The sequence below is a fragment of the Segatella maculosa DSM 19339 = JCM 15638 genome (assembly GCF_000382385.1).
In the GTDB taxonomy this organism is placed as follows: Bacteria; Bacteroidota; Bacteroidia; order Bacteroidales; family Bacteroidaceae; genus Prevotella; species Prevotella maculosa.
The window spans coordinates 115,344-173,014 of record NZ_KB908320.1; the positions used below are offsets into that span (position 1 = coordinate 115,344).

At 46.8% G+C, this 57,671-nt stretch carries 41 protein-coding genes and 2 tRNA genes (1 of these 43 only partly in view); 19 read left to right on the plus strand and 24 right to left on the minus strand.

The window, feature by feature from the left end:
• The first annotated feature begins 351 nt into the window (after positions 1-351).
• The 3 genes from serS (at position 352) to H164_RS0102580 (ending at position 5,770) form a co-directional block, all read left to right on the plus strand.
• Positions 352-1,644, plus strand: coding sequence for a serine--tRNA ligase (gene serS / locus H164_RS0102570; protein WP_019967168.1), 1,293 nt, complete (start codon positions 352-354; stop codon positions 1,642-1,644).
• An 88-nt stretch (positions 1,645-1,732) separates the two neighbouring features.
• The gene (locus H164_RS0102575; protein WP_019967169.1) at positions 1,733-4,024 is read left to right on the plus strand and encodes a bifunctional dihydroorotate dehydrogenase B NAD binding subunit/NADPH-dependent glutamate synthase; all 2,292 of its coding nucleotides are present in this window, start codon (positions 1,733-1,735) and stop codon (positions 4,022-4,024) included.
• Between the two features lie 276 nt (positions 4,025-4,300).
• Positions 4,301-5,770, plus strand: a complete 1,470-nt coding sequence (locus H164_RS0102580) for an SLC13 family permease (protein WP_008563969.1) — start codon at positions 4,301-4,303, stop codon at positions 5,768-5,770.
• Between the two features lie 133 nt (positions 5,771-5,903).
• Here the strand turns inward: H164_RS0102580 and H164_RS0102585 are convergent, their stop codons facing one another.
• From H164_RS0102585 to H164_RS0102630, 9 genes are all read right to left on the minus strand, one after another.
• Entirely contained in the window at positions 5,904-6,200 is a 297-nt protein-coding gene (locus tag H164_RS0102585) for a hypothetical protein (RefSeq protein ID WP_019967171.1), read from the minus strand.
• Positions 6,201-6,412: 212 nt separating this feature from the next.
• Positions 6,413-8,554 (minus strand): peptidylprolyl isomerase, encoded by a 2,142-nt coding sequence (locus H164_RS0102590; protein ID WP_025829710.1) that lies wholly within the window; start codon positions 8,552-8,554, stop codon positions 6,413-6,415.
• A gap of 996 nt (positions 8,555-9,550) precedes the next feature.
• Positions 9,551-9,979 (minus strand): BT0820 family HAD-type phosphatase, encoded by a 429-nt coding sequence (locus H164_RS0102600; protein ID WP_008563963.1) that lies wholly within the window; start codon positions 9,977-9,979, stop codon positions 9,551-9,553.
• A gap of 2 nt (positions 9,980-9,981) precedes the next feature.
• Positions 9,982-12,525 carry a GumC family protein gene (locus tag H164_RS0102605; RefSeq protein WP_019967174.1) on the minus strand — a complete coding sequence of 848 codons (2,544 nt, stop codon included), beginning with the start codon at positions 12,523-12,525 and terminating at the stop codon, positions 9,982-9,984.
• Positions 12,526-12,561: 36 nt separating this feature from the next.
• The gene (gene rfbA, locus H164_RS0102610) at positions 12,562-13,446 is read right to left on the minus strand and encodes a glucose-1-phosphate thymidylyltransferase RfbA (RefSeq protein WP_019967175.1); all 885 of its coding nucleotides are present in this window, start codon (positions 13,444-13,446) and stop codon (positions 12,562-12,564) included.
• 42 nt (positions 13,447-13,488) lie between these two features.
• The gene (locus H164_RS0102615; RefSeq protein WP_025829709.1) at positions 13,489-14,895 is read right to left on the minus strand and encodes an undecaprenyl-phosphate glucose phosphotransferase; all 1,407 of its coding nucleotides are present in this window, start codon (positions 14,893-14,895) and stop codon (positions 13,489-13,491) included.
• Positions 14,896-15,121: 226 nt separating this feature from the next.
• Positions 15,122-15,565, minus strand: coding sequence for a DUF4293 domain-containing protein (locus tag H164_RS0102620; RefSeq protein ID WP_025829708.1), 444 nt, complete (start codon positions 15,563-15,565; stop codon positions 15,122-15,124).
• Complete coding sequence (locus tag H164_RS0102625) at positions 15,565-15,903, minus strand: DNA-directed RNA polymerase subunit omega (RefSeq protein ID WP_019967178.1); 339 nt, start codon at positions 15,901-15,903, stop codon at positions 15,565-15,567. Before H164_RS0102625 ends, H164_RS0102620 begins: the two co-directional genes overlap by 1 nt.
• Positions 15,904-15,910: 7 nt before the next feature.
• Positions 15,911-16,771, minus strand: coding sequence for an outer membrane protein assembly factor BamD (locus H164_RS0102630; protein ID WP_019967179.1), 861 nt, complete (start codon positions 16,769-16,771; stop codon positions 15,911-15,913).
• 140 nt (positions 16,772-16,911) lie between these two features.
• On the opposite strand from H164_RS0102630, the gene uvrB reads away from it, so the two are divergent.
• The 7 genes from uvrB (at position 16,912) to H164_RS0102670 (ending at position 23,893) form a co-directional block, all read left to right on the plus strand.
• A complete protein-coding gene (uvrB, locus tag H164_RS0102635) occupies positions 16,912-18,981 on the plus strand; it encodes an excinuclease ABC subunit UvrB (RefSeq protein ID WP_019967180.1) in 2,070 nt (689 codons plus the stop codon).
• A gap of 580 nt (positions 18,982-19,561) precedes the next feature.
• Positions 19,562-19,819 carry a hypothetical protein gene (locus tag H164_RS0102645; RefSeq protein ID WP_019967182.1) on the plus strand — a complete coding sequence of 86 codons (258 nt, stop codon included), beginning with the start codon at positions 19,562-19,564 and terminating at the stop codon, positions 19,817-19,819.
• The gene (locus H164_RS0102650; RefSeq protein WP_019967183.1) at positions 19,816-22,122 is read left to right on the plus strand and encodes a putative porin; all 2,307 of its coding nucleotides are present in this window, start codon (positions 19,816-19,818) and stop codon (positions 22,120-22,122) included. Before H164_RS0102645 ends, H164_RS0102650 begins: the two co-directional genes overlap by 4 nt.
• 2 nt (positions 22,123-22,124) lie before the next feature.
• A complete protein-coding gene (gene menA / locus H164_RS0102655) occupies positions 22,125-23,039 on the plus strand; it encodes a 1,4-dihydroxy-2-naphthoate octaprenyltransferase (protein ID WP_019967184.1) in 915 nt (304 codons plus the stop codon).
• A 3-nt stretch (positions 23,040-23,042) separates the two neighbouring features.
• On the plus strand, positions 23,043-23,675 hold the full coding sequence (locus H164_RS0102660; protein WP_019967185.1) for an HD domain-containing protein: 633 nt from the start codon (positions 23,043-23,045) through the stop codon (positions 23,673-23,675).
• A 69-nt stretch (positions 23,676-23,744) separates the two neighbouring features.
• Positions 23,745-23,820, plus strand: a tRNA-Thr gene (locus tag H164_RS0102665).
• Positions 23,821-23,822: 2 nt separating this feature from the next.
• A tRNA-Gly gene (locus tag H164_RS0102670) sits at positions 23,823-23,893 on the plus strand.
• A gap of 797 nt (positions 23,894-24,690) precedes the next feature.
• Here H164_RS0102670 and H164_RS0102680 read toward each other — a convergent pair.
• The 3 genes from H164_RS0102680 to radA all read right to left on the minus strand — a co-directional run bounded on the left by H164_RS0102680 (position 24,691) and on the right by radA (position 28,264).
• Positions 24,691-25,941, minus strand: coding sequence for a phosphoglycerate kinase (locus tag H164_RS0102680; protein ID WP_008563949.1), 1,251 nt, complete (start codon positions 25,939-25,941; stop codon positions 24,691-24,693).
• Positions 25,942-26,223: 282 nt separating this feature from the next.
• Positions 26,224-26,877 (minus strand): 7-cyano-7-deazaguanine synthase QueC, encoded by a 654-nt coding sequence (gene queC, locus H164_RS0102685; RefSeq protein ID WP_019967188.1) that lies wholly within the window; start codon positions 26,875-26,877, stop codon positions 26,224-26,226.
• A gap of 4 nt (positions 26,878-26,881) precedes the next feature.
• Positions 26,882-28,264: a DNA repair protein RadA gene (gene radA / locus H164_RS0102690; RefSeq protein ID WP_019967189.1), complete on the minus strand. Its 1,383-nt coding sequence runs from the start codon at positions 28,262-28,264 to the stop codon at positions 26,882-26,884.
• Positions 28,265-28,378: 114 nt separating this feature from the next.
• On the opposite strand from radA, the gene H164_RS0102695 reads away from it, so the two are divergent.
• The 3 genes from H164_RS0102695 to H164_RS0102705 all read left to right on the plus strand — a co-directional run bounded on the left by H164_RS0102695 (position 28,379) and on the right by H164_RS0102705 (position 33,515).
• Positions 28,379-29,293: an ABC transporter substrate-binding protein gene (locus tag H164_RS0102695; protein ID WP_025829705.1), complete on the plus strand. Its 915-nt coding sequence runs from the start codon at positions 28,379-28,381 to the stop codon at positions 29,291-29,293.
• 75 nt (positions 29,294-29,368) lie between these two features.
• On the plus strand, positions 29,369-31,621 hold the full coding sequence (locus H164_RS0102700; protein ID WP_248616176.1) for a tetratricopeptide repeat protein: 2,253 nt from the start codon (positions 29,369-29,371) through the stop codon (positions 31,619-31,621).
• 397 nt (positions 31,622-32,018) lie between these two features.
• A complete protein-coding gene (locus tag H164_RS0102705) occupies positions 32,019-33,515 on the plus strand; it encodes a xylulokinase (RefSeq protein ID WP_019967192.1) in 1,497 nt (498 codons plus the stop codon).
• Between the two features lie 164 nt (positions 33,516-33,679).
• Here H164_RS0102705 and uvrA read toward each other — a convergent pair whose 3' ends face one another.
• Entirely contained in the window at positions 33,680-36,514 is a 2,835-nt protein-coding gene (gene uvrA / locus H164_RS0102710) for an excinuclease ABC subunit UvrA (RefSeq protein WP_025829704.1), read from the minus strand.
• Between the two features lie 153 nt (positions 36,515-36,667).
• Positions 36,668-37,495 (minus strand): gliding motility-associated C-terminal domain-containing protein, encoded by an 828-nt coding sequence (locus tag H164_RS0102715; RefSeq protein ID WP_019967194.1) that lies wholly within the window; start codon positions 37,493-37,495, stop codon positions 36,668-36,670.
• Between the two features lie 112 nt (positions 37,496-37,607).
• On the opposite strand from H164_RS0102715, the gene H164_RS0102720 reads away from it, so the two are divergent.
• Genes H164_RS0102720 through H164_RS0102730 form a run of 3 tightly spaced genes read left to right on the plus strand, consistent with a single transcriptional unit; the run spans position 37,608 to position 41,077 of the window.
• The gene (locus H164_RS0102720; RefSeq protein ID WP_025829703.1) at positions 37,608-38,738 is read left to right on the plus strand and encodes an ABC transporter substrate-binding protein; all 1,131 of its coding nucleotides are present in this window, start codon (positions 37,608-37,610) and stop codon (positions 38,736-38,738) included.
• A gap of 9 nt (positions 38,739-38,747) precedes the next feature.
• Positions 38,748-39,515 carry a porin family protein gene (locus tag H164_RS0102725; protein WP_019967196.1) on the plus strand — a complete coding sequence of 256 codons (768 nt, stop codon included), beginning with the start codon at positions 38,748-38,750 and terminating at the stop codon, positions 39,513-39,515.
• Positions 39,516-39,526: 11 nt separating this feature from the next.
• Positions 39,527-41,077: a peptide MFS transporter gene (locus tag H164_RS0102730; protein WP_019967197.1), complete on the plus strand. Its 1,551-nt coding sequence runs from the start codon at positions 39,527-39,529 to the stop codon at positions 41,075-41,077.
• 594 nt (positions 41,078-41,671) lie between these two features.
• Here the strand turns inward: H164_RS0102730 and H164_RS15660 are convergent.
• The 10 genes from H164_RS15660 to ftsY form a co-directional block, all read right to left on the minus strand.
• The gene (locus H164_RS15660; RefSeq protein ID WP_019967198.1) at positions 41,672-41,830 is read right to left on the minus strand and encodes a PG1828 family lipoprotein; all 159 of its coding nucleotides are present in this window, start codon (positions 41,828-41,830) and stop codon (positions 41,672-41,674) included.
• Positions 41,831-42,103: 273 nt separating this feature from the next.
• Positions 42,104-45,328 carry a carbamoyl-phosphate synthase (glutamine-hydrolyzing) large subunit gene (gene carB, locus H164_RS0102740; protein WP_019967199.1) on the minus strand — a complete coding sequence of 1,075 codons (3,225 nt, stop codon included), beginning with the start codon at positions 45,326-45,328 and terminating at the stop codon, positions 42,104-42,106.
• Between the two features lie 7 nt (positions 45,329-45,335).
• Positions 45,336-46,412, minus strand: a complete 1,077-nt coding sequence (gene carA, locus H164_RS0102745; protein ID WP_025829702.1) for a glutamine-hydrolyzing carbamoyl-phosphate synthase small subunit — start codon at positions 46,410-46,412, stop codon at positions 45,336-45,338.
• Between the two features lie 305 nt (positions 46,413-46,717).
• Complete coding sequence (locus H164_RS0102750; RefSeq protein WP_019967201.1) at positions 46,718-48,619, minus strand: amidophosphoribosyltransferase; 1,902 nt, start codon at positions 48,617-48,619, stop codon at positions 46,718-46,720.
• Positions 48,620-48,631: 12 nt separating this feature from the next.
• Positions 48,632-50,476, minus strand: coding sequence for a glutamine--fructose-6-phosphate transaminase (isomerizing) (gene glmS / locus H164_RS0102755; protein WP_019967202.1), 1,845 nt, complete (start codon positions 50,474-50,476; stop codon positions 48,632-48,634).
• 83 nt (positions 50,477-50,559) lie between these two features.
• Positions 50,560-51,357, minus strand: a complete 798-nt coding sequence (locus H164_RS0102760; protein ID WP_008563928.1) for a polysaccharide biosynthesis/export family protein — start codon at positions 51,355-51,357, stop codon at positions 50,560-50,562.
• Between the two features lie 146 nt (positions 51,358-51,503).
• Positions 51,504-52,553: an HU family DNA-binding protein gene (locus tag H164_RS0102765; RefSeq protein WP_019967203.1), complete on the minus strand. Its 1,050-nt coding sequence runs from the start codon at positions 52,551-52,553 to the stop codon at positions 51,504-51,506.
• The gene (locus tag H164_RS0102770) at positions 52,546-52,839 is read right to left on the minus strand and encodes an HU family DNA-binding protein (protein WP_019967204.1); all 294 of its coding nucleotides are present in this window, start codon (positions 52,837-52,839) and stop codon (positions 52,546-52,548) included. The genes H164_RS0102765 and H164_RS0102770 overlap by 8 nt, the downstream gene beginning before the upstream one ends.
• Before the next feature lie 11 nt (positions 52,840-52,850).
• Entirely contained in the window at positions 52,851-54,152 is a 1,302-nt protein-coding gene (gene rimO / locus H164_RS0102775; RefSeq protein ID WP_019967205.1) for a 30S ribosomal protein S12 methylthiotransferase RimO, read from the minus strand.
• Between the two features lie 7 nt (positions 54,153-54,159).
• Positions 54,160-55,110, minus strand: coding sequence for a signal recognition particle-docking protein FtsY (ftsY, locus tag H164_RS0102780; RefSeq protein ID WP_008563924.1), 951 nt, complete (start codon positions 55,108-55,110; stop codon positions 54,160-54,162).
• 509 nt (positions 55,111-55,619) lie between these two features.
• Between ftsY and H164_RS0102790 the strand changes: the two genes are divergently transcribed.
• The 3 genes from H164_RS0102790 to rplU all read left to right on the plus strand — a co-directional run.
• Entirely contained in the window at positions 55,620-56,375 is a 756-nt protein-coding gene (locus tag H164_RS0102790; RefSeq protein ID WP_019967207.1) for an RNA methyltransferase, read from the plus strand.
• A 38-nt stretch (positions 56,376-56,413) separates the two neighbouring features.
• On the plus strand, positions 56,414-57,490 hold the full coding sequence (hisB, locus tag H164_RS0102795) for a bifunctional histidinol-phosphatase/imidazoleglycerol-phosphate dehydratase HisB (protein ID WP_019967208.1): 1,077 nt from the start codon (positions 56,414-56,416) through the stop codon (positions 57,488-57,490).
• Between the two features lie 166 nt (positions 57,491-57,656).
• Positions 57,657-57,671, plus strand: the 5' portion of a protein-coding gene (rplU, locus tag H164_RS0102800; protein WP_008563921.1) for a 50S ribosomal protein L21. The gene runs 303 nt beyond the window's last position; only the first 15 of its 318 coding nucleotides appear in the window; the start codon lies at positions 57,657-57,659; its stop codon lies off the right edge, out of view.

Here is a 57,671-nt window from a genome sequence, read left to right on the forward strand (position 1 = left end):
TTCTCTTATAAGGGAATTTTGACGCTCATAGAACACTGATTATCAATAAGTTACAAAGGCGATTTTTTCGCTGTTTTTTTAGTTCTCACAGGAATAATACAATTTAAAAATAGTTTACAAAAATAGTTCTCTCTATTCCGTTCTGAAGCGCTGTCGGCCACTTACGACCACAATCTCAGAAGTATTGTCCATCAGTATCAAGCCGCCCAAAACGTAGTCTACGGCAGACGTATCAGAACGTTTTGGACAATATTCTCGCCCGAAACATAAGGAAAAAGTGTCATTTGTCCTTGATTGTAAGAATTAAATCGTAACTTTGTGCACATAAAATGAACAGAAAACAAAAAAGCTATGCTTACACTTAAACTCATCAGTGAAGAAACAGAACGCGTTATCAAAGGTCTGGAGAAGAAACATTTCGATGGTGCTCGCGAGGCCGTTGAGAAAGTTTTAGAATACGACAGAATCCGTCGAGAATCTCAGCAGAAGCTCGATTCCAATAAGCAGCAGCAAAATCAGCTGGCAAGGCAAATCGGCAGTTTGATGAAGGAAGGTAAAAAAGACGAGGCCGAGAATATCAAACGAGAAGTCGCCGAATTGAAGGCCACCGACAAGGCTTTGCAAGAAATCATGGACAAGGCGCAGGAAGACATGAGACACGTACTTCTGGACATACCGAACATACCCCATGAAGATGTTCCCGAAGGCAAAGACGCAAGTAGCAACGTTGTCCTGAAAGAAGATATCAGCAACATGCCAGAACTTGGCGAGGGAGCACTCTGCCATTGGGATTTATTGAAGAAATACAATCTTGCAGACTTTGACCTCGGAGTGAAGATCACGGGGGCCGGTTTCCCGGTGTATATAGGCAAGATGGCACGGTTTCAGCGGGCATTGGAAGCTTTCTTCCTTGATGAAGCACGCAAGTCGGGTTACGTAGAGATACAACCTCCCTACGTCGTCAATGAGGCTTCCGGCTTGGGCACTGGTCAGCTACCCGACAAAGAGGGGCAGATGTATCATGCCAACCTCGATAATCTTTTCTTAATTCCAACGGCGGAGGTCCCCGTGACTAACATTTTTCGCGATGAAATACTCGACGAGAAAGACCTTCCCATCAAACGTTGTGCCTATTCGGCATGCTTTCGTCGCGAGGCCGGAAGCTATGGCAAAGATGTCCGTGGCTTGAACCGTCTTCATCAATTTGACAAAGTCGAGATTGTTCGTATTGATAAGCCCGAGCATTCGTATGCGTCGTGGCACGAAATGCTCGACCATGTGGAGGGGCTGCTTAAGAAACTTGAATTGCCTTATCACTTGCTTTTGCTTTGTGGCGGCGACATGAGCTTTACGTCGAGCATCTGTGTCGATTTTGAAACTTATTCTGCGGCGCAACACCGTTGGCTTGAAGTCTCTTCGGTCTCCAACTTTGAGAGCTATCAGGCTAACCGGTTGCATTGCCGATACCGCCATGCCGACGGCAAGAAGATTGAACTTTGTCACACCCTGAACGGTTCGGCCTTGGCTTTGCCGCGCATTGTAGCCACTATTCTTGAGAACAATCAGACGCCACAAGGTATCCGGGTGCCGAAAGTGCTCGTCCCCTACTGTGGCTTCGAGTATCTTGACGACAAGAACGATTGAGAACGTTAATTCCGATATTGGCCGATGGTAACCGCCTGCCAATATCGGAATCACTCCTGAATAAGAAACAAAACATTATCTAATACGTATGAACAAGATTATTTCGAAGAAACAATTTTCCGAAAGAGTGTTTTGCTTTGACATCGAAGCTCCCCTAATAGCTCAAAGCAGAAAGGCCGGAAACTTTGTCATCGTTCGCGTTGACAAGAATGGCGAACGAATGCCGCTGACCATTGCAGATGCAGACATAGAGAAAGGCACAATCAAACTCGTTGTTCAGCAAGTGGGGCTGTCGTCTACCAAACTGTGCAACCTCAATGTGGGCGACGAAGTGGCCGATATCGTAGGCCCTTTGGGAAATCCCACGCACATTGAGAACTACGGTACTGTGATCTGTGCCGGAGGTGGTGTAGGAGTTGCTCCGATGCTTCCCATCATACGTGCTTTGAAACGTGCGGGCAATCGTGTCCTTTCGGTCTTGGCCGGCCGAAACAAGGACTTGATCATCATGGAAGATGAAGTCAGAGCATCAAGTGACGAAACCATCATTATGACCGATGACGGTAGTTATGGAGAGAAAGGAGTTGTGACCGTCGGAATAGAGAAGTTTATCCGGCAGGAACATATCGACAAGGCTTTCGCCATCGGTCCTCCGATTATGATGAAGTTCTGTTGTCTGCTCACACAGCAATACGGGATTCCCACCGACGTCTCTCTGAACACAATTATGGTAGACGGCACAGGCATGTGTGGTGCATGTCGATTGACGATTGGCGGGAAAACAAAGTTCGTTTGCATAGATGGTCCCGAGTTCGATGGCTCATTGGTCGATTGGGACGAGATGTTCAAGCGCATGAGAACTTTTAAGGCTGTGGAGGTAGAAGAGATGGACCGCTATCAAGAACACCTTATTATATCGGAACACACAGAAGCAAAAACTTCAAAACTTCCCGGAGCCTGCTCCCCCACTCCGCCCGAAGTGCCACTCAAGACAAAAGAGCGCGTGAAGATTCCCCGTGTAAAAATGCCGGAACTTGACCCCGTTTACCGTGCTACGACACGATTAGAGGAAGTCAATCAGGGGCTGACTGTGGAAATGGCCATGCGCGAAGCACAACGATGCCTTGATTGCAAGCATCCTTCATGCGTTGAAGGTTGTCCCGTGAACATTAATATTCCGGGCTTCATCAAACAGATTGAGAAAGGAAAATTCATCGAAGCAGCACGTATTTTGAAGCACACCTCTGCCCTACCGGCTGTCTGTGGCCGTGTCTGTCCGCAAGAAAAACAATGCGAAAGTCGCTGTATTCATCATAAAATGAATAGCGAACCGGTGGCTATTGGCTATCTGGAACGTTTCGCAGCTGATTATGAACGCGAGAGCGGGCAAACTGTTTTGCCTGAAATATCGGCATCAAATGGTATTAAGGTGGCCGTCGTAGGCTCGGGACCATCGGGCTTGAGCTTTGCCGGCGACATGGTTAAAAAGGGATTTGATGTTTATGTGTTCGAAGCACTGCATGAAATCGGGGGCGTATTGAAATATGGTATCCCCGAATTCCGGTTGCCCAATCATATCGTAGACGTGGAAATAGACAACTTACGCAAGCTGGGTGTTCACTTTCAGACGGACGTTATCATAGGAAAAACCATCAGCGTTAAGGAGCTAAAGCAAAGAGGTTTTAAAGGGATCTTCATTGGCTCGGGAGCGGGACTGCCCAACTTCATGGGAATTCCCGGAGAGAACGCACTGAACATCATGTCGAGTAACGAGTATCTGACACGGGTAAACCTCATGGATGCAGCAAATCCACATACAGACACACCCATCAACTTGGGCAAGAAGGTGATTGTCGTAGGCGGAGGCAACACGGCGATGGACTCTTGCCGTACGGCGAAACGCTTGGGAGCCGAAGTCGTGCTGGTCTATCGGCGTAGTGAGGCCGAAATGCCTGCACGAATAGAAGAAGTTAAGCATGCCAAAGAAGAAGGTATCACATTTATGACGCTTCATAATCCAAGAGAGTTCCTTGCAGATGAGCAAGGTGCCGTGAAAGCCGCAGTGCTTGATGTGATGCAATTGGGAGAACCTGACCAGAGCGGACGTAGAAGTCCGGAGCCCACAGGGCAAACCATCACCATTGAATGCGACCAAGTAATCGTAGCCGTAGGCGTTTCTCCGAATCCTTTGGTCCCAATGAGCATTGAAGGATTGGTGCTGGGACGCAAGAATACGATTGCGGTCAATGAGCAAATGCAATCCAGTCTTCCCGGAATTTATGCCGGCGGGGATATCGTACGGGGCGGTGCGACGGTTATTTTGGCTATGGGCGACGGTCGTCGCGCAGCCGCAAGCATGTCGGAACAGTTGATTGGATAGGCTGGAAAGACATGTGGAGGACGGCAATGTGCTTTCTGTCAGGAAAGTATCTCAGCCATTTTGACTCGCAATCTCAGCCATTTCGTCGCCTGATATGGCTGAGATTACGCAGCAAAATGGCTGAAATTATGTCGCAATATGGCTGAGATTGTAAAGCCTTTTTGTGATATGACGAAAAAAACGAGTGGTCGGCTTGCTAATATTACAATTTAATTGTAAATTTGCTCTTCGAATTTTTATCATTCATTTAAGTACGACCATAAAAGACATTCATTTATGCAAGACCCAATTAAATCAGTTTTATCGGGAGATTTCAGCAAAAGGAAATTCCTGATGTTCGTGATTACAGCTCTTCTGACTGTAATCGTTTGGAACCTTCCAAGTAGTTTCTTCGGCATTGACGGCCTGACCGTCGTGCAGCAGCGTGTCATCGCAATCTTCGTCATGGCCGTGTTGCTGTGGATAACAGAGGCCATACCGGCTTGGGCCACCTCAATCACCATCATCTTCGTGCTGCTCTTCTGCGTCAGCGACTCCTCGTTCAAGTATTTCCAAGGAACAGAAGATCAGTATGGAAAGATGCTCGACCACGTGGGCGTCATGGCCTGTTTCGCCGACCCGACTATTATCTTGTTCTTGGGCGGCTTCGTCTTGGCCATTGCTGCAACTAAGAGCGGGCTCGACGTGCTCATGGCACGCACGATGATCAAACCTTTCGGCCAAAAGAGCGAGAACGTGCTGTTAGGTTTCTTGCTGATAACCGGTGTTTTCTCGATGTTCATTTCCAATACGGCCACGGCTGCCATGATGCTCACCTTCTTGACACCGGTATTCAAGGCCTTACCGGCAAGTGGAAAAGGAAGAATAGCCCTGACGATGGCCATTCCCGTGGGTGCAAACCTCGGTGGCATGGGCACGCCCATTGGTACGCCGCCCAACGTCTTTGCCCTGAAATATCTCAACGACCCTGCCGGCCTCGATCTTGGCATCACTTTCTCTCAATGGATGATGATTATGGTGCCGCTTGTCATCGTGTTGCTTATCATCGCATGGCGAATGATTCTCCATTTCTTCCCTTTCACCAAGAAGACCATACACCTTGAAATCAACGGCGAGCTGTCGCATAACTGGCGCACGGCCGTTGTGGCTGTGACTTTTCTTCTGACCATCTTCTTGTGGGTTGCCGGTAAAGACCTTTTCGGCATCAATGCCAACACTGTGGCCATGCTGCCGATTGCCGTGTTCGCATTCACCGGGGTCATCAACGCCAAGGATTTGCAAGAGATAGACTGGTCGGTGATTTGGATGGTGGCCGGAGGCTTTGCCTTGGGTAATGCGATGAATGGAACAGGACTTGCTGAGAATGCCATCAAGAGTATTCCTTTCGGCGCATGGAACCCATTTGTCATTCTGATCATTGCCTGCCTCATCTGCTATGCGCTGAGTAACTTCATCTCCAACACAGCCACAGCCGCTTTGCTCGTGCCGATTCTTGCCGTCGTTTGCAAAGGCATGGGTGGAACATTGGATATGATTGGTGGGACAATCACTGTTTTGGTGGGCATCGCCGTGGCTGCAAGTGGCGCCATGTGTCTCCCCATCAGTACGCCACCGAATGCTATTGCCTTCTCTACCGGGCTCGTCAAGCAGAACGATATGCTGAAAGTGGGCTTGTCCGTGGGTATCGTCACCTTGATTTTAGGTATCAGCATACTCATCGTGTTTGGTAGATTAGGTGTGTTCTGACAGGGAAGCCAGGCTCTTCTCTGAAAACCAGCCTCGGTTTCTCAAAAGGAGAGCCTACACACTCCAGACTCTCGTAATTGGCAAAATCGACAAAGAAAGTCAGAAATTCGCAAATTCTTAACAGAGAGAACTCTCAGCACCCTTTGCCGTCGAGACGGCAACTCGGTGCCTTTTCGTCGCGTGACTGCAATCCCACCTCTTCGGGCGAAAGCGTCACGCGACCATCTTCCAACACGAAGCATGGAATGCCTGCATAGCCGTGCCGTTTGGCATCGTCAAATACGGGACTGTTGTCTCTCAATTTTAAAAAAGCTTTCAAATTGCGCACGTGCTCACCAATATCAATAACTTCAAACCGGCTGTCATTCACTACCTGTTCGTCTACGAAAGTGCAGTCCGGACAAGTCTTCATTCCATAAATCTTAATCATAATCTTACAAGTTTAATTAAAAAATCCACTGCAAACTTACTAAAAACCCCCGAAATTCGTGCATGAAAGAAGCAGTTTTTACGTCAGTCCTGATAGAATATTCAGACTGGGCTTGCTACCTATCAAATGTCCAATACCCCAGATTTATTTGATGCCAAAGAGGGGCAGCCTGCATTCAGACTGCCCCTCTCTGATTGAACAAAGTTTTCTTTTTAGAAGAAAAGATATCTGTTGTCAACGACATCAGCCTTAATATAAAGTTCGTTCATAAAGTTGCCTGCATATTGCATAGACTTTTGACGGAGCTTCTGCTCCATGGCTCTCGCATCAAACTTTCCGGGACGCATGGTCTTGTTTTCGATCCTGAAAACATAAACGCCTGCATTTCCTTTAACCGGTTTCGATGAGAATTTTCCTTTGGCTGTGGCATAGACGGCACCACTCAAAGCCGGCTCGCTGGCCCCCGTTGTGGTGACAAAGACCGGAGCAGCAAACGTTATCTGGCTGACGTTGGAAACCTTTCCACCTTTGGTCTTTGCGGCATTAAGGTTGTTGACGCCTTCGAGTTTAGCCATCAACATTTCTGCTTTCTTGTCTTTCAAGACTTCAGCCTTGATGATTTCTTTCACTTGTGGGTCATCCAATGAACGATAACCAGCATGATTGATTTTTGTCAAGATTGCAACGAGAAGGTGGTCGTTGTCGCCGCATGGATACATCTGCGACACTTCGCCTTCTTTTGCCTCAAACAACCATTTCAACGCATCACGAGTGCCATGGATATTGGCAAGATAGTGTTGGGAAGTTGTCACATCCTTAGCCTCTTGCACCTTATATCCGTTCTTTGACGCATTCTTGAAGATGTCATCTGCCGTCTGATTGGCACTCACGAACGAAGAGAATTTGTTATAAGCCATGCGGTAAGTGTCGTTAGAGAAGACGATACTCTTTTTAATCACGGCTGCAACATATTTTTCAATCAGTCCTTTGCGGTCTAGAACTTGTACAATGATATTTCCTTGCGGCAAGACAATGTTCTTAGTCTCATTGACCGACATCGTGTTAAGGCTGTTTATATAGTTCTTCGTATCATTATCCATAGAAGGTGCCCCCTGATATTGCTGTGTGGTCATCCATGTTTTCTGTCCTGTCTGACCGTATTTCTTTGCAATAGCTTCGAAGTCAGCACCGGCATTCAATGCAGCATAGATGGAATCGGCAGACTTGTGGGCTGCGGCAGCCGTTGCTCCTCCGACTTGTATCTGACGATATTGAACCGAATCGGGCAACTGCTGCTTGCTGATCAGACGAATAACGTTCAATGTATTGTCCATTCTGCTATTTATTACGCCTGTGGTCTGGCCGACAGACATTGAATCCAGCTTTGCTGCAATATCAGAAGGGAACGCGGATTTGGCCACCGGAACGCCGGTATAATTTACAAGTGAAGAACTCTTGCGAACGATATTTGCCGGATCATCAGCTGCAGAAAGTTCCTTGGCATAGCCGGCAAATTCTTTTTGGAGAGCAACCTTGTCGGCCTGAGATGGCGTAACCTGCACATCGACATATTTGATGTCGCGGCTCTCGACATATTGCTGAAAGCGCGGTTTCAACTCATCATATTTTGATTTGAGGTCGGATTCGGTTACCTGCACCTTGTCATCTTGAATGGAACTATAAGGGAAAGCCGCAAGTTCAACTTGATTTTCCTGGTTCTCTTCGTTGAAAGCCATCTTTGCTTCCACGGGATTTGACAGAATGCAATGCGCAAGCAAACTCTGATATTTCTGTGCAAGAAGTTGCTGACGAAGTGTTTTTTCGATAAATGTCCAGTATTTGTATATAGATTCATACTGCCGAGCCATCTGCGGGTTCGCCGATTTTTGCGTATTATATTCGGCAAGGAACTTCTGCAAGGCACTTGCATCAAAGCGTCCGGTCTGTTGATTAACGAAAGGAGTCTGCAACAACATGGGATTGGTTCCGTCTTTCAAGACATTCTGCATCTCCGTGTCGGTTACGCGAAGTCCCAGCTTCTCGGCTTCATTTTCCACAATCTTCGTTTGGACAAAAGTATTCCATACCATGTCTTTCACTTGATTCAATTGCTCGTCGTTCAGGGCTTCGGCACCTTGTTGCATCTTTATTACTTCGCTGTATTCGTCGACCAGCTTTTGAAAATCATTTACATCGATTTTCTCACCCAAAACCTCGCCTACCTGCTGACGCGCATTATTACGAGTCGACTCGCAAGAACGGACGGCCTCTTCGGCAATAAATGCAAAAATACCTAATCCGATGATTCCCATCAGAAGGGCACCCCTGCTTCTAATTTTTCCTAATACTGCCATTTCTTTAATTTGTTTTTATTTTTATTGTTTTCTTTGTTTCAGTTCAATTAAATTGTCCACAAAAGTACGAATAAAAAAATAAATATTACAATTTTTCATGTGAAAAAATCAATATGGTAGACTTATAAAGAGTCAATAAAGCCTCCCCCATCACGTACAATATCACGAATAATATTTGTAAAACTCCTGCTTCGGTGTTGCGAAGTTTAATTTTTTCCTTAGTCTCCTGTTGATTTTAGCCTGAAGCTATCCAGTGCAACCTGCGTACAATCGCCCGGCAAATCCGCTGCCGTTGTCTTGCGATGCTCTCGCATGCAGGGCATGAGCAGCCTCCACGCGGTCTTGCCCGGCGGCATGACTTGCACTTTTCATGATAAGGACATTCGTGCTGCGCTCTACCCTATGTGAGTTCGATATGAGCCCCATGGAGGAAAAACAGGAAAAACTGTGTCTCTGAAGCATCGGATTAATGGAAAACAAAAAAGGAACACTCGTCCGACGGCTCGGAAGATAGTAAAACAAAAAAAGAACGCTCGTCGCCCGCGGGCGAAGATAGTAAAATGTAAAAAGAATGTTCTTCGCCCGCGGGCGAAGCTAAAAAATGTAAAAAGAACGTTCGTCGCCCGTAGGCGATGATAAAAAATGTAAAAGAAATGCTCGTCGCCCACGGGCGAAGATAAAAAACGTGAAAGAAACGTTCGTCGCCCGTGGGCGATGATAAAAAATATAAAAAGGAACTGTCGTCCGACGCCGTAGAACCATCGGACGGGTACTTTTACCCCGAGCCGCGCTCTACCATCGTGAGGGTGGCATGGCCGTCTTTTGTCTTACTTGTAATAAAAGCTCTTTTGAAGACATACCATCGTGAGGACTTGATTGCCGCCCTTGTCGACTATCAAATGCTATCTATCGAAACCGACCGACAACGTTTCGTCTTGTAAAACATGTCGGTCGGTTTCTGTTAGGAGGTAAAAAGATAAGATTATTGAGAGCTTTCTAAATCTGCCACCAATGCTTCTTTTTATGATTGCTGTGTGGCAAGCCTTGATTGTAACGTTCTCTTATAAGTTGGTTAAGTGTGATTCTCTCATTGACAATCCTATATATCTGCCCCCAGTCGGGCAGCCCTCCGACATTTCGGTCATCAATGAACATATCTACTTTCAGCTTTCTGGAATAATGATTGTTGTTTTCAATCTTTTCTTCCGGGTAGTCTCTGTTTACAGCCCAGAACTCCACACCATGCTGTCTACACCATTCTACGGCTTCGTCGAGGGCTCCTTCTTCCCTGACGCTCCAGAGAATAAGCTGATGACCGTCTGCAATCAGTCGCCGAAGCGTCTCTGTTGCGAACGGAATCTCTTCGCCGATAGCTGGATATTCATGGGTAACTATCGTACCATCAAAATCGACTGCGATTTTCATTGTTATTGTTTGATTGAACTGTCGTTTTTATCTCTATAAGAATTATTATTTCTGTCATAGCCTCCATAGGTGTTATATGAATTGTATGAGTTGGCTATATATGAATTATTATTATAGCGACCATAGCCGTATTTCGCATACTTTCCATACTTTGCATATCGTCCATAGCCATAATAATAACCATATTTTTTCTTGGTCATATCCAGACCATTGATAACGATGGACATGTTTGGCAACTTCTTCTCCATAGCCAGACTATTAATAAGCACGAAGCTGTCTTTTGTCGTATAGTCTGCGCGACAGAGATATACCGTGGCATCAATGATACGTGCAAGCTGTAAAGTATCTGTTACCAAGCCTACTGGAGCCGTATCGATGATGATATAATCATACATCTCTCTAAGTTTATTTACAATACCGTCAAGACTTTCACGCGCCAACAATTCCGCTGGGTTTGGTGGAGTTGGTCCGGCCATCAATAAGTCTAACCGTTTGTTGACTCCCGAGGGTAAAATCTGGGCCTGAATATCCTCTATTGTCGAGTTTCTATGTACCAACAGATTTGTAATACCATGGTGATGATCGTTGATTTCAAACAATTCAGCCAAACGAGGTTTACGGATATCAAGACCTAAAAGAATTACTTTCTTACCTAAAAGTGCAAAACTGACGGCTAAGTTGGCAGCAGTAAACGTCTTACCTTCACCTGAAGTGGAAGATGTGAATGCAATAACCTTTTCGTTTTCACGGAGCATGAACTGCAAATTGGTACGCATACCACGGAAGATTTCTTCCATTAGGTTGTTCTTATTCTCATGAACCACGACATCGGCCTTGGATTTTGCTTGATCACTTGCAATCGGGACATCACCCAATATTGGAAGTTTTGTAAGACGTATGACATCGTTACGGCCTTCAATCTTGTAGTGAAAGAACTCTCCGATAATGATAATGATCGTCGGAATTGAAAGACCGATGATGAGGGCTATCAAGTAGAACATCGAATTATTCGGACTGACTTTTCCTTGGAATTCAGGCTCATCTATCAATCTTCCCTTATCTGCCGTTGCTGCCAATGAAATTGAATTCTCTTCCCTTTTCTGTAACAACATTAAATAAAGTCCGGATTTCACCTCCTGCTGCCTTCCTATTTGGGTCAAGATACGTTCTTGTTCAGGTGTAGCAACAACCTTTCCGCTGTATTGCTTGAACTGGCTGATAAGCGCATTACGTTGGATTTCTAAACCTTTGCGAGCCTGCGCCATCGCCTTACGTATGCTGCTACTAAGATCATCAAGCTGTGATGTCAATGGTGTAACTATCGGGCTTGATTCACTTGCACTACGCAAAAGGCGTTTTCTTTCCAAAGCAATATTGTTATACTTATCTATTAAAGATGTTGTACTTTGATCCGACAATCCTACGTTTGACGGCATTGGCTCATACCGATTGGAAGGGTTGTTCTGGTAGGATGTAAGCTCTGCCAAGAGAACTAATTGAGTGTTAGCTTGGGTCAGACGCTGACTGAACTCGTCTTGATTATCGAATGCTTGACTTGCATTCAGTTTCAGCTCTACCATATTATTCCTTCTCTTGAAGTTTTCTAACTTATCTTCTGTTAGTCCTAATTCAGAGTTTATCTTTTCCAAACGCGAGTTGATGAACTTCTCTGTCCTGATAGCAATTTGATTTTTATCGTCATTAGCTTGTCGATTATAACATATTGAAAGCTGTTTCAGATAGTCTATCGCTCTCTGACGATCTACATCTACCAATGTCAGTTGTGCAATAGTCGTTGACTTGGAAGTTTGGCTGACAGACAAGGCACCTTGATATTGGTAAGCTGCATTATTAGGAGAATTGAGAATAATATGCACCTTGTCGTCTGAAGTCATCTTCATGGCATAAGGTGATAGGTTCTCTGACACCGTGAGCACACCGGCCCGTGTATAGATCGTAATAGGAAACCTGGAGAAAGTCTTGTCAAAGGAGTATGGGCCGGTTGCATAAGTATCATCAATTGGAACAAAGTAATTACCCACCAGCCGATATTTACCATTTTCATAAGTAAGTATCATGCTAATCGGACGGTTCAACTTCTCCAAATTCACGGGGTCAAGATCCACTATAAGAGGTTCTGTCTTATAAAGGAGACGGTCTTTTACCTTTCCTTTATTATAATAGCTCACATAGAGTTTCAAATCTCGCACGGCACTTTGTGCCAACGTATGAGAGGAAAGTATCTCCATCTCATTGTCAATTCCAGAAGAATAGGATATCAATCCAAGATTATTCGTATTCTGGATACTGTTATTCCCGCCTCTACGTGAACTTTGTTCTTCTTTGATTAAGAGCTTGGCATAAGCCTGATAGACCGGCGTCGTATATCGAAGATAGACATAAGCAACAGCGACACAGCCCAAAACCGAAAAGATGAACCATGACCAATTCAGTACAAGAGAAGTATAGATAGCCCTAAAGTTAAAGAGACTCTTTGTCTCTAATTGCAACATATCTTCACTTGCTTTTTCCTTATTTTCATCCATATTTAATATAATGTAATTAAAATATTTGTCTTATTTTTAGTTTCTCACTTCCTCTATCAATGACATGAGGTATTTTCCATAGTCGGTCTTCTGCATGGGTATGGCATCTTCAAAGAGTTGTTCCTTAGTAATCCAACCTTGTTGATAGGCTATCTCTTCAAGACAGGCAATTTTAAGCCCTTGACGTTTTTCTATCACCTCAATAAAGTTACTTGCTTCAGAAAGACTGTCGTGCGTTCCTGTATCCAACCATGCAAAACCTCTCTGGAGAGGTCTTACTTTTAGGTGCTTCAGATCTAAATAAACCTTATTTACAGAGGTTATTTCCAATTCTCCACGTTCACTTGGCTTGAGTTGCCTTGCTATTTCAACCACACTATTGGGATAGAAATACAAACCAACGACAGCATAATTACTCTTCGGGACTACCGGCTTCTCTTCTATACTCAAGCAATTTCCATCTTTATCGAACTCTGCCACTCCGTAACGTTCAGGGTCATTGACATAATAACCAAAGACAGTGGCTTGTTGTTTTTTTTCAGCAGCAGTCACACTTTCTTTCAAAAGTTGTGTCAGTCCGGCTCCATGAAAAATATTATCACCGAGGACCAAACACACTGCATCATCGTCAATGAAGTTCTCTCCAATAATAAAGGCTTGTGCCAATCCATCTGGACTGGGTTGTTCTGCATACTCAAAGTGTACTCCTAACTCATGTCCATCACCCAACAAACGTTGAAAGCCGGGTAAATCAAACGGTGTTGAGATGATAAGAATATCTTTGATTCCGGCAAGCATCAACACTGATACGGGATAATAAATCATCGGTTTGTCGAAGATTGGAATCAGTTGCTTACTTATACCTTTCGTTATTGGGTAGAGACGAGTGCCAGAGCCTCCTGCTAAAACAATACCTTTCATATCCGTCTATTTTGATTTTTGATTTCAATTTCTTACATTTAATTAATAAGCATGCTTATCAGGCACGATAATGCTGTAGGCTGTCTTAAGAATAATCCTCAAATCAAGCATGAAACTCCAGTGTTCGATATACCAAATATCGAGTTCCACACGCTTCTGCATCTGCCAGAGTTCTTTGGTTTCTCCACGATAACCGGTTACTTGAGCCAAGCCTGTGATGCCTGGTTTACAAAAGTGACGCACCATATATTTGTCTATCAAGCCGCTATACACCTCGGTATGGTGCAGCATATGAGGCCGTGGTCCGACAATACTCATGTCACCTTTGAGTACATTCCAGAATTGAGGTAGTTCATCAATATTTGTTCTTCGCATCAAATTCCCAAAAGGAAACTTGCGAGGATCGTCTTTTGTGGCTTGTTCTGTATCAGCATTTGCATTGGTGTACATGCTGCGGAACTTGTAACATTTGAACGGATGCCCCTCAAAACCTGTTCGTTCTTGTATGAAAAAGACCGATCCCGGGCTTTGCATTTTGATGATAAGAGCTATTATAGGAATAAAAGGTAGAAGGCAAAGACATGCAAACGCAGATACGACAAGGTCGAAAGTACGTTTGATTAATCGGTTCCCCATAAAAGAAAGGGGCTCGGTATGATTTGTATATAATAATGTATCGCCCATGTATTCTGGCTTCAGACGAAGACGATAAGTACCAAACATACGTGGAAGATAGAAGAAACGGATGACATTTGCATCACAGTATCTCATGATTTGCGCAATGAAATCATTATAATCATGGCTGAGACAACAGAATATTTCTTCAGCAATCAGCACGTCAGGAGTTTGCATCTCCTTGTCAAAATCATCAAGACTTCCTAAGTAAGCCAATGTATGTGGACAATTTTTCATCTCTCTATTGGCATAATATCCTCGCACTTGATACCCCATAGTAGGGTCTAATGTCATAGCCTTATAAAGTTCGATGAGTGCCTGATCATGCCCTACAAGCACCACTTGCCGTGAGTTGTGTCCAGCTTGCCTCAAATAGTTTAGCAGACTACGTTCAACAAATCGGCTAATGATAATGACGGCAAAACTTGTCACGGCATAAAGAAAGGAAATATGAAAGAAGTTCTCCTTGGGATTCAAGAAGCTTAGCAGTATATAGGTAATAATGACATGGGTTGTCACCAATTGAAACACTCTAAGAAAGATTTTATCAAAATCAATCCTACGATAGTGCACAATTGTCTGAAAGAAATATTGTGCAATGCCCATGGCAGCATTGACCACGAATAGTGTAATCTTTGTTTCGTTATGGAAATAAAGAGGTATATCATTGGGTAGTAGTTCGATTAAACAGACAAAAATGACATTGATAATCACAAAGTCACTTATTGTAACCAGCTGGCGTACAAAGTCGTTCCTACTAAGATTTTGTTTCATTGCACACTTTTTAATTCAGCTTTTGTGTCAGATTACCAACTACTGATATATTATAATTGTGCAAAGTTAGTAAAAAAATGGCAAATCTGAAACTTTAATGCTACTTTTATGTAAGTTATAAGTATTCTTTAATGACTTTTATTTTATATCTGCAAATATCAACCCATAAAAAACGCCCCGTTCTAGTCAGTATTTGAACGGAGCTTATGACGGTATAAATATTGCTTCATCGAACTCTGTCAGCCGCCCGAACCAACTTCTCGTCTGCAAGAATTGCATGTCGCGCCACAAAATAAAGAATAGCAGCGACAATGGGCAGAATGGAGGAGAAATGAGGTTTCACCACTGCCGTCGATGTGAAGCAAAGAAAGGCATAATAGGCATACCACACAACTATCAATACCATGTTTATCACGCAAAGACGAGCTTGGAACAGCCGATGATGATACTTAAAAATGGCCCATAGCGTGAGCGGACATGTCAGCAATAAAATCACGAACAACGGACTTAATGTGAAAGACACGCCGCTTTTGCTGCGAATCCAAAGATTGGTCACCTGACTATCTATGTCCATGCTTTGAGTCACCAGCGTCGCTACGGGCAGGCAAAGGCATACGATGATCAACACCAATGCCGCTAGCATGAACAATGTTTGCTTACGCTGTATCATTATGCTTCTCCGTTAGCACCATCCTTCGACGGGTCGCGCCAGTAGACGTTGCCATTGATAAGTTCTTCCGTCGCAAGCAGTGTAGGCTTTGGGAGCTTCTCATAATAGCGTGAGATTTCTATCTGTTCACGATTTTCAAAGACTTCTTCAAGCGAATCGTTGTAAGAAGCAAATTCGGAAAGCTTCTTGTTCAGGTCCTGCTTGATTTCAACGGAAATCTGATTGGCGCGTTTTGAGATGATTGCCACACTTTCATAAATGTTACCGGTTTCCTTGCACAAATCCATAATGTTGCGGGTAACAGTGTCTACCGGTGCTTTTGATTTCTTGTAATCCATTAGTTTATTATTTATTGTCGTTATTATTCGAGGAATCTTCCCCCGTAAACTTTTTGCACTTGGCAATATATTTTTCGGCCGTACTCTTGTCTTTCGAATCGGGGAACTGGTTGATAAAGCCATAGCATTCGTCTTCTGCATCCTGATAGCGTTCCAAACGCTTTGCCTCCACGCTTTGCTCGGCAAGTTCGAACTTACTCTTCATCAGCAGGACGGAAAAATCTTCACGCAAGGAAGTATAGGGATAGTCTTTCAATGCGTTTTGACAAGTGACGATACATGCTTCGTAATTGTTACCGCCGTCAGAACAGTTACCGAAATAAGGCCCGAGGTTATAATAGAGGCGTGCTGAATAAAGCTCCTTCAAAACCAGTTTATCCTGTAGTTCGAACAATCGCTTTTGGGCTTCAGGCTTCAACTTCGAATCGGGGAAAAGGTCAAGGAATGTTTGAAAGGCACTGATAGAGGAAACAGTCGTCGATTGGTCAAGACGCGGTTCAGGCGTACTCTTATACAGACTCAGGCCTTCATAATAATGCGCCATTTCAACCAAATATCCCTTCGGATAAGACTGGTAGTAACGCTTGAATGCTTGAGCCGCCCCTTCATAATCTAAACTGTTATATTCTGCCATTGCCAACATATAAAGGCTTTCCTGCGCATTGTCTGTTCCTTTTTCAATGTTGATCAAATCCGTCAGCAAAGTAATGGCCTGCGCATATCTCCCGTCGGCGTAGCACTCTTTTGCGAATTCGTATTTGTACCGATAATCATCTGTCTTATACACCTTATTGAATTCGGGTGCACAGCCTATGAGAAGCAATGTCGTGCATATGGGGATTAATATCTTTTTCTTCATATCGAACATTTTGAGTTGCAAAGTTACTTACTTTTATAGGATTTACAAAGTAAATAACACACTTTTTCGCAATTAATTAGCCTTTATAACGTATAATCGCAGAGAATTTAGTAAATTTGCAGCTTTCAGAATAACAGCAATCATAAAGCATGGATTTCAAACTTACCTCGAAATATAATCCCACGGGAGACCAGCCCGAGGCCATCAAACAACTTACCGCCGGCATTCAGGATGAAATTCCAGCACAAGTCTTATTGGGTGTGACTGGATCGGGAAAGACATTCACTGTGGCTAACGTGATTGCCAACGTGAACAAACCGACATTGATTCTGAGCCATAATAAGACGCTGGCGGCCCAGCTTTATGAGGAGATGAAAGGCTTCTTCCCCGACAATGCCGTGGAATATTATGTATCATACTACGACTATTATCAGCCCGAGGCCTACCTGCCCACTTCCGACACCTATATAGAGAAAGACCTTGCTATCAATGACGAGATAGACAAGCTCCGACTTTCCTCCGTGTCGGCATTGCTATCGGGCAGGAAAGATGTCATTGTGGTTTCGTCCGTTTCCTGCATCTATGGCATGGGGGCCCCAATGGCCATGCAGGGAAATATCATCAAAATCAAACGGGGACAAGTTATCGACCGCAACGAGTTCCTCAGGAAACTGGTCGATGCGCTTTATGTCAGGAACGATATCGATTTGCAGTCTGGCACTTTTCGCGTGAAAGGTGACACGGTAGATATTTCTATGCCTTACAGTGACAACGTGTTGCGCGTCACTTGGTGGGACGATGAAATCGACGGTATAGAAGAAGTTGACAGCACGTCGTTCCACACGCTGACGAACTTCGAGGCCTACGAAATCTATCCGGCAAACCTCTTCGTCACGTCGAAAGAGCAAAGCGAACAGGCTATCCGTATGATTCAGGACGATTTAGTGGAACGCGTAGCCTATTTCAACTCCATCGGCGATACAATCAAGGCACAACGTATCAAGGAGCGGGTGGAATACGACATGGAGATGATCAAGGAACTAGGCCATTGCAGCGGCATAGAGAATTATTCGCGCTATTTCGACGGTCGGCAAGCGGGTGACCGGCCTTACTGCCTGCTTGATTTCTTCCCGAAGGACTTTCTCACCATCATCGACGAAAGCCATGTGAGCGTGCCACAAATTGGTGCCATGTACGGCGGCGACCGGGCAAGGAAGCAGAACCTCGTAGAATACGGCTTCCGTCTGCCGGCAGCATTCGACAACAGACCTTTGCGCTTCGAAGAGTTCCACGAGCTCGTTCATCAGGTTATCTATGTCAGTGCAACGCCTGCCGACTTCGAAATCGGAGAGGCCGAGGGCGTCGTTGTCGAGCAGATTATCCGTCCCACAGGCCTGCTCGACCCGGAAATCGATGTCAGACCGTCGGAAAATCAAATCGACGACCTCATGGACGAAATCCTCACGCGTATCCACCGCCATGAACGCGTGCTCGTAACGACGCTTACCAAGCGAATGGCCGAAGAACTGACGGAATATCTCCTCAACCACGACATCAAAGCCAACTATATCCACAGCGACGTGACCACCTTGGATCGCGTGAAAATCATGAACGACTTGCGGGCAGGCATCTATGACGTGCTCGTAGGCGTAAACCTGCTTCGCGAGGGGCTCGACCTGCCCGAAGTGTCTTTGGTGGCCATTCTGGATGCCGACAAAGAGGGCTTCCTACGCAGCCACCGTAGCCTCACGCAGACGGCCGGGCGGGCGGCACGAAACGTTAACGGCAAAGTGATTATGTATGCAGACATCATCACTGAAAGCATGCAGCGAACGATTGACGAGACGGCACGCAGGCGCAGTATACAGCTCAAATACAATGAGGAGCATCACATCACGCCGAAGCAAATTGAGAAGGGCATCGCTTCGTCACTGGCCGAGACGTCGCGCGAGAATGCCGGAAGTCCGTCCGTATCCGGCAACAAATATAAAAGTGTATACTTGGAGCCCGAAAGCGGAGCCTTCGCTGCAGATCCGATAATCAAGCACATGTCGAAAGCCGAATTGGAAAGGAGCATCGCCAACACGACCGCGTTGATGAAGCAGGCCGCGAAAGACCTCGATTTCATACAGGCAGCCCAATACCGCGACGAAATCATACGTCTGCAGGAGTTGCTGAAAACGAAATCCGACTCGGCCATGCAGGAAAACGGGAAATAAAACGAATCAAAAATTTTGCACCTACAAGAGATTTATCTCATTCCTTGCGGAGAAAAAATATTTTCATACGGTTGAAACTCAAGTTTCATGCGGTTAAAACTCAAGTTTCATACGGTTGAAACTCAAGTTTCATACGGTTGAAACTCAAGTTCCATACGGTTGAAACTCAAGTTCCATACGGTTGAAACTCAAGTTCCATACGGTTGAAACTCAAGTTTCATATGGTTGAAAATAAATTTTCTTGCGGAAGGAGATAAATTTTCTTGCGGGAGGAAATAAATTTCTTTGCGGGAGAAAATAAATTTCTTTGCGGGAAGAAATAAATTTCTTTGCGGGATGGTCATCAATAAGTTGCAAAGTCGAGAAATTCGAATTTCATTGCGTTTCGAGGGGGAATCGCATACTGTGGGAAATCTTTACTTTTCCTTTGTCGCCTGAATAAGCTTGAAAGTCGCCGGGAAACGCTCAGTCGCAAAAAGGCATTCTATTAATTATCGTTAAGTTTAGCGTGTCAGTCCTGCCATTTTACCGACTCTCTCGCCCTTTTTTATTATTTTTGTCCCATTATAAACAGATAGCTATGAATTTGGAAGAGAAGAAAGAAGAGGAAAAAGCACAGTATGCCGTAAGGCCGCATCATAGGCAGAAGAGATTGACCGACGGCAAGGACGACACGCTGAAATACCGCAACATATTGAACAGTGTGTTCATGCTGCTTGCCATAGGCGGCGTCATCATGTACACGCAGACGGAACATCGGCTCATCGCCACGGTCGTTCTGATTGTTGCCGTGATACTGAAGTTCGTCGAAGTCTCATTACGAATGTTCCGCAAATGAGGAAAATCATAGTCCTTTTGATGTTCGTGCCCATCTGCGGACATGTCCACGCGCAATTCGACGACACTTACAACCAAATGGACGCTACGGGCAATATCAGCCGGCGCGGAGACAAAAACATGAAGGACTCTTTGGGAACGCACAAGGAGATACCTAAGGGCATCAAGGTGTGGACCGTAGACACGCGCTTCGGCGACAGACGTCTGGCCGTTCCTGACACGGTGCCACATATGTTCATGAATTCCATCTTCACGACGGGCATGCGCGGCGAATACAATACGACGGGAAACCTTGGTGCGCCGCGCATTAACCGCATTGTTATCGACCGGGCAGAGACCGGGCAGTTCATCTTTACGCAGCCCTATGACTTTGTCGTCACGCCCGTCGACCAATTCCATTTCACGAATACGCTGTCGCCATTCACCAATATTGCATTCAATACGGCTGGTAACCGGACGAACGGCGAAGACCATCTGACGGCGAAATTCGGTGTGAACGCAGGGAAGAAGCTCGGTGTGGGGTTCAAGTTCGACTACCTTTATGGGCGAGGATATTATCAGAACCAGAGTGCCTCGCATTTCAATTACACGACATACGGCTCGTATCTGGGTGACCAATATCAAGCACATCTGCTCTTGTCGACCAATCATCAAAAAGTTGCCGAGAACGGTGGCATCAGCGACGACAACTATATTGTTCACCCAGAAAGCTACAGCGACAATTACGAGACGTCTGAAATTCCTACGGCATTGTCACAACATTGGAACAGAAATGACAATCAGCACGTGTTTTTCACGCATCGGTATAATATAGGCTTCAACAGGAAGGTTCCAATGAATGAAGACGAAATCAAGGCGAGAAAGTTCGCCTTGGCATCAAAAAAAGAGAACGAGGCCCAAAAGAAAAAAGAACTGACCGGGAAAGAAGGTCAGAAGCCCGAAGAAGACAAACCGGTGGCACAAGGGCGCCCTGACGATGCAAAAATCATGGGAGCAGAGCCGATAGCACAACAAAAAGACAGCAACCGGACCTCGCTGGATAAAGCAACGGCTGACAGTTTGCTTGCAGTCGAACAAAAAACAAAGGCCGACACGGCATGGTTGAAGAATGAATTCGTTCCTGTGACGAGTTTCATTCACACTATGCAGTTCGACAATTATCGCCGCATCTATCAGGCATACAAGACGCCGACCAATTTTTATGCGAACACTTATACTATAGATGAGCCCTTAACCGGTGACTCCATCTATGATAAAACCCGATACTATAGTCTCAAGAACACTTTCGCTATCTCTTTATTGGAGGGGTTCAATAAATGGGCCAAATCAGGATTAAAAGCCTTTATTGCTTCGGAGCTGCGCCATTTCACACTACCGAACACCACAGGCAGTACTTCATATAATGAGCACAATCTGAGTATTGGTGCACAACTCAGCAAAGCCCAAGGAAAAACATTCCACTACAATGCAACGGCTGAAACTTGGCTGACGGGCGAAGATGCCGGACAATTGAAGCTCGATGCTTCTGCCGATTTGAATTTCAAGCTCTTTGGCGACACACTGTCTCTAACGGCGAACGGTTTCTTCCATCGCCTGAATCCCACCTTTTATTATCGCCATTATCACAGCAGGCATGCGTGGTGGGACAATAATAGCATGAGTAAGATGCTGCATACACGGCTTCAAGGTATCTTACATTATCAAAAGACACGGACGACGCTTCGTATCGGCATTGATGAAATCAACAACTACGCGTATTTCGCCTCTTCCTACACCGTCAACAATGGCAATCGGGTCAATCATGCAATAACGGTCAATCAATATGGTAGGGCTGTCAATCTCATTACGGTTGCATTGTCGCAGGACTTCACGCTCGGACCATTGAATTGGGAAAGTGTCATTACGTACCAGAAGTCAAACAACAAGACCGTAGTTCCCGTTCCCGATTTCAATATCTATAGCAACCTATACATCAAATTCAAGATTGCCCGTGTGTTGAGTTGCGATTTCGGTGCTGACGTGAGGTATTTTACGAAATATTTTGCTCCGGATTATAATCCTGGCCTCGGTCAATATACCGTACAGACAAATACCGCTACCGACGGAACAGATAGCAGAATAGAAATAGGTAATTATCCCGTTGCTAATGTCTATGCCAACTTTCATCTGAAGCACACGCGCTTTTTCATTATGATGAGCCACGTGAATGCCGGAACCGGCAAGAAGAATTATTTCTTTACCCCGCATTATCCGCTTAATCAACGTATCCTAAGGTTTGGATTAAGTTGGAACTTCTTTAACTAAGTATGAAAGAAACAAACATCAAAACCAACGGTTTCAGGGCATGGCTGCTGGCTTCCCGACCAAAGACTCTGATCGGAGCAGCCGTTCCGGTGATGTTAGGAATGGCTTTGGCGTTTAATCATGGGACGGGTCCATTTGATTTTATGCCGGCAATACTATGCCTGCTGTTTGCTTTTGTCATGCAGATAGATGCCAACTTCGTTAACGACTACTTCGATTGTATCAAAGGCAATGACGCTTCCGAGATAAGATTAGGTCCCAAACGGGCCTGTGCGGAAGGATGGGTCACATTGCCCGCAATGAAGAAAGCCATCATCTTCACAACCGCAGTTGCAGCTTTTGTCGGACTGCCGTTGATATTCTATGGAGGCTATGAAATGATTCCTGTCGGCCTGCTTTGTATCGTGTTCTGCTTCCTTTATACAACAAAGCTATCCTACTTGGGCTTTGGAGACGTTTTGGTGCTCGTATTCTTTGGTTTAGTGCCGGTTTGTCTAACCTACTATGTTGTCATGCCTCAGACTAGCAAAAACATACCCTTGGATGTGTTTCTGACCTCCTTGGCTTGTGGTTTCGTCATCGATAGCCTGCTTATCGTCAACAACTACCGTGATAGAGATAATGACCGACGTGCCAGTAAGCTCACCCTCATCGTCAGGATCGGGGAGCGATGGGGAGCCCGATTTTATTTATTCAGTGGTTTGATTGGTGAAATCCTCATGCTGTTTGTAAGCCTGAACAACGCAGTGCACACTTGGGCACCCGCTGTTTTGTTGGGCTATCTCCCGGTCCATTACCAGTCTTACATAAAAATGAGAAAGATTCGTCAAGGCAAAGCACTCAATAAGGTTCTGGGCCAGACTGCCCGTAATATTTTGATATTCGGTATTGTTTCTATGCTTGCTATCCTATTATAAAAGATGCAACAGGTATCATTAGACATCATGGAATTTATCGAGCACCACATTCTTCCTCGATACACAGCGTTCGGCAAGAGTCACGGGTTACAGCATGTCAACCGTGTGATAAAGAACTCGATAATGCTGGCCGGATATACGGGGGCCGACGTCAACATGGCCTACGTCATCGCAGCCTATCATGACTTAGGTATGTCAGGTCCGCGTGCCATTCATCATATCACCGGCGGAAAAATCCTTATCAATGACGCCCGGCTCAAACGATGGTTCAGCAACGACCAACTCCGAATCATGAAAGAAGCCGTGGAAGACCATCGTGCAAGCTCAAGCCGTGCACCTCGCAGCATCTACGGGAAAATAATTGCTGAGGCCGACCGTGACCTCGAACCGGACGTCGTGTTCAGTCGAGCCATTCAATACGGGCTTGAAAACAATCCTGAACTAAATAAAGCACAACAATGGGAGAGATTTGTGAGTCACATGAATGAAAAATATTCGCGAAACGGTTACATACATTTGTGGATACCGGGTAGCCCCAATGCAAGAAAACTCAAGACTATACAAGACATTATCGAAAACAAAGAACGGCTCCGCATGAAATTCAATAGCTTATATGAAAAAGAAAATAATGAATAAATTTGGCCCTTAGAAAAAAAAAATATACCTTTGCACCGCGAGACACCAAAAACCCACTTATGTTTCAATGCCGATATGGCTCAGTTGGTAGAGCAACGCATTCGTAATGCGTAGGTCCCGGGTTCGAGTCCCGGTATCGGCTCCATTGCGGAATTAGCACATCGGTAGTGCGCGAGCTTCCCAAGCTTGAAAGGCGGGTTCGACTCCCGTATTCCGCTCTACAAGATAAAGCTCCTTCAAAAGAGGAGGCTGGACTTAGAAAGGATTAATTAGAACAAACCTTGTGAATGAAAGCGTTCGCAAGGTTTGTTTTTTTTCGGCGTAATGGATATTGGTTGGCCGGAACCTCTCGAAAGGCTTTTTTATTTACAACCTTTTCAGCATTTGAAAACCTATAAATTAAAAAACGGTATCTTCTGCAATAGCTCAAATGTTAAAGAGAATGGGCTTCAATGTAATGTCAAATGTATCTTTGCAAGGATTATGGCATATCATTTCAAGGTGGTGTACGTATAAATAATATTTCTCTACAGAAGCTATCCCCTCCCAGTTTTGCCAACCCTGCCCCTCGGTCTGTACGCAGCATTTCGTTTTTCCGTTTTTTTGTTTCCGCCACAGCGGAAAAGGCTATCTGTTAATTTATCTTTCTTTCTCCATGGCGGAAGAACGTTTTCTTAAGCCTTATTAACTTCCGCCGTAGCGGAAAAGACTATCTGTTAATTTATCCTTCTTCCGCCGTGGCGGAAGAATGTTTTCTTAAGTTTTATTAACTTCCGCTGTGGCGGAAGAACATTTTTTCTCTGTTTAACCCCTTTCCGCCGTGGTGGAAGCCCTGCGCCCCTTTGATTTCCTTGTTTCGGGGGCGCAGTTGGCGTTTTATGCCTTCGTCATTTCATCTATATCCCACATGTTTATCACTTCTAATGTATTTGTTGTATCCCGTATTACACCGAAAAAGTAGACTTTCAAAAAATGAAAGCCCACTTTGATGTTTTCTTGCTTTATGCTTGTGAATTTATTCGCCCTTGATGGCTGCAACGCCCGGGAGAACTTTGCCTTCAATGGCTTCGAGCAGGGCGCCACCGCCCGTGGAGATGTAAGAAACTTGATCGGCCAAGCCGAACTTGTTGACACAAGCAACGGAATCGCCGCCACCGATGAGCGAGAATGCGCCCTCTTTGGTTGCTTCTGCAACGGCTTCTGCGATTGCTTTCGAACCGCCTGTGAAATTATCGAACTCGAATACGCCCGCCGGACCGTTCCACAAGATGGTCTTAGAACCCTTGATGGCTTCGGCAAACGCCTTACGGGTCTCAGGACCGGCGTCCATACCCTCCCAACCGTCGGGAATATTATTGGAAGCACAAACCTTCTGGTTGGCATCGTTCTTGAAGTCGTCGGCAATGATGGAATCGGTACCGAGTACCAATTTTACGTTGTTCTCTTTTGCTTTCTTAATGACGTCCAAAGCAACGTCGAGCTTGTCGTTCTCGCAAATGCTGTTGCCGATTTTACCGCCTTGTGCCTTGGCAAAGGTGTAAGTCATGCCACCACAAAGAATCAAGTTGTCTACCTTACCAAGGAGATTTTCGATGATACCGATTTTGGTTGAGACTTTGGAGCCACCCATGATAGCAGTGAACGGGCGTTTGATGTTGTTCAGAACGGCGTCGACAGCCTTTACTTCTTTCTCCATCAAGTAGCCCAACATCTTGTTATCTGCATTGAAGTAATCTGCAATAACGGCTGTTGATGCATGTCTGCGATGCGCCGTACCGAAAGCGTCCATTACATAGCAATCTGCGTAAGAAGCCAGTTTCTTGGCAAAGTCTTTCTGACGACTCTTCATCTCTTTCTTGGCTTGATCATACTCCGGAGTGCCTTTCTCTACACCGACCGGCTTTCCTTCTTCTTCGGGATAGAACCGCAGGTTCTCCAACAACAGCGCCTCGCCCGGTTTTAAAGCAGCAACTTCTGCGTCTGCATGGCCACAGTCTTTGGCGAATTTCACCTCTACGCCTAATGCTTTTGAAACGTTTTTAACGATTTGAGCGAGCGAGAGCTCTGGCTTCACTTTGCCTTTGGGCTTTCCCATGTGGCTCATCATGATGAGTGCACCACCGTCGGCCAATACTTTTTTCAGCGTGGGAAGTGCGCCACGGATACGGGTGTCGTCTGTTACATTACCTTTTTCATCCAAGGGGACATTGAAGTCTACACGAACGATTGCCTTTTTGCCGGCAAAGTTGAATTGATCGATTGTCATTTTATCTTTATGTTTTAAGTTAATATTGTTTTTCTGTTTACACGACAAAGGTACATTTTTTTATGCACAACGGGAAATCATTCTCTAAGAATTAAGAGTTTTTCGTACACGACAGCCTTCTTATGCTATATGTAGTTGACAAAAGACCGTCATGTTCTGTTCCTGTGCTTTGATTGTTTAATCAAAATCGGCATAGGCCTTGTGCCGCATGTGCAAACATCAAACCGAAAGGAATGTTAACTGCGCCCTAGGGCGGAGACTTCCTGATGAACCGATTGAGAGTTATTCTTCATATTCGGTGGTATCATCAATGCCCGCTTCCGTGAGTGCTTCCTTGCGTTCAATGCAGGTGCCGCATCTTCCGCAATGCTTGTCAGCACCCTTATAACAGCTCCACGTTTCGGCGTATTTGAGACCGAGTTGCTTGCCAATGCGTGCAATGTCGCCCTTTGTGATATGGGTATAAGGTGCTTCAACATGAGCATTAACAAAGGTGCCGGCATAGGCGGCAGCATCTATGGCCTTGATGAATTCGGGGCGACAGTCGGGATAAATGGTGTGGTCTCCGCCGTGATTGGCTATTAACACTTTCTTGAGGTTGTTGCTCTCTGCGATGCCGATGGCAATAGATAGCATGATGCCGTTACGGAAAGGCACCACGGTTGATTTCATGTTCTCGTCGGCATAATTCCCCTCGGGAATGGCTTCGCCGCCTTCGAGCAAAGAACTTTTAAAGTATTGGCCCATGAAATCAAGATTGATGGTGATGTGCTTGATGCCCAATCGCCTGCAGTGCATCTCGGCAAGGGGTATCTCTTTGGCGTTGTGGTTGCTTCCGTAGTTGAAACTGATACCGAGCGCTATCTCGTTTTTCTTGTCATAAAGCAGCGTAATACTATCCATTCCGCCACTGACGATGATTACCGAATCTTTCATATATTTATCCGAACAACGTTCTTAGTGCCTCTTCCACCTTCTTTACGGGGTGGAGCGCTATCTTATATTTACGTTTATCAAAGCCTTTCAGGTTATGTGCAGGTATGATCATGTGGGCGAAACCTAATTTCTCGGCTTCAGCAATGCGTTGATCAATGCGATTGACAGGGCGCACCTCACCACTCAGTCCGACTTCTCCGGCCATGCACCAACCGGCTTCTATCGCCGTATCGACATTGCTTGACAGAACAGCCGCTATCACACTAAGGTCCATAGCAAGGTCGGTCACGCGCAGTCCGCCGGCAATATTGATGAAAACATCCTTTTGCATGAGTTTGAAGCCAACGCGCTTTTCAAGCACGGCAAGCAGCATGTTGAGGCGTCGTTGGTCGAAACCCGTAGCAGAACGTTGCGGAGTTCCATACGCTGCCGACGACACCAAAGCTTGCGTTTCCACCAAGAATGGTCTTACACCCTCGATTGCCGAAGAGATAGCTATGCCCGAAAGTCCTTCGTAGTCTTGTGTCAATAAGAGTTCGGAAGGATTAGATACTTGCCTAAGTCCGTTTTGTTGCATTTCATAAATTCCAAGTTCCGATGTGCTCCCAAAACGGTTCTTGATAGAACGGAGAATCCGGTACATATAATGCTGGTCGCCTTCAAACTGAATGACCGTATCCACAATGTGCTCCAATATCTTTGGACCTGCCAATGTGCCTTCCTTGTTGATGTGCCCAATGAGAATTACAGGAATAGCGCTTGTTTTAGCAAAACGAAGCAAGGCTGCTGCACATTCGCGCACCTGAGTGATGCTTCCGGGGGAGCTTTCAACGTCCGAAGTGGAAATAGTCTGTATAGAATCAATAATCACAAGCTCGGGCTTCACCTCTTTTATATGGTCAAAGATATTTTCGAGTGAAGTCTCGCAAAGAACCATCACTTCACTGTTGCCCCCAATACGCTCGGCCCTCATCTTAATCTGCTGGGCACTTTCTTCCCCGCTCACATATAGAATACGGTGTTCGGTCATGTGAAGAATAGTCTGAAGCGTCAGTGTACTCTTGCCAATTCCCGGTTCACCACCAAGCAACACAATGCTTCCTGGAACCAAACCGCCACCCAGAACTCGATTTAATTCATCATCGTGCATGTCTATTCGCGGTTCATCTTTTGCAGAAATTTCACGAAGGTATAGAGGTTTGTTCTTGTTTGACAGACTGTTCCTGACGGCATGTGCAGCCGTTTTTGCAGCCATTGAACCCGTGTCATTGGCAATACGTATTTCCTTAAACGTGTTCCATTGGCCGCAACTGGGACATTTCCCAATCCATTTTGCCGATTCTTGTCCGCAGTTGCTGCACACGTATGCAATCTTATCCTTGGCCATTTCTATGTCTGCTTCTTGTTATATTTCCCACAAAAGTAACAATAAATTCTATAGTTCCAAAATTATTTGTTACTTTTGCATGGTTTAGAAACGGATATAAAACGTGTTTGAATGATGAAATTTCTAAGTCATAAAATATCCCTTTTTGCTTTGGTCTTACTCGTCTCTGCCTGTGGACAATCCTACGATGAGCAAAGAAGACTGTCACGTGCCGAGCGTCAACGGCTCTTTCGAGAAGACTCATTGGCCCTGAAAATAGCCGTTATGCCTACGCTTGATTGTCTTCCCTTGTATCTGATGAAAGACCACCAGCTTTATGATACGGCACGATTGGATTTGCGTCTGAAGTTCTTTACAGCCCAAATGGACTGTGATTCAGCTCTGTTAAATAAACGCGTAGAGGGTTCTATCAGTGACCTTGTACGCACGGAGCGAATGAAGAAGCGTGGCCTACAACTTGATTATCTCACCGCTACCAATGCCTATTGGCAACTATATTCCAATCGTAAATCACGCCTGAAACGACTCAATCAATTAGGGGATAAAATGATTGCCATGACTCGTTTCTCGGCAACCGACTATCTGACCGACCGCACGCTTGACACGGTCAAAACGCAGGCCCGCGTATATCGGGTACAATTCAATAATGTGTTCATTCGCTTAAACATGCTACTTAACAATGAGATTGATGCCCTTTGGCTTACGGAACCACAGGCAACTAAAGCCCGCATACTTGAAAATCCTATGCTACGTGACAGTCGTGATTTTAAAATATCGCTTGGGGTATTAGCCTTACGTCATGCTGGAGTGAGTGACAATCGGCGCAAGTTGCAACTTCGAGAGTTTGTAAAAGCATATAATAAGGCATGCGATTCTATTAATGAAAACGGGACAGTACACTATGCCGATTTACTTCGGAAGTATTGCAAGGCAGATGAAAGAACGATTTCTGCATTGCCAAAACTGAAGTTTCATCATGTAGCTAAACCGAGAGCGAAGGACATTCAAATCGCTTCTAACTTTCAATAACTTGTACTCATGCCTTCATCTCAAATTGAACTACAAGCTGTATTATCATTGATTCTTGAACAAAAGAATCTACCTTTGGCGTTAAAAAACATTCAATTGTTCATCAAACAAGTAGGACTCTCGCAGTTCGATACGCGCATCGAAGAGATAGCGTCGGGCTATCAACTCATGAAAGATTACATGTTGCGGGGCTATCAAGACGATATGCGCCCGCAACTTTATCATTCTATGCTAAGGCAACTCTACAGCATCGCGTTCGACGTAAGGGTCAAGCAGACCGTAATCAGCGGTGGTTATCATGGATTGGCAGAGCTGAGTGCACGTCACATCAATCTGTCTGACGGCGATATGCAACAAAAGCTGGAGGCCTACGTGCAGGACTTGGCCATGTTGTTGCTGGAGCCTGATACCGTCCGGAGCGAGAAAGAACGCACTTTGCGCAGGCAGCATCAGCACTACGTAGCTTCAGTCTTTGATGCCATCGTGGTTTCGTTCTATTGGAACGAAGCCGTCCATAGCGCTTTACTTCAACTTATACTCAGTCCAATGGTCGACTCTTTTGATGCCTTGACGCTCGTCTCTGCAGTGGCATTGAGCGGCATGAACGGCTTCGACCCTTGGCGCTTCAAATTGTTGTTGGCCGTATGGCAACAGACAGAAGACGAGGAACTGCGCCAAAGGGCCTTCGTGGGGTGGGCACTCATGGCCTGCACCGACGGCATGAGGCTTTTTGATGATGCTGCCGAACAGATGCTTTCCGTCCTCGAAACAGCAAATGCCGACGAGCTGCGCCGACAACTCTACGAGCTGCAATGCCAAATCTTCTATTGCAGCAGTGCCCGTCGCGACAACGAAAGCATACAGAAAGAGATTATCCCCAACCTGATAAAGGGGAAACAACTGAGGTTCGACCGTTTCGGAATCGAAGAAAACGAAGATTCTTTGGAGGATATCCTGCATCCCGACAAGGCAGAGCAGGAAATGGAACGCATTGAGGAGAGTATGAACCGCATGACAGAGATGCAGAAGCAGGGTGCCGACATCTATTTCGGAGGCTTCTCGCAGATGAAAAGGTTTCCGTTCTTCTCTTCGGTCAGCAATTGGTTCGTGCCGTTCTCAAAGCAAAATCCAGAGATTGCAGAAGTACTCAGCCAACTGGACAGCACAAAACTGATTGATGCGATGCTAAAAGGCGGGCTCTTTTGCAATTCCGACAAATATTCATTTAGCTTTGCCCTGAAGTCGGTCTATGAGCAGCTTCCGCCGAAAGTACGCGAGATGATGAACACCACCGACGGCATGATGTTGCTGGAAAGCGCCGAAGACATGAACAAACCGTCTTACAAACGACTGCAATATCTGCAAGACCTCTATCGCTTCTTTGAATTGAACCCTTACCGCGCAGAGTTCAGAAATCCTTTCTGGAACGACCATGTAACCCGCAACAGCCAATTCTTCCTGCACGACGCACTTCCTTTCGCGTCCTTTTACAAGGAAATCATCTCCCTGATGTCTTTTGCCGCGAAGCGGAAAGAATGGGCGTTCATGCGCGAACTGTCAGAGCGACATCGGCCAGACCGGCAGGAAACGCTTCACCTGCTGACCACGGACGTGGAGCGACTGCAACGTTATTATCGCCTGCAGAACACGCTTTCGTGCCATTTCCACGAATACGAACAGGCCCATCGCTATTGCCGCTCGCTCGTGATTGCCGGATTGGTTGCACACGAAGAGAGCCGTGTGAAAGCCGAAGCGGTGGCCTATGATGAGCAGACGCACTTGTTGAAGCTCGACAGCGAACCCTTGGATTTAGGTTTCGCCACCGAAAGAGATTTGCGAAGCTATGCCTCGACCGCTTTGAGAGCCACACTTTTCGAAGAGGCCGCCCGTGTCTATCAAGCGCTTTTTGAGGCCACCGGCAACAACCGTTACCGCTGGCACCATGCCCTGGCACTGATGAACATGGGGCGCGTGGAAGAGACGCTCTCGCTCCTTTACCCTTTGGACATGGAAGAAGTGAACATTCCCGTGAAGCGCACGATAGCGTGGGCCTTGCTGCTCCGACGCAAGCCCGACCAAGCCGAGCGTTATTACGAAGCGATATTGTCGTCGGACGCCGTCATCACCGAGGACTATTTGAACGCCGGCTACAGCAAGTGGTTCTTGAACAAGAATAACGAAGCGGTCGTCCTGTTCAAGAATTGGCTTGCGCAGCAGTCCACGGAAACCATATCCTCGGTCTTCGGGCAAGACCACCGTCTGCTCGAAGACAACGGCATCGGCACGATAGACCGTATGTTGATAGAAGACCTCGTAGGTTCGGAATAATCCCCTTCACACTTTGTTTGAATCGAAAGAGAGATTGCTGTCGTGGCAGTCTCAAAGCGGTTGCGTTGCCCAGCGCAATAGGAGAAACATGCCAGCCTCCTATAGGAAAGGTACAGTCCCGCCATGGTGGGAAACAATTCCCGCCATGGTGAGACTACATTCCCACCATGGCGGGAACGTTATTAGATAAGTATCTCTTCGATAGGAAATAGGTATCTCTTGGGCAATAGATACGTTGGGCGTTCGTATGATGTAGCCTTATAATCCGCCCGATGTTGCTTATCAATCGTCGGAAATCAGTATAGGCAATAGGGGGAAATCATGCTTTGTCCGTATTCTATATAGAAAGATAAAAGAAATTCTATATAGAACGACAAAAGCACTAAATCTTAACGAAATGAACGGAAAATACTTATTGGGGTTTGATGTCGGCAGCAGTTCTGTCAAGGCATCTTTGGTAGACATCGAGCGCGGAGACATTGCGGCATCGGCCTTCTATCCGGAAAAAGAGGCGCCCATCGTGGCCGTAAGGACGGGCTGGGCAGAACAAGACCCGCAGATGTGGTGGGACAATGCGAAGCTCGCGCTGAGGAAAATCATGCAGCAAGCCGGTGCCAAGGGCGAAGACATCGCGGCCATCGGCATCTCTTATCAGATGCACGGGCTGGTGTGTGTGGACAAGAACCAAAAAGTGTTGCGGCCGAGCATCATCTGGTGCGACTCGCGTGCGGTGGCTTACGGTGAGCGCGCATTCAACGAACTGGGCAAGGAACGTTGCCTGACGCATTTGCTTAACTCGCCCGGCAATTTCACGGCCGCCAAATTGGCTTGGGTGAAAGAGAACGAACCGGAACTATTCAGGCAGATTGACAAGGTGATGCTGCCCGGCGACTATATCGCCATGAAGCTCACGGGTGAAGCGCAGACGACGATCAGTGGCCTTTCCGAAGGGATGATGTGGGACTTCAAGGCCAAGAGGCCGGCCAAGTTCCTCTTGGATTATTTCGGCTTTGAAGACAGCTTGTTGGCAGAGGTTGTTCCAACGTTCGGCATTCAGAGTGTGGTTTCCGAAGAGGCGGCGCAGGAGTTGGGCCTGAAGGCGGGGACGCCCATCGGCTATCGTGCGGGCGACCAGCCCAACAATGCCGTCAGCCTGAACGTGTTCAATCCAGGAGAGATAGCAAGTACGGCGGGCACGTCGGGTGTTGTGTATGGTGTTTTGGGCGACGTGAATTACGATCCCGAGAGTCGTGTGAACACCTTCGCGCATGCCAACTATACGACTGCGACGGACAGGCTGGGCGTGCTTCTCTGCATCAATGGCACCGGTATTCTCAATGCCTGGATGCATCGCAATATCACGTCGGACCTCAGCTACTCGGAGATGAACGACTTGGCAGCAAGCGTTCCTGTGGGCAGCGAGGGCGTCAAGATTATTCCGTTCGGGAACGGCGCGGAACGTGTGCTCGGGAATAAGGAAGTGGGCTGCTCTGTCCATGGCGTGAACTTCAACAAGCATGGCCGTACCCATCTTGCAAGGGCAGCCCAAGAGGGCATCGTCTTCAGTTTCTGCTACGGAATGGAAATCATGCAGCAGATGGGAATGGAACTGAACAAGATACATGCAGGCAGGGCCAACATGTTCTTGAGTCCGCTGTTCAGGGAGACTTTGGCCAATGTCAGTGGCGCGACTATCGAACTGTATGAGACGGACGGAAGTGTCGGTGCCGCAAAAGGCGCGGGCATCGGCGCGGGCATATACAAAGACCACGACGAAGCCTTCTCGACATTAAAGAGATTGGCTATCATAGCGCCCGAAGAAAGCAAGCGCGAAGAATATATCGAGGCCTATCGCGAATGGAAAAACATACTTGAGAAGAGCCTTTCTCGATAACATCCCCCTCTAATTTAAAAGAGAGACGGCTCGGAATGAAATTAGACGCGGCACAGAATGAAAAAACATCCCCATCTTTTTCCAATCAGATGGGGATGTCTTCTTGCTCTATGTATTTCCAAATATGAACGCCGACCGTTCCGGTTCCTTTAGACACATGGATTTTAGGAGGAGCGTTTCAGGCTCTTCGCAAGGTATTTCATGGTATAACCCTGCTGGCTGCGTACAATCTCCTCGGGCGTTCCCGTGGCAAGAATGGTGCCGCCACCACGGCCGCCTTCGGGTCCTACGTCGATGACGTGGTCGGCCAACTTGATGACGTCCATGTTGTGCTCAATGATGATTACGGTGTTGCCGCGGTCGGTGAGCCGTCGGAGCACGTCCATCAAGATGCGGATATCCTCGAAGTGGAGGCCCGTGGTGGGCTCGTCGAGGATATAAAGCGTGCGGCCCGTGTCGCGTTTGGCTAATTCGGTGGCCAGTTTCACGCGTTGACTCTCGCCGCCCGACAGCGTAGTCGAGCTCTGACCAAGTTTGATATAACCCAAGCCAACGTCTTGCAAGGTTTTGATTTTCGGCAGAATGGACGGTATGTTCTCGAAGAACTCCACGGCTTGATTGATGGTCATGTCGAGCACGTCGGCTATAGATTTCCCCTTGAAGCGCACTTCAAGCGTTTCGCGGTTGTAGCGTTTGCCGTGGCACACCTCGCAAGGTATCATCACGTCGGGCAGGAAGTTCATTTCGATGGTTTTATAGCCGTTGCCACCGCAGGCCTCGCACCGGCCACCTTTCACGTTGAAAGAGAAGCGCCCCGGCTTGTAGCCGCGTATCTTGGCTTCGGGCAGGTTGACAAAGAGGCTGCGGATATCGCTGAAGACACCCGTGTAGGTGGCCGGATTGCTTCGCGGCGTGCGGCCGATAGGGCTTTGGTCTACGTTGACTACCTTATCTATATTGTCCACGCCCTCGACCCTGTCATAGGGCATAGGCTTCTTGAGCGAACGGTAGAAATGTTGAGAGAGAATGGGCTGTAGCGTCTCATTGACGAGAGTCGACTTACCCGACCCCGACACACCCGTGACGACAATCAGCTTGCCCAGTGGAAAGTCCACGTCGACATGCTTTAGGTTGTTTCCCTTTGCCCCGAAAATCCGAATATACTTGCCGTTCCCCTTGCGACGCTCGGACGGAACATCAATCCTCCGGTCGCCATTGAGGTAATCGGCCGTGATGGTGTGACTCTTGAGCATCTCCTTAGGCGTTCCCTGAAAGACTACCTCTCCACCCTTCCGGCCAGCCTTCGGTCCGATATCGATAATCCAATCGGCGGCGCGCATCATGTCTTCGTCGTGCTCCACGACAATGACCGTATTACCCAAATCGCGCAGTTCCTTCAGGGAGCGTATCAGCCTATCGTTGTCGCGCTGGTGCAGACCGATGCTCGGCTCGTCGAGAATATAGAGTACGTTGACGAGCTGGCTTCCGATTTGCGTAGCTAGTCGGATACGCTGGCTCTCACCGCCCGACAGCGTGGCACTTTGTCGGTTGAGCGAGAGATAGTCCAAGCCCACTTCAAGGAGAAAGTTCACCCGAGTGCGGATTTCCTTAAGTATCTCGCCGGCAATCTTCCGCTGCTGCGGTTCCATGTGCTCTTCCACATGCTCGAGCCATTCTTTGAGGTCGTTGATGTCGAGGTCGGCCACCTCTGTGATATTCTTGTCCCATATGCGATAAGAGCGCGCTTCTTGGTTGAGCCGTTGCCCTTTGCATTCCGGGCAGACCGCGGTGCCTAAGAACTGGTCGGCCCACTTCTTTCCCGCAGCCGAATCATCGCTCTCCATCACCGTCTGCAGATACTTGACGATGCCATCGAAAGCAACGAAGTAGTCTGATGAAGTATGAATGAGCTTCCGGTCTATTTTCACGTTCTCCAGACTGCCATACAAGATTTCGTCGACGGCTTCTTGCGGAATATCCTTGAAAGGCGTCTTGAGGTCACAGTCGTATTTCCTGAGGATAGCGTCAATCTGCCAGAAGATCATTTGGTTTTTATATTTCCCCAACGGAACGATAGCTCCGTCATGAATATTCATCTTGGCATCGGGAATCACTCTTTTGAGGTCGATTTCGCTGACATAACCCAACCCTTTACAACGCGTGCAGGCTCCCTCCGGAGAATTGAACGAGAAGATATTGGGAGCAGGGTCTTTGTAGGAGACGCCAGAAGTGGGACACATAAGTCGCTTAGAGAAGAACTTGCCTTCGTCGCTATCCTTGTCAAGCACCATGATGAGACCTTCGCCCTGTTTCATGGCCTCTTGAACGCTCTTGGTCAGTCGTTCATGCGAGACATCTTCAACGAGCATCTTGTCAACCACCACCTCTATATTATGGTTCTTATAGCGGTCGGTCTTCATTCCCCGTGTGATTTCCTTGATTTCTCCATCCACCCGGATATAGATATAGCCTTTACGTCGCATGCTCTCGAAGAGTTCGCGATAGTGGCCTTTTCGGTTTCTGATGAGCGGTGCAAGGATATAGATTCGCTTTCCGACATAACCGTGGGTAATCATTTCGATGACATTCTCCTCGGTGAACTTCACCATCTTCTCTCCCGTGACATAGCTGTAGGCAGTCCCTGCACGTGCATACAGAAGGCGCAGATAGTCATAAATCTCCGTCGTCGTGCCCACGGTAGAACGCGGATTCCGGTTCGTCGTCTTCTGCTCAATGCTGATAACGGGGCTCAAGCCGGTTATCTTATCAACGTCAGGCCGTTCCATGTTTCCAAGAAAATTCCGGGCATAGGCCGAGAACGTCTCGATGTATCGGCGTTGCCCCTCGGCAAATAGGGTGTCGAACGCCAAGGAAGATTTACCGGAGCCCGAAAGGCCCGTTATCACTGTCAGCGAGTTGCGAGGGATTTCAACGTCAATGTTCTTCAGATTGTGCACGCGTGCTCCCCACACATTTATCTTTTTATCTTCTCTTTCCATTTCCATAAGGAAGTCTTTTGCTTGTTTATAAAGTCGTTTCTTACCTGTTCACCCTATTGCCAGTGCCAGTCTCTGCCGATTGAAAGGCAACATTACACGAACGTCCTACGTATCTATTGCCCAAGAGATACCTATCTCCTATCGAAGAGATACCTATCTTATTGGTTTCCCAACGTGTTGGGAAAGCACCATTCCTATAGGAAGGTGATACGTCTCCCCTATTGTGCTGGGCAATGCAACCGCATATTCGTCATGTCCGCTGCCAACTTCCACGCGATTCTCAACCGCAGCCCTGCCATATCCGGCTGCTACCGTGTGATTCCTCAAAAGGTTTATATCCCGTTTGATGGAATAACGCTTCCCGTCGGCCCCGAGGGCTTCTACCACGACATAGTAGACGCCTTGCGCCACATCTTTGCCGTGAAACTTACCGTCCCAACCGCCGTCTATGCTGTCCCATTCATAGAGTTTCTGTCCCCAACGGTTGTAAATCTTGGCATGGAACTCTATAATGCTGCGGCTGCTTGATTTCACTTTATAGACATCGTTGATACCGTCTCCGTTCGGAGAAAACGCATTGGGAAGTTCGAGCCTGCTCTCAAACAGAGAGACGGTTATAGGACTGTATTCGTGTATGATGGTGTCATTCCCGCTGATGAACGTCGCACGAAGAATGACCCGGTGATTGCCCGAACGGTCAAATGTATATTGCGTGTCTTCCTCGTATCTTTGCAGATAAGGCTTTACTTCATTTCCATGGAAGAACCGCCACTCATAGTAAGCCGTCCAACCGACAATGTCTTGCGGATTGGCTTTGAACAAGGCCGTCACCGGAGCCGGACCTTCGAAGCTGTCTTGATGTTCATTTCCTGCCGCATCTTTGAAAACTGCGCTTGGCGAAGCATTCGGAGTAGTGTCAGCCAAGGCAAAGCTGCAACCCAGCACCTGCAGGAAGAGCAGGATTAAAATCTTTACTTTCATCTCTTTGTCGCTATAATTGTGCAAAGTTACTAAAAAGAAAACACACCGAATGTGATGTAATGACATATTTTTTTGTATTTTTGCAGTTGAAAAATTAATAAATCCCTAAATGATGATATCTTTCTTTCGGTATATTTTGTTTTGTCTATGCGTCTTTTTAAGTACGTCTACAGCTACGGCTGATAACAAAAACCATGTTTCCATAGGCGTCATGCTACCCTTGCATCAAGCAGATGGCGACGGAAAGCGAATGACGGAATATTACCGAGGCATGCTGATGGCTTTCGACCAACTGAAATCCGAAGGCTATAGTATTGATGTGCATGCATGGAATGTGAATGCCGATGCCGATATCAGGACTACGTTGCTTGATGAGCATACGGCAAAGTGTGACATTATTTTCGGCCCGCTATATAGTAAACAGGTGAAGCCTTTGGCGGATTTCTGTCAGTCGAAAAACATTCGGTTGGTAATACCTTTCTCTATTTCTGACACCGACATCGCCTCCAACAAGAGCATCTTTCAGGTTTATCAAGACGACACAAGACTGTTGAATGCTACACTCAATGCCTTTTTGGAACGATTTAGCAAGTGTCATCCTGTGTTTGTCGACTGCAATGATGCCTCCAGCAGGAAAGGAGTTTTTACGATGGCGCTGCGCAGGCAACTCGAAGCAAAGGGCATCGCATATAATGTAACTAATCTGAAGTCAGATGACGAGGCTTTCGCCAAAGCCTTTACCAAAGAAAAGACGAATGTTGTTATCCTAAATACGGCACGCTCTCCGGAATTGAATGAGGCCTTTACAAAGCTGGAGCGTTTCGATCAGTTGCGCCCGGGAACACCAATCAGCATGTTCGGTTATACGGAGTGGCTGATGTATGCACCATACGACTTCAATCATTTCTGTAAATACGACACCTATATCCCGACAACATTCTACTATAATGCTTCGTCGACAGCGACGACAGCCTTGGAAAAAAGCTATCGCAGTTGGTTCCATGAACCGATGCAACAAGCCTTGCCCCGCTTTGCAATAACAGGCTATGACCATGCTCAGTTCTTTGTGCGTGGGTATGCAAAATACGGACGAAAGTTTCTTGGCAGCAAGTGGCAACAGGTTTACAAGTTCTTGCAATCTCCATTAAAGTTCGAACCTGTGGAAAAGGGCGGACGTATCAACTCGAGTTTCCAGCTGATACATTATCTTTATAATGGAAACATAGAGAGCATAGCCTATTAAAGAGTTTGTATGAAACTAAAAAACAAAATAATATGTTGTCTGCTTCTTGCCGGATGCGGCGTGTTGCGTGTAGAGGCACAGATAGGCGAACATCGCAATGACTTTTCCGTAGGGTTCAATGCCGGCTATGTGCTAAGTAGTGTGGGCTTCGTTCCCAAAGTCAATCAGAAGCAACACAGCGGAATCACAGGGGGATTGTCGTTAAGTTATAAGAGTGAGAAATATTTCTCGACCATTTGTTCTATTCTGACAGAAGTGAACTATGCCCAGTTGGGTTGGAAAGAAGATATCCTTGACAACAAAGACCAACCTGTTATCAATGCATTGACAGGACAGGCCGAACACTACAGCCGCACCATTGACTATATCCAAGTACCGGTCTTTGCGCATCTTGCATGGGGAAAGGAATATAAGGGAGCCAATTTCTTTGTGAATTTAGGTCCTCAGTTTGGTTATATGCTCCGTGAAAGCACCGATATGAACTTTACTTTTGACCAACGCAACATGCAAGATCGTGTGAATCCCGTGGTGGCTCAAGACACAATGGCAGTCAGTAAGAAGTTCGATTACGGCATAGCCGTTGGACTTGGTTTGGCGTATAGCCATCCCAAGATGGGCCATTTTCTATTGGAAGCCCGATATTATTACGGTCTTGCCAATATCTACGGCTCGTCAAAGCGCGACTATTTTTCAAAGTCCAACCATGGAAATATCGTTATCAAAGCCGCTTATCTTTTTAACATCACACGCACTAAAAGAAAGAATAATCATCAATAAATATATCTACTATGTTTGAAAATCAACCAAAAGGCCTGTATGCCTTAGCTCTTGCCAACACCGGTGAGCGTTTTGGTTACTATACCATGTTAGCCATCTTCGCTTTATTTATGCAAGCCAAGTTCGGATGGACAGAATCTCAGGCCGGACAAGTGTATGCCATATTCCTTGCCGTGGTCTACTTTGCACCGCTCCTTGGCGGGATAATCGCTGATAAGATAGGCTATGGGAAGTGTGTCACCATTGGTTTTGTCACAATGTTCCTTGGTTACCTTGGGCTGGCTATTCCCACGGGTGCCGACGAAGCCGGAAAGATTGCAATGTTTGCCGGTTTAACCTGCGTGTCGTTGGGAACGGGGCTGTTCAAGGGAAACCTTCAAGTGCTTGTCGGCAACCTCTACGACAACCCGAAGTATTCAAGTAGTCGTGATTCGGCGTTCAGCCTTTTCTATATGGCCATCAACATCGGCGCCATGTTCGCTCCCTCCATGGCCAAATGGATTACTAATCTCTATTTGGGTCAGTATGGTTTTGTCTACGATGCAGGCAATTTCGACCCCGCTTACCTCAAAGTATTGTATGGTGCCTATGGGCTTTGCTTTGGCGTGGCATGTGTGTCGTTACTTCTTTCGGCCGGAATTTACTTTGCATGCCGCAATTGGTTCAAACATGCCGATGTGACAGCAAAACAGGCAGAAGCCTCCAATCAGAAAGTTGAAGAGCTTACGCCCAAGCAGACCCAAGACCGTATTGTGGCTTTGCTGCTCGTCTTTGCAGTGGTTATCTTTTTCTGGATGGCTTTCCATCAGAACGGTTCTGCCCTGACCTTCTTCGCCAAGAAATATACGAATTTAGAGATTTACGGTTCAATGCGTATATGGTTCAATATTTTCAGTCTCGCATTGATAGCACTTTCCGTCTATACGGGTTTCGGCGCCTTGCAATCAAAGACTATGAAGGGCAAGGCTATTTGCGGATTTGCAACCTTGATAGCATGGGGAGGTGCCGCGGCACTTTTCTTGGGCATGGACAATCCGACAATGTCCCAACCCTCCGATTTCCAGCAGTTCAATCCATTCTTCGTAGTTGCATTGACGCCGTTCAGCATGCTTTTCTTCGGCCTTCTCGCCAATAAGAGACACGAAGTGAGTGCACCCGCCCGCATAGCATGGGGCATGCTGGTAGCCGCCCTTGGTTTTGCGGTAATAACCATGGCTTCCACAGGACTTATTTCTCCGATGGACTTAGGCGACAAGACGCAGAGCATTCTGTCGCCAAGCTGGCTGATTTCCACTTATTTCACGTTGACCTTAGCCGAATTACTACTGTCTCCGATGGGCATTTCCTTTGTCAGCAAAGTTGCTCCGCCGAAGTATAAAGGGCTAATGATGGGCGGTTGGTTCGTAGCCACCGCCATAGGCAACTATTTGAGTTCGATACCTTCGATGCTTTGGAACCGCATTCCGTTGATGTATAATTGGAGTATCCTAATAGCTCTTTGTCTCATCAGTGCCATCGTGATGTTTGCCTTGCTGAAGAAACTCAATAAAATGACGGCCTGATGATATAAAAAGGGGAGCTTTCTATCCTCCCCGTGTATTTCTTCCCGTATTCCCGTAAATTTTCTCCCGTATATAAATTTATTTTCATACGGGAGAAAATTTATTTCTTCCCGCAAGAAAAATTATTTCTTCCCGCAAAGAAATTTATTTCTTCCCGCAAGGAAATTTTCTCTCTCCCGCAAAGACGTTTGTTTTTGTGACTAATCTCAGCCATTTTGCGACGCGATGTCAGTCATATTGAACGGTGAAATAGCTGAGATTACAAGGTAAAATGGCTGAGGTTGAAGTGTGATATGGCTGAATCGCATCGTGATATCAAGAAAATAAGAACGATAATAGAATGAAACAGATTTAGGTGTAATGGACATTTGGTAGGCCAGATTAGCCAGCTTACCAAATGCCCATTACGCCGCCCTTAACTTTTATATGCGGAAAATGTTTACCGGACAGCAATAGTTTCGATTACATCAAATAAGGAAAAGCATACTTTCTTATAAGGTGTACTAAAAAAGTAAACAGATAAAAAGGAATAAAAAACCGCTGAACCTTTTACAGTTCAGCGGCAATCTCTCATTTTTCAGTTCGATTTGCAAATTACTTTGCAGTGTCAGCAGCAGCAGTATCAGCAGCAGCGGTATCAACCTGAGCAACAGAGTCAGAGTCATTGTTGCCTGCAGGAGTTGTAGTTTTGTTACCACAAGATGCGAAAGAGATAGCTGCAACAGCTACGAACATTAAAACTAATTTCTTCATTTTCTTTGCTTTTTAAATCTGTAAAACAATCATTTGTTAATTAAAACGATGCAAAGATAAGTATTTTTTCAATATATCAATCATGTTTTAACGACTTTTTTTTGTTGTTTTTGTAACTTTTCATTAATCATCTTATAATCAACAACTTACAGATATTAAATTATTGTTAATGAAAAAGGCACAAAAGGCACAGTTAACACCATATGATAGATACAATAAAGAGACCGACCATGATAACAAAATCTATCAGGCCGGCCCTTTCCTTTCCAAAGTTCAATACTCATCCCATGCCTTAATGTCGATATCCTCAAGGGACACCGTGCAAAATGCATTGATGAATGCACCGGCAAGACGGCTATTCGTGATGAGAGGAATATTCAGGTCTATGGCTGCACGACGTATCTTGTAACCGTTGGTCAGTTCATGTACCGTAAGGTTCTTCGGGATATTGACGACCATATCTATCTTCCTTTCGTGCAGCAAATCTAAAGCCTGTGGTTGCATTCCCTCTTCTGAAGGCCAGAAGACACGCGTGTTGGCAATGCCGTTCTCCTCAAGGAACTTGCTAGTACCACCGGTGGCATAGAGTTTATAGCCATGGACAACCAATTGTTTAGCTGCATCCAACATATCGACTTTCTGCTTAGCGCCACCCGTTGATAGCAACACGGTCTTCTCGGGGACACGATATCCCACGGAAAGCATACTCTTCAGCAGTGCGGTATTCGTGTCGTCGCCCAGACAACCAACCTCACCTGTAGAACTCATATCCACACCTAAGACAGGATCCGCCTTTTGCAAGCGATTAAACGAAAATTGACTAGCCTTGATGCCCACATAATCCAAGTCGAAGAGGTTTTTACTTGGCTTTTCAATAGGAAGTCCGAGCATCACTCTCGTAGCCAGTTCGATAAGGTTTATTTTCAACACCTTACTCACAAACGGGAAAGAACGGCTAGCACGAAGGTTACATTCAATCACAAGGATATCATTCTCACGAGCCATGAACTGGATATTGAAAGGTCCATTGATGTGCAGGTTCTTTGCTATTTGCCGACTGACACGCTTGATACGGCGCATGGTCTCCACATAAAGCTTCTGCGGTGGAAACTGAATCGTAGCATCACCGGAATGGACTCCGGCAAACTCGATATGCTCACTGATAGCATAAGCAAGAACTTCTCCGTTCTTTGCAACGGCATCCATTTCTATCTCCTTGGCGTGTTCGATGAACTTAGAGACGACAACGGGATGGTCTTCGCTCACATTTGCAGCCAACTGGAGGAAGCGTTCCAATTCATCTTCGTTGGAGCAGACATTCATTGCAGCACCGGAAAGCACATAAGAAGGACGCACTAAAACCGGGAACCCTACTCTATCAACAAACTTATCAATGTCTTCCATGCTAGTCAATGCACTCCACTCGGGTTGGTTGATGCCACTATCTGTGAGCATTGCAGAGAACTTTGCACGGTCTTCCGCACCATCGATATCCTGTGCCTTAGTTCCCAATATCGGAACATTCTGTGCATCGAGTTTCATGGCCAGATTGTTCGGTATCTGTCCACCGGTGCTGACAATCACACCATGTGGGCATTCCATTTCGATGATGTCCATCACACGTTCGAACGTGAGCTCATCAAAATAGAGGCGATCACACATATCATAGTCGGTCGAAACGGTCTCTGGATTATAGTTGACCATCACGGAGCGCCAACCTTCCTTACGTATCGTGTTCAATGCTTGAACACCGCACCAGTCGAACTCTACCGAACTACCGATACGATAAGCACCCGAGCCGAGAACTATCACAGAACGCTTGTCATTCTCGAATACGATGTCACTCTTTACGCCACTATAGGTCACATAAAGGTAATTGGTCTGTGCGGGATATTCTGCTGCCAGCGTATCAATCTGCTTCACCACGGGAAGAATACCATAGCCCTTGCGCTTGTTACGCACCAGCAGACCCGCCTTATGCATGTTCCCCAGTTCCTTTTCAAGGCCTATCGCACGCGCAATCTGGAAGTCAGTAAAGCCATAGACTTTTGCCGTGCGAAGCAAATCCTTATCCAAGGTATTGATGTTCACCTTCTTCAGTTCCTCGTCAATATCGATGATATGCTTCAGTTTCTGAAGGAACCACTTGTCAATCTTCGTGAACTCATGTATACGGTCAATGGTATAGTTCTTGTGCAAGGCTTTCGAGATGACAAAGACACGCTTGTCCGTAGGCTCGCTGAGCGCAGCATCCAAATCTTCTATCTCAAGCTCTTTGTTCTCCACAAAGCCGTGCATACCCTGCCCTATCATGCGGAGCCCTTTCTGAATGGCCTCTTCGAAGTTGCGACCAATGGCCATGACCTCGCCCACCGACTTCATACTTGAGCCCAACTCCTTGTCTACTCCACGGAACTTGGACAGGTCCCAGCGTGGAATCTTACAAACCACATAGTCGAGCGCAGGTTCAAAGAAGGCACTCGTGGTCTTGGTGACCGAGTTCTTCAATTCGAAGAGACCGTATCCCATACCCAACTTAGCCGCTACGAAAGCCAACGGATAACCGGTCGCTTTCGATGCAAGTGCAGAGGAACGGGACAGACGTGCATTCACTTCAATCACACGATAGTCTTCGCTCTTCGGATCGAAGGCATACTGCACATTACACTCTCCCACGATACCAATATGGCGAACTATCTTGATAGCCAATGCGCGGAGCTTATGGTATTCACTGTTGGTGAGTGTCTGAGAGGGCGCAACGACGATACTCTCGCCCGTGTGTATGCCCAACGGGTCAAAGTTCTCCATGTTGCACACCGTGATGCAGTTATCATAGTGGTCACGCACCACCTCATATTCTATCTCCTTCCAACCTTTCAGACTCTTCTCGACAAGCACTTGGGGAGAGAACGAGAAGGCCTTCTCGCAAATCTTGTCCAGTTCTTCTTCGTTATCGGCGAAACCCGACCCCAGCCCACCCAAGGCATAAGCTGCACGCACGATAACCGGATAGCCCAAAGCCGCTGCGGCCTTGCGCGCCTCGTCCATCGTCTCACAGGCTTCACTCTTGATGGTCTTCACGTCAATCTCATTCAGTTGCTCAACGAAGAGCTCGCGGTCTTCCGTATTCATGATGGCCGAAACAGGTGTGCCCAACACCTTGACGCCATACTTGGCAAAGACACCCGTACGCTCCAGCTCGACACCGCAGTTCAACGCCGTTTGTCCGCCAAACGAAAGCAGCACACCATCGGGGCGTTCTTTCCGTATCACCCTTTCAACGAAATAAGGCTTGACGGGCAGAAAGTAAATCCGGTCGGCCACGCCTTCCGAAGTCTGAACGGTGGCGATGTTCGGATTAATGAGCACAGTCTCCACGCCTTCCTCGCGCAATGCCTTCAACGCCTGCGAGCCCGAATAGTCGAACTCTCCGGCCTCTCCTATCTTCAATGCTCCCGAACCAAGAAGCAACACTTTCTTTATCGTTTCGTCTTTCATTGTCTTTCTATCTTAATGTGGTTACGAACATGTCAAATATGAACTCCGTATCAACGGGCCCCGAACAAGCCTCGGGATGGAACTGACTGGAGAACCAAGGGTTGGTCGTATGACGAATACCCTCGTTCGAGCCGTCGTTCATATTGACGAACATCTCTTCCCAATCAAAGTCCAGTGTATTCGCGTCGACGGCATAGCCATGGTTCTGGCTGGTGATGAAGCACTGCTTCGTGCCGACAAAACGCACGGGCTGGTTATGGCCGCGATGTCCATACTTCAGCTTATATATCTCTGCCCCCGAAGCCTTTGCGAGCAGTTGGTTGCCCATACAGATGCCACAGATGGGCTTCGTGCTCTGGCTCATCTGTTTTCTGATGATTTCCACCGCATCGGAACACATATCCGGGTCGCCCGGACCGTTGGCAAGAAATAGTCCGTCGTACTTCATGTCTGTGTAGTCATAGTTCCACGGCACCCTGACGACCTCGACGCCGCGCTCCACCAAGCAACGAATGATATTAGCCTTCACGCCGCAATCCACCAGCACCACCTTTTTTCCTGTGCCTTCATTATACCTGATAACCTCCTTGCACGACACCCTATCTACGAAGTTCACACCTTCGTAATCGGCCTCTGGGATATTATCGGGCTCGTCGTCGAAGAGTATCTTCCCCATCATCACGCCGTGCTCGCGCAACACCTTGGTCAACTCGCGCGTATCGATGCCCGTTATCCCCGGCACGTGCTCGCGTTTCAGCCAGCAGGCAAGGCTCTCCGTGGCGTTCCAATGACTATACTCCTCGCTGTAATCGCTGACGATGAGGGCCGAGGCATGAATCCGTTCGCTCTCCATGAAAGTGGGCAATCCATCGGCCTCGATGGTGAAAGGAGGCACCCCATAGTTACCCACAAGCGGATAGGTCAACACCACCAACTGCCCGGCATACGACGGGTCGGTGAGGCTCTCGGGATAGCCCGTCATTGCCGTGTTGAAGACAACCTCGCCGGCAACGGGTGCATCATAGCCAAAGCTCTTACCGCGGAACCGGGTTCCGTCACTCAGGACTAAAGTTACGTTTTTCATCATCTGTAGTTATATTAAATCGTTCATTCTCTCAATGTGTCCGGCGAAGGTGTAGTACACCCCTGATCATAGGTACGATACACCTCTCATCATCGGTACGGTACACCTTTGGTCGTAGGTACGGTACACCTCTGGTCGTGGGTACGGTACACCTCCGAACAAGAGTATTAAACACTCATCAGTGCAGGTGTTAAACACTCACCGATGCAGGTGTTAAACACTCATCAGTGCGGGTGTTAAACACTCATCAGTGCGGGTGTTAAACACTCACCGGTGCAGGTGTTAAACACTCACAGTTCAAGGTATTAAACCCCCGTTGTTGCAATATCTTTTTCCACGCTTTCGTAATAGTTCACAAAGGCCTGATTGCAGAGCTTCGTTCCGCCGGGCGTGGGGAAATGCCCCGTGAAGTACCAGTCGCCCTTATAGCCGGGCATGGCCTCGTGAAGCCCCTCGATGCTCTGGTAGACCAGTTCTATGGGAGTAGTCACGCCGCTCGGGCGCAACATCTCTACAATCTTGGCATTGATTTCCTCTGTCGTGAACGGTTCGTAGATGGCGCGCACCACATTGGTCATTCGCTCCTTGGGCTTGCGCAACTCTTCAAGGCATGCCTCGTAGATGGCGTGAATGACGTGCTCCATGTGCCTGTCTTTCAGCAGGGCGATGGTGGCGCGGAACACGCAGAACTCCTCCAAGCAGGGCATGTCGATACCGTAGTAATCGGGATAGCGTATCTGCGGCGCACTGCTCACGATGACCATTTTCTTGGGGTGCAGACGGTCGAGTATGCGCAGGATGCTTTTCTTCAGTGTGGTTCCCCTGACGATGCTGTCGTCGATGATGACGAGGTTGTCCTTTCCGGCGTCGATGCTTCCGTAGGTGATGTCGTAGACATGGCTGGCAAGGTCGTTGCGGCTGTTGCCCTCGGCGATGAACGTGCGCAGCTTGATGTCTTTCCATGCCGCCTTCTCCGAGCGCACGTAAGCATTCATTATGCTTTGCAGTTCCTCGTGCGAGGGCGCATGGCCGAGAGCTTCAATCTGCTTGATCTTCCGTTCGTTCAGATGCTGCGTGAGGCCGTCAAGCATGCCGTAGTAAGCCACCTCTGCCGTGTTGGGAATGTAGGAAAACACGGTGTGCTCCACGTCGTGGTTCACGGCCTTCAGTATCGGTCCTGTGAGCTGTTCGCCCAACTTCTTGCGCTCGTTATAGATGTCGCGGTCAGAGCCCCGGCTGAAGTAAATGCGCTCGAACGAACACGCTGCGTCTCCTCTCGGCGCCAAGATGCGCTCGATAGAACACTCGCCGTTCCTTTTCACCATCAGGGCCGTGCCCGGTTTGAGTTCCTCCACGTCTTCACACTCCAAGTCGAACGTTGTCTGCAGCACGGGGCGTTCGCTCGCCAAGGCCACGACTTCGTCGTCCTTGTAGTAGAATGCCGGGCGGATGCCCCAAGGGTCGCGCATGGAGAACATCTCTCCGCTTCCCGTAACGCCGCACACCACGTAGCCTCCGTCGAAGTCGGGCATCGTGGTCTTCAAGACGTTGCTCATTCTGACGTGGTCTTCGATGTAGCGCGTGATGTCGGTGTTCGTCAGTCCTTTGGCCTTTGCCTCGGCGAAGTTACGTTCCACTTCCCTGTCGAGTCGATGGCCCATGAGTTCGAGCATGATGTACGTGTCGCTGTAGATACGCGGGCATTGCCCCTGCAAAGTGAGCTTCTCGAAGATTTCATCGACGTTGGTCATGTTGAAGTTCCCGCAGAAGCAAAGGTTCTTGGCGCGCCAATTGTTCCTCCGTAGGAAAGGATGCACGTAGGAAATGCCCGTCTTCCCCGTCGTGCTATACCGCAGATGTCCCATGTAGAGTTCACCGGCGAAAGGAAGACCTGCCTTAGCATGGTCCACGTCTGCCAGCTGCTGTGCACTCATGCCGGCATAGTTCTTATGTACCTTTCCGAAGATTTCGGTGATGGCGTTCGAGCCTTCAGCTCTTTCGCGGAACATGTATTCATGTCCGGGCTGCGTATCAAGCTTGACACACGCCATGCCTGCGCCTTCTTGCCCCCGGTTGTGCTGTTTCTCCATCATCAGATAGAGCTTATTCAGGCCATACATCCATGTGCCGTACTTCTGCTGATAGTATTCAAGAGGCTTCAGCAAGCGTATCAAAGCGACTCCGCAATCTTCCTTTATTTCTTCCATTATATTCTTTGATTATTCCACGGTTACAGACTTAGCCAGATTTCGAGGCTGATCGACATTCTTATTCTTGCAAACGGCGATGTGATAGGCAAGAAGCTGAAGCGGAATCGTTGCCAGTAACGGCTCGAGACATTCCAAGGTTTCGGGGAGTTCTATCACTTCGTCGGCAATGCGACTGATAGTCTCGTCGCCTTTTGTTACCAAAGCAATCACCCTACCCTTTCTTGCCTTAATCTCCTGAATGTTGCTCAACACCTTCTCATACATCGCATTGTGTGTGGCAATGGCCACTACCGGCATATCGGAGTCCACCAAAGCGATAGGCCCGTGCTTCATTTCCGCAGCCGGATAGCCTTCGGCATGGATATAACTGATTTCTTTCAACTTCAAAGCTCCTTCCATCGCCACAGGATAACTGTAACCGCGCCCTAAATAAATGAAGTTGTGGGCATATGTGAATATCCTGCTCAGGTTAGCAATCTTCTCGTTCAGCTTCAACACCTCTTGTATCTTATCGGGAATGACAGACAATTCCTTAACAACCTCTTCATAAACCGCATCGGTAATCGTCTTCCTTTCTTTCGCCAAGGCCAAAGCCAACATCGTCAATACAAGGACCTGCCCTGTAAAGGCCTTTGTTGAGGCGACCCCTATCTCCGGACCTACATGGATATAGCTTCCCGTATCGGTCGAACGTGGGATACTTGAACCGACAGCATTACAAATACCATAGATAAAGGCCCCTGATTCCTTAGCCAGCTCCACGGCTGCAAGTGTGTCGGCTGTCTCTCCGCTCTGCGACATGGCAATAACAACATCGTCGCTCGTCACAACAGGGTTACGGTATCTGAACTCACTGGCATATTCCACATCTACGGGAATGCAGCAGAACGTCTCTATCAATTGCTTTCCTATCAATCCGGCATGCCAACTCGTACCACAAGCTACAATGATGATACGCTTGGCATGGAGTAAGCGTTCTTTATAATCAATCACAGCACTCAATGTCACATGATTGGCCTCCCTATTGATACGCCCTCTCATACAGGTCTTGAGACATTCTGGTTGTTCGAAAATCTCTTTTAACATAAAGTGAGGAAAGCCTCCTTTCTCTATTTGTCCGAGGTTGATATCTATTGTCTGAACAGAAGGATTCAATTCACGATTAAGCAGATTTACGACTTTAAGTTCTTCACCCAAACGCATTACGGCAATACTTCCATCTTCGAGGTAGACAACTTTGTCTGTAAACTCCACGATCGGACTTGCATCGGAACCCAAGAAGAATTCATCTTTACCAATACCAACGACCAAAGGACTTTGCTTTCGTGCTGCGATAATCTGATGAGGCTCTCGTTTATCCAAAACCGCAATTGCATAAGCCCCTATGACTTGATGAAGAGCCACTTGGACTGCCGTCAATGTATCAAGTTTTTTCTTTACCTGCACATACTCTATCAGTTGAACAAGCACTTCTGTATCTGTATCTGAGCGGAATTCCACTCCTTTAGCAATCAGATTATTCTTGATGTCAGCATAATTCTCAATGATTCCATTATGAATGATTGCCAAGTTCTTTGATGCAGAATAATGAGGGTGGGCATTAACAGATGAAGGTTCGCCATGAGTTGCCCAACGTGTATGCGCTATACCAACGGAACCAGAGATATTCTTGTCGGCACAAAAGCCCTCCAAATCAGCCACTTTTCCTTTGGTTTTATATAAGTTGAGCGTATCGTCATCGTTAATAAGGGCGACTCCGGCGCTGTCGTAACCACGGTATTCCAATCGCTTCAGTCCTTTTATCAATATGGGATAAGCCTCACGCTTGCCTAAATATCCTACAATTCCACACATATAATATACTATTAAATTATCCTGTTATATTCAAAAAAGAAGAATGAAACCGATTTAATCAATTATCATTCTTCAATTTATTTTTATCTTAAAACGTTAACTAACAACGAAGCTACACTGGTCACGATACCGACAAAAGAGAACCACAGTGTAGTTGAATTACCGATAGAAGAATTTTGAGACTGCACCTTATTCGGTTCTACGTAGAGCACGTCGTTTTGCTGTAAATAATAATAAGGTGAATTGATAAGATTAGCATCATTCAAATTTAATCGATGATATTCCTTTTCCCCATCAGCTTTTTCTCGTAGCAGAATCACATTATCACGTTTACCATAAATCGTCAAATCTCCGGCTTGTGCTAAAGCTTCTATAATACTCATTTTCTCTGTTGTAACAGGAAAAACACCCGGGTTCCTCACTTCGCCTGCCACTGTAACATGAAAACTTGCCATGCGGACAGTTACTACAGGATTTTCAGTTTTGGCTAAATAAGGCACCAGACGGTTTCTAATCAAATCCTCACATTCTCCTTTCGTAAGTCCCCCAACATGTACTTTACCAATAACGGGAAAATTTATATCACCTTTGTTGTCAACCAAATAATTCAAGGCTGACACGTTTCCGATTACTTTCTGATTATCTGTCCCCACAAAAGTTCCAGATCCCAAATTGAATGGTGCGGCAGCCTGTGGATCCGTGGTGTTTACAATGATATTCAATAAGTCCTTTGGCATGATATGTGCATCATAAAGCCCTCTCGAAGCTGCAAGGTCTACCTTGTCTATATTCTGAAAATAAGCTACTTTTTTGCTTCCAGAACAACTGCTCAGGAACAAAACAGCCGTTAATATTAAAAGTGAAAATGAAGTTTCTTTCATATCCTATATTTAGTAAATAATTAATCTTTGCAAATTTAATCCTATTTTTTTGAAATAACAAACTTTTCATTTATTAATATCCTGCGTTCCCATAATATCCTTCATACAAAGAAAAAAGAACGACACGTTATCAAACAAAAAGAATGCTATCTATGACGTTTAAGTTCCAATTTTGGTATCTTGACAACATCACCCTCTTTCAGTTCTTTATTCTTGTTCATAACTTCGAGATAGCATTCCATACCCGGACCTAATTGCTGTCTGCTGATTGAACGAAGCGTCTGCCCAGCTCTAGCTTTGACAACCTGCTTTACACCTACAATTCGATAAGCACCAGTACGGACACGTGCGTCACTACGATTCATCTCTGCATAAACATCATCTGGTTTTACTTTAGGCGTGATATTACCGACTTTATTTTCCTTCTGCTTAGTTCTAGCCGTAGGTTGTGTATTATGGACAACAGCTTGCCGCTTACCTACCTGCGTTATCAGTGCTTCTATACGCATATCCCGACGATGCAATTCCATGAAAAGATAAGATATTGCCCCACCTAAAAGGACGAATAATACAATTGCGGAAACAATCAATGCCTTTATTGCAAAAGGCGACCAACCACTACTCGGAACAGATTGTTCCGTCTCGTCTTCCTCTTCATCATCTATGTTTACTACCTCTGACGGTACATTCAACGAAAAACTGCTTTGTGGAACAAGAGCCTCTTCCTCTACGTCCTCTTTGTGCGAAGTTGTTTCAAATTCGGCTTGCTCTATTGTTGTAACCGACGAGCTATGCTTATTACTTTCCTTTTCCGTTTGTTCCTCGACGATTTCAGACTGTTTATCCAAAAGTCCGTCAATAGGTTTGTCTTCCAATTCCACACCATCGCCGACAACAACAGTCTCAAATTCAGAGAACGGACGATTCACCAACTCTTTCATTGAGTTATCAGGAACAAACGAAATCTTGTCGCGACCGTCTATCACAATACGTTCTCCCGTATTGACATCAACACTTTCACGCGAACTGACACTTGTCACCTTAAAGGTCCCCAAGCCTTTTATCTTGACTTGCCTTTCACGTTGTAGTCCTTCGTTTATCACATCAATCATCGACAAAACAAAGCGCTCGGCATCAGAAGTCTTCAGTTCATGCTTATCAACCAAGTAACGGGCAATGTCTTTTAGATTACGCATTTACTTCTCCTCCATTCTTTAGTTTCTCCTTGATAGAAGCATTTGGTTTGAACCCCAGAACCAACTTTGGCGGGACAAGCATACGTAACCCCGTTGAAGGATTTACAACCACACGCTCCATACGTTTTTTTACTTCAAAAGTCCCGAAACCTGCTAACGACACATTCTCTCCTGCTTCGAAGCTATCGCCCATTCCTTCAATCAACGCATTGACAAGCTTTTGGGCATCTGTCTGAGCATAGCCTGTCCTTAGAGCCAACTCTGCTATAAAATCCTTATTATTCATACCAAGAATGGTTATTTAACAACTTGTCCATAAAGGTCAAACGCTTCACTGTCCGTTATCTTCACACGATAGAAGCAACCCACACGAGGCCTACTTCCCTTTGTAGGGATAAGAACCTCAGGGTCAACTTCCGGCGAACAATACTCCGTGCGACCTATATAATAATCTCCTTCTTTCCTATCAATAATCACGGTCATGACTTTACCTATCTTTTCGGCTTCGACATTGGCACTAATTTTCTGCTGCACTGCCATCAGCCTATCAAGACGATACTGTTTAACCTCCTGAGGCACATTATCTTCATAGTGCACTGAACTATAGGTTCCTTCTTCTTCCGAATAAGCAAAAGCGCCCATGCGTTCGAACTTGGCCCACTTCACAAACTCAACGAGTTCTTCGAAATCTTCATCGGTTTCACCGGGGAAGCCAACCAACAAGGTCGTGCGAAGATGGATTCCCGGGACTGCTTCCCTTATCTTCTTTATCAGTTCAATCGTCTCTTCCTTGCTCACATGGCGATGCATGGCATCAAGCATATGGTTCGAGATATGCTGCAAAGCAATATCCAAATACTTGCAGACGTTCGGCTTCTCACGAATAACATCGAGTAATTCCAGCGGGAACTGATTGGGATAAGCATAATGCAGTCGAACCCATTTTACGCCTTCCACATCTGCAATGTCGCCAATCAGGTCGGCGATATGTCGTTGTCCGTCGATATCAACACCATAATAAGTGAGTTCCTGAGCAATAATCTGAAACTCCTTAACACCATCAGCCACCAATTCTCTGACCTCTTGCAATATATCTTCCTTTGGGCGGCTCACATGCTTGCCGGTTATCAAAGGAATTGCGCAATAAGCACAACGGCGGTCACAACCCTCTGCTATCTTCACATAGGCATAGTGTCGAGGAGTTGTCAACGACCTACGGCCATTGCATGAAGAAACTTCCGCCTTACCGAGGTCTGACAGCAGCTGCTTATAATTGAACTTTCCATAGAACTTGTCTACTTCCGGGATTTCCTTTTCCAACTCATCCTTATAGCGCTGCGACAGACACCCCATCACATAAAGCCGTTTCAGACGACCTTCGTTTTTCGCACTGACAAACTCAAGAATCGTATTGATGCTCTCTTCTTTCGCCGACTCGATAAAACCACACGTATTAATAACGGCAATTTCGCCGTCGGGCCGCTCACTGTCATGGACACAGTGATAGCCATTGGCTTCAAATTGCTTCATAAGAAGCTCGCTGTCAACAAGATTCTTCGAGCAACCCATCGTCACGATATCAATCTGATTCTTTTTCATCAATACGTCAAGCAAACAGTGAGTCTACGAACTCTTTGCGGTTGAACAACTGCAAATCCTCCATCTGTTCGCCAAGGCCAATATACTTCACCGGCACTTTCAGTTGGTCACTGATACCGATAACCACACCGCCTTTGGCCGTTCCGTCCAGCTTCGTAATAGCCAGACTCGTGATGTTTGTCACTGCCGAGAACTGTTTAGCCTGTTCAAAGGCATTCTGTCCCGTGCTACCGTCAAGAACGAGCATCACCTCGTCGGGAGCTTCGGGCAACACCTTCTTCATCACGTCTTTGATTTTCTTCAGTTCGTTCATCAGCCCAACCTTATTGTGAAGCCTACCTGCCGTGTCTATCAACACCACATCAGCCCCATTGGCTTTGGCACTCTGCAACGTATCGAATGCCACGCTCGCCGGGTCGGCTCCCATCTGCTGCTTGATGACAGGCACGCCGACGCGTTCGCCCCAAACAGATATCTGCTCCACGGCAGCCGCACGGAACGTATCAGCAGCCCCAAGATAAACCTTCTTTCCCGCCTTCTTAAACTGATAGGCCAACTTACCGATTGTCGTCGTTTTCCCAACGCCGTTGACGCCAACCACCAGAATCACGTAAGGCTTATGCGCGCAAGGAAGTTCCCAGTCGTCATTATCCGCCGCATTGTTTTCTTCAAGCAGCGAAGCAATCTCTTCGCGCAGCATTCCGTTCAGCTCAGAGGTCGAGACATACTTATCACGTGCCACACGCGATTCTATCCGTTCAATGATTTTCAAAGTCGTGCCCACACCCACATCACTCGTTATCAACACTTCCTCAAGATTATCAAGAACCTCGTCATCGACCTTCGACTTACCGGCAACGGCCCGCGTCAGCTTGTCGAACACGCTCTCCTTCGTCTTTTCAAGTCCCTTGTCGAGCGTCTCCTTTTTCTTCTTATTAAACAGTCCGAAAACTCCCATAGTTGTGAAATCAATGTATTGCTTATGCGCTACAAAGGTAATAAAAAAGTGAGGAAGCCGAAAGGTATAACCGAAAATAAATGAAACTTTGCACGATTTATCCCATTGTTATAGGCTGTCCGCGCGCATCACACTACACATCCGACGTTCCTCCCTTAAGAGTTGTCATCGTCTTTATTACTAAAGTATCGAATTATCTGCACGCTGATAAATATTTCTCTGCATGCTGATAAATATTTCTCTCCACGCTGATAAATATTTCTCTGCGTGCAGATAATTCGATACTCCTTATATATCTCATCTCGGAGATGTACTGTTTTCGGGCCTGCATTCCCTCTTTATCGGCCGACGGACCACGCTTACAAAGCCCGTCTCTCACGTTCCGACGGCCGGACGCGCCTCGTATTGCATCGACAATCCTACCGAAACAGGGCGATTTAAGCGCAGACGACGCAAATTTGTCGGCTCCTTCAGTGCATAATACGGATTTTTTCCGTAAGTTTGCAGACATGATTAGCAAAGCAAAAGTCAAATTCATCAAATCGCTCCGACTGAAGAAGAACCGCGAGCAGGCTCGTCTCTTCATAGCCGAAGGGCATAAAGTCGTGGGCGAACTGTTGGCTTCGGGCTGTGCACACACGATAGTGGCCACGCAGGAATGGCTTTCCGCTCACTCGGCACCGCCGACCAACGAACTCGTTGCCGTAGACGAGGAGGAACTACGCAAGGTGAGTCTCCTGCAACATCCGCAACAAGTGCTGGCCCTGTTCCCTTTCTTCGACGATGCAGCAAGCGATGCCATCGACACCACGTCGCTTTCGCTGATGCTCGACGGCGTGCAAGACCCCGGCAATCTGGGCACGATTATCCGCATAGCCGACTGGTTTGGCATCGGCAACATCTACTGTTCTACGGAAACGGCCGATGTCTACAATCCCAAAGTCGTGCAGGCCACAATGGGGAGCATTGCACGCGTAAGGCTGCACTATGGCGATTTGGAAGCGATGCTCGACCGGTTGCCCACCGACTTTCCCGTCTACGGAACCATGCTCGACGGCAACGACATCTACCGCGAACCGCTTTCCTCTCACGGGCTCATCATCATGGGCAACGAGGGTAACGGCATCTCCCACGAAATCGGCAAGAGAGTCAGGCACAGACTGCGGATTCCCTCTTATGCCGAAGGACGTGCCACGGCCGAATCGCTGAACGTGGCTGTCGCTACGGCTATCACTTGCGCAGAGTTCCGCCGAAGAAACAGCTAAAACCATCTTTCGATATAGACACATAAGAATGAACTGAAATGAAGAGACAGAAATTCCTATTCATCGACCGCGACGGCACGCTCATCGAAGAGCCCGCCGACGAGCAGATAGATGCTTTTGAGAAGCTACAGTTTAAGGAAGGCGTGTTCAGAAACCTTGGCTTCATCTGCAACAAGCTCGACTTCCGCTTGGTTCTGGTGAGCAACCAAGACGGTTTGGGGACGGCTTCCTTCCCTGAAGAAACGTTCTGGCCCGTCCATAACCTTATCCTCCGAACCCTTGAGGGGGAAGGCATTACGTTCGACGACCAACTCATCGACCGCCACTTCCCCGAAGACGGCTCGCCCATGCGGAAGCCGGGCGTCGGCATGCTGAAGGACTATCTGAATAATCCTGCTTATGATATAGAAGGTAGCTATGTCATAGGCGATCGGGAAAGCGATGCGCTGTTGGCAGAGAACCTTGGCTGCAAGGCTTTGATATTAGGAAAAGAAGGCATCACATGGGACAAGATTTCTGAACTGCTCTTTGCCGGTGAGCGCATCGCAGAAGTTCATCGCCAAACAAAAGAGACCGACGTTCATGTCAGGCTTTGTCTTGACGGTACGGGGAAATGCGATATCAATACAGGACTTGGTTTCTTTGATCACATGCTTGAACAAATCGGCAAGCATGGCATGATGGACCTCACGATACGCGTAAAAGGCGATCTCGAAGTAGACGAGCATCATACGATAGAAGACACAGCCATCGTGCTCGGAGATTGCCTCTTGCAGGCATTAGGAGACAAGCGGGGCATCGAGCGTTATGGCTATTGCCTTCCCATGGACGACTGCCTTTGTCAAATTGCACTTGACTTCGGAGGACGCCCTTGGCTCGTATGGGACGCAGACTTCCATCGGGAGAAGATTGGCGAGATGCCCACGGAGATGTTCTTCCACTTTTTCAAGAGTCTGAGCGATGCCGCACGAATGAACCTCAATATCAAAGCTGAAGGCACCAACGAACATCATAAGATAGAGGGAATATTCAAAGCACTTGCACGTTCACTGAGAATGGCAGTCAAGCGAGACATCTATCATTTCGAACTTCCCTCAACCAAAGGGAAACTCTGACAATGGAAGCGTTAATCTGCGTTAAAAGCCACATAATTGTCACAGGCCCGATGTAGGGTTTCAACAAAAAAGCGTAACTTTGCACCGATTTAGTCCGTTTTAGGCTCGGAAGAAGTATCGGCAAATGTCGGTCGCCTTGCGGAAAAACCCGTTTAATAAATAAATAATGTACGCAATCGTA

Bases quoted from the DNA above. Each gene is read 5' to 3' on its own strand.
- H164_RS0102705 (WP_019967192.1), top strand. From the start codon at position 32,019: ATGAACGGAAAATACTTATTGGGGTTTGATGTCGGCAGCAGTTCTGTC.
- H164_RS0102630 (WP_019967179.1), bottom strand. From the start codon at position 16,771: ATGTTCGATATGAAGAAAAAGATATTAATCCCCATATGCACGACATTG.
- H164_RS0102720 (WP_025829703.1), top strand. From the start codon at position 37,608: ATGATATCTTTCTTTCGGTATATTTTGTTTTGTCTATGCGTCTTTTTA.
- H164_RS0102625 (WP_019967178.1), bottom strand. From the start codon at position 15,903: ATGGATTACAAGAAATCAAAAGCACCGGTAGACACTGTTACCCGCAAC.
- rimO (WP_019967205.1), bottom strand. From the start codon at position 54,152: ATGAAAAAGAATCAGATTGATATCGTGACGATGGGTTGCTCGAAGAAT.
- H164_RS0102580 (WP_008563969.1), top strand. From the start codon at position 4,301: ATGCAAGACCCAATTAAATCAGTTTTATCGGGAGATTTCAGCAAAAGG.
- hisB (WP_019967208.1), top strand. From the start codon at position 56,414: ATGAAGAGACAGAAATTCCTATTCATCGACCGCGACGGCACGCTCATC.
- H164_RS0102585 (WP_019967171.1), bottom strand. From the start codon at position 6,200: ATGATTAAGATTTATGGAATGAAGACTTGTCCGGACTGCACTTTCGTA.
- glmS (WP_019967202.1), bottom strand. From the start codon at position 50,476: ATGTGTGGAATTGTAGGATATTTAGGCAAGCGTGAGGCTTATCCCATA.
- H164_RS0102575 (WP_019967169.1), top strand. From the start codon at position 1,733: ATGAACAAGATTATTTCGAAGAAACAATTTTCCGAAAGAGTGTTTTGC.
- H164_RS0102760 (WP_008563928.1), bottom strand. From the start codon at position 51,357: ATGAAAGAAACTTCATTTTCACTTTTAATATTAACGGCTGTTTTGTTC.
- H164_RS0102590 (WP_025829710.1), bottom strand. From the start codon at position 8,554: ATGGCAGTATTAGGAAAAATTAGAAGCAGGGGTGCCCTTCTGATGGGA.
- H164_RS0102750 (WP_019967201.1), bottom strand. From the start codon at position 48,619: ATGGAAGAAATAAAGGAAGATTGCGGAGTCGCTTTGATACGCTTGCTG.
- H164_RS0102695 (WP_025829705.1), top strand. From the start codon at position 28,379: ATGAAATTTCTAAGTCATAAAATATCCCTTTTTGCTTTGGTCTTACTC.
- H164_RS0102790 (WP_019967207.1), top strand. From the start codon at position 55,620: ATGATTAGCAAAGCAAAAGTCAAATTCATCAAATCGCTCCGACTGAAG.
- H164_RS0102645 (WP_019967182.1), top strand. From the start codon at position 19,562: ATGAATTTGGAAGAGAAGAAAGAAGAGGAAAAAGCACAGTATGCCGTA.
- H164_RS0102715 (WP_019967194.1), bottom strand. From the start codon at position 37,495: ATGAAAGTAAAGATTTTAATCCTGCTCTTCCTGCAGGTGCTGGGTTGC.
- ftsY (WP_008563924.1), bottom strand. From the start codon at position 55,110: ATGGGAGTTTTCGGACTGTTTAATAAGAAGAAAAAGGAGACGCTCGAC.
- menA (WP_019967184.1), top strand. From the start codon at position 22,125: ATGAAAGAAACAAACATCAAAACCAACGGTTTCAGGGCATGGCTGCTG.
- carA (WP_025829702.1), bottom strand. From the start codon at position 46,412: ATGAAAAACGTAACTTTAGTCCTGAGTGACGGAACCCGGTTCCGCGGT.
- H164_RS0102765 (WP_019967203.1), bottom strand. From the start codon at position 52,553: ATGCGTAATCTAAAAGACATTGCCCGTTACTTGGTTGATAAGCATGAA.
- carB (WP_019967199.1), bottom strand. From the start codon at position 45,328: ATGAAAGACGAAACGATAAAGAAAGTGTTGCTTCTTGGTTCGGGAGCA.
- rfbA (WP_019967175.1), bottom strand. From the start codon at position 13,446: ATGAAAGGTATTGTTTTAGCAGGAGGCTCTGGCACTCGTCTCTACCCA.
- H164_RS0102770 (WP_019967204.1), bottom strand. From the start codon at position 52,839: ATGAATAATAAGGATTTTATAGCAGAGTTGGCTCTAAGGACAGGCTAT.
- queC (WP_019967188.1), bottom strand. From the start codon at position 26,877: ATGAAAGATTCGGTAATCATCGTCAGTGGCGGAATGGATAGTATTACG.
- H164_RS0102605 (WP_019967174.1), bottom strand. From the start codon at position 12,525: ATGGATGAAAATAAGGAAAAAGCAAGTGAAGATATGTTGCAATTAGAG.
- H164_RS15660 (WP_019967198.1), bottom strand. From the start codon at position 41,830: ATGAAGAAATTAGTTTTAATGTTCGTAGCTGTTGCAGCTATCTCTTTC.
- H164_RS0102600 (WP_008563963.1), bottom strand. From the start codon at position 9,979: ATGAAAATCGCAGTCGATTTTGATGGTACGATAGTTACCCATGAATAT.
- H164_RS0102650 (WP_019967183.1), top strand. From the start codon at position 19,816: ATGAGGAAAATCATAGTCCTTTTGATGTTCGTGCCCATCTGCGGACAT.
- serS (WP_019967168.1), top strand. From the start codon at position 352: ATGCTTACACTTAAACTCATCAGTGAAGAAACAGAACGCGTTATCAAA.
- uvrA (WP_025829704.1), bottom strand. From the start codon at position 36,514: ATGGAAAGAGAAGATAAAAAGATAAATGTGTGGGGAGCACGCGTGCAC.
- H164_RS0102620 (WP_025829708.1), bottom strand. From the start codon at position 15,565: ATGATACAGCGTAAGCAAACATTGTTCATGCTAGCGGCATTGGTGTTG.
- H164_RS0102725 (WP_019967196.1), top strand. From the start codon at position 38,748: ATGAAACTAAAAAACAAAATAATATGTTGTCTGCTTCTTGCCGGATGC.
- radA (WP_019967189.1), bottom strand. From the start codon at position 28,264: ATGGCCAAGGATAAGATTGCATACGTGTGCAGCAACTGCGGACAAGAA.
- H164_RS0102615 (WP_025829709.1), bottom strand. From the start codon at position 14,895: ATGAAACAAAATCTTAGTAGGAACGACTTTGTACGCCAGCTGGTTACA.
- H164_RS0102730 (WP_019967197.1), top strand. From the start codon at position 39,527: ATGTTTGAAAATCAACCAAAAGGCCTGTATGCCTTAGCTCTTGCCAAC.
- H164_RS0102660 (WP_019967185.1), top strand. From the start codon at position 23,043: ATGCAACAGGTATCATTAGACATCATGGAATTTATCGAGCACCACATT.
- uvrB (WP_019967180.1), top strand. From the start codon at position 16,912: ATGGATTTCAAACTTACCTCGAAATATAATCCCACGGGAGACCAGCCC.
- H164_RS0102680 (WP_008563949.1), bottom strand. From the start codon at position 25,941: ATGACAATCGATCAATTCAACTTTGCCGGCAAAAAGGCAATCGTTCGT.